The organism is Kribbella sandramycini (assembly GCF_013131805.1).
Classification (GTDB): domain Bacteria; phylum Actinomycetota; class Actinomycetes; order Propionibacteriales; family Kribbellaceae; genus Kribbella; species Kribbella sandramycini.
Genome location: NZ_JABJRC010000012.1, coordinates 57246 through 113328 on the forward strand (window position 1 = coordinate 57246; position 56083 = coordinate 113328).

General features: G+C 70.1%; 55 protein-coding genes (2 of these 55 only partly in view). 35 read left to right on the forward strand and 20 right to left on the reverse strand.

Annotated features, from left to right (window positions below):
• The 5 genes from carA to HPO96_RS34660 form a co-directional block, all read left to right on the forward strand.
• Positions 1-364, forward strand: partial view of a glutamine-hydrolyzing carbamoyl-phosphate synthase small subunit gene (gene carA / locus HPO96_RS34640; protein WP_171678700.1) — the 3' portion only. The gene continues 758 nt to the left of window position 1, outside the view; 364 of the gene's 1122 nt are visible here — the last part of the coding sequence; the start codon falls outside the window, past its left edge; the stop codon is at positions 362-364.
• Positions 364-3666 carry a carbamoyl-phosphate synthase large subunit gene (carB, locus tag HPO96_RS34645; RefSeq protein ID WP_171678701.1) on the forward strand — a complete coding sequence of 1101 codons (3303 nt, stop codon included), beginning with the start codon at positions 364-366 and terminating at the stop codon, positions 3664-3666. The genes carA and carB overlap by 1 nt, the downstream gene beginning before the upstream one ends.
• On the forward strand, positions 3659-4714 hold the full coding sequence (locus tag HPO96_RS34650) for a quinone-dependent dihydroorotate dehydrogenase (RefSeq protein ID WP_171678702.1): 1056 nt from the start codon (positions 3659-3661) through the stop codon (positions 4712-4714). The genes carB and HPO96_RS34650 overlap by 8 nt, the downstream gene beginning before the upstream one ends.
• Positions 4711-5547 (forward strand): orotidine-5'-phosphate decarboxylase, encoded by an 837-nt coding sequence (gene pyrF / locus HPO96_RS34655; RefSeq protein WP_171678703.1) that lies wholly within the window; start codon positions 4711-4713, stop codon positions 5545-5547. The genes HPO96_RS34650 and pyrF overlap by 4 nt, the downstream gene beginning before the upstream one ends.
• Before the next feature lie 113 nt (positions 5548-5660).
• Positions 5661-6641, forward strand: a complete 981-nt coding sequence (locus tag HPO96_RS34660; RefSeq protein ID WP_171678704.1) for a DUF4037 domain-containing protein — start codon at positions 5661-5663, stop codon at positions 6639-6641.
• Here HPO96_RS34660 and HPO96_RS34665 read toward each other — a convergent pair.
• Positions 6622-7470: a LysR family transcriptional regulator gene (locus HPO96_RS34665; protein WP_171678705.1), complete on the reverse strand. Its 849-nt coding sequence runs from the start codon at positions 7468-7470 to the stop codon at positions 6622-6624. The genes HPO96_RS34660 and HPO96_RS34665 overlap by 20 nt on opposite strands.
• 226 nt (positions 7471-7696) lie before the next feature.
• Here HPO96_RS34665 and HPO96_RS39355 point away from each other — a divergent pair, with 226 nt between their 5' ends.
• From HPO96_RS39355 to HPO96_RS34735, 14 genes are all read left to right on the forward strand, one after another.
• Complete coding sequence (locus HPO96_RS39355) at positions 7697-8449, forward strand: EamA family transporter (RefSeq protein ID WP_475422018.1); 753 nt, start codon at positions 7697-7699, stop codon at positions 8447-8449.
• Positions 8450-8456: 7 nt separating this feature from the next.
• Positions 8457-8786, forward strand: coding sequence for a hypothetical protein (locus HPO96_RS34675; protein WP_171678707.1), 330 nt, complete (start codon positions 8457-8459; stop codon positions 8784-8786).
• Positions 8787-8794: 8 nt separating this feature from the next.
• On the forward strand, positions 8795-9166 hold the full coding sequence (locus HPO96_RS34680; RefSeq protein ID WP_171678708.1) for a hypothetical protein: 372 nt from the start codon (positions 8795-8797) through the stop codon (positions 9164-9166).
• A gap of 72 nt (positions 9167-9238) precedes the next feature.
• Positions 9239-9613 carry a hypothetical protein gene (locus HPO96_RS34685; protein WP_171678709.1) on the forward strand — a complete coding sequence of 125 codons (375 nt, stop codon included), beginning with the start codon at positions 9239-9241 and terminating at the stop codon, positions 9611-9613.
• A gap of 82 nt (positions 9614-9695) precedes the next feature.
• Complete coding sequence (gene mihF / locus HPO96_RS34690) at positions 9696-10010, forward strand: integration host factor, actinobacterial type (protein WP_171678710.1); 315 nt, start codon at positions 9696-9698, stop codon at positions 10008-10010.
• 77 nt (positions 10011-10087) lie between these two features.
• Positions 10088-10702, forward strand: a complete 615-nt coding sequence (gene gmk, locus HPO96_RS34695) for a guanylate kinase (protein WP_238355837.1) — start codon at positions 10088-10090, stop codon at positions 10700-10702.
• 2 nt (positions 10703-10704) lie between these two features.
• Positions 10705-11007 (forward strand): DNA-directed RNA polymerase subunit omega, encoded by a 303-nt coding sequence (gene rpoZ, locus HPO96_RS34700; RefSeq protein WP_132166639.1) that lies wholly within the window; start codon positions 10705-10707, stop codon positions 11005-11007.
• A gap of 182 nt (positions 11008-11189) precedes the next feature.
• The gene (gene coaBC, locus HPO96_RS34705; protein WP_337796926.1) at positions 11190-12428 is read left to right on the forward strand and encodes a bifunctional phosphopantothenoylcysteine decarboxylase/phosphopantothenate--cysteine ligase CoaBC; all 1239 of its coding nucleotides are present in this window, start codon (positions 11190-11192) and stop codon (positions 12426-12428) included.
• A gap of 707 nt (positions 12429-13135) precedes the next feature.
• On the forward strand, positions 13136-14257 hold the full coding sequence (locus tag HPO96_RS34710; protein ID WP_171678712.1) for an acyltransferase family protein: 1122 nt from the start codon (positions 13136-13138) through the stop codon (positions 14255-14257).
• On the forward strand, positions 14257-15288 hold the full coding sequence (locus HPO96_RS34715; protein WP_171678713.1) for a CapA family protein: 1032 nt from the start codon (positions 14257-14259) through the stop codon (positions 15286-15288). The genes HPO96_RS34710 and HPO96_RS34715 overlap by 1 nt, the downstream gene beginning before the upstream one ends.
• Before the next feature lie 175 nt (positions 15289-15463).
• Positions 15464-16171, forward strand: coding sequence for a DUF1707 SHOCT-like domain-containing protein (locus HPO96_RS34720; protein WP_171678714.1), 708 nt, complete (start codon positions 15464-15466; stop codon positions 16169-16171).
• Positions 16172-16197: 26 nt separating this feature from the next.
• Positions 16198-17298, forward strand: a complete 1101-nt coding sequence (locus HPO96_RS34725) for a winged helix DNA-binding domain-containing protein (RefSeq protein ID WP_171678715.1) — start codon at positions 16198-16200, stop codon at positions 17296-17298.
• 185 nt (positions 17299-17483) lie between these two features.
• Positions 17484-18677 carry a methionine adenosyltransferase gene (gene metK, locus HPO96_RS34730; RefSeq protein WP_171678716.1) on the forward strand — a complete coding sequence of 398 codons (1194 nt, stop codon included), beginning with the start codon at positions 17484-17486 and terminating at the stop codon, positions 18675-18677.
• 62 nt (positions 18678-18739) lie between these two features.
• Positions 18740-20767 (forward strand): primosomal protein N', encoded by a 2028-nt coding sequence (locus HPO96_RS34735; protein ID WP_337796927.1) that lies wholly within the window; start codon positions 18740-18742, stop codon positions 20765-20767.
• A gap of 1 nt (position 20768) precedes the next feature.
• On the opposite strand, the gene HPO96_RS39790 is transcribed toward HPO96_RS34735, so the two are convergent.
• Positions 20769-21758 (reverse strand): helix-turn-helix domain-containing protein, encoded by a 990-nt coding sequence (locus tag HPO96_RS39790; RefSeq protein ID WP_171678717.1) that lies wholly within the window; start codon positions 21756-21758, stop codon positions 20769-20771.
• Between the two features lie 92 nt (positions 21759-21850).
• Between HPO96_RS39790 and HPO96_RS34745 the strand changes: the two genes are divergently transcribed.
• Complete coding sequence (locus HPO96_RS34745; RefSeq protein ID WP_171678718.1) at positions 21851-23065, forward strand: MDR family MFS transporter; 1215 nt, start codon at positions 21851-21853, stop codon at positions 23063-23065.
• Here the strand turns inward: HPO96_RS34745 and HPO96_RS34750 are convergent.
• Positions 22998-24320, reverse strand: coding sequence for an MFS transporter (locus tag HPO96_RS34750; protein ID WP_238355838.1), 1323 nt, complete (start codon positions 24318-24320; stop codon positions 22998-23000). The genes HPO96_RS34745 and HPO96_RS34750 overlap by 68 nt on opposite strands.
• Positions 24321-24440: 120 nt before the next feature.
• On the opposite strand from HPO96_RS34750, the gene HPO96_RS39365 reads away from it, so the two are divergent.
• Complete coding sequence (locus HPO96_RS39365) at positions 24441-25415, forward strand: Lrp/AsnC family transcriptional regulator (protein ID WP_171678720.1); 975 nt, start codon at positions 24441-24443, stop codon at positions 25413-25415.
• A complete protein-coding gene (locus HPO96_RS34760; RefSeq protein WP_171678721.1) occupies positions 25412-26023 on the forward strand; it encodes an HAD family hydrolase in 612 nt (203 codons plus the stop codon). Before HPO96_RS39365 ends, HPO96_RS34760 begins: the two co-directional genes overlap by 4 nt.
• Here the strand turns inward: HPO96_RS34760 and HPO96_RS34765 are convergent.
• Both HPO96_RS34765 and HPO96_RS34770 read right to left on the reverse strand, forming a co-directional pair.
• Positions 26016-27158, reverse strand: a complete 1143-nt coding sequence (locus tag HPO96_RS34765; protein ID WP_238355839.1) for a hypothetical protein — start codon at positions 27156-27158, stop codon at positions 26016-26018. The two genes, HPO96_RS34760 and HPO96_RS34765, sit on opposite strands and share 8 nt — an antisense overlap.
• 5 nt (positions 27159-27163) lie before the next feature.
• The gene (locus HPO96_RS34770) at positions 27164-28474 is read right to left on the reverse strand and encodes a C39 family peptidase (protein WP_171678722.1); all 1311 of its coding nucleotides are present in this window, start codon (positions 28472-28474) and stop codon (positions 27164-27166) included.
• A 159-nt stretch (positions 28475-28633) separates the two neighbouring features.
• Between HPO96_RS34770 and def the strand changes: the two genes are divergently transcribed.
• Genes def through HPO96_RS34790 form a run of 4 tightly spaced genes read left to right on the forward strand, consistent with a single transcriptional unit; the run spans position 28634 to position 32521 of the window.
• Positions 28634-29182, forward strand: a complete 549-nt coding sequence (gene def / locus HPO96_RS34775) for a peptide deformylase (RefSeq protein ID WP_171678723.1) — start codon at positions 28634-28636, stop codon at positions 29180-29182.
• Positions 29179-30105 carry a methionyl-tRNA formyltransferase gene (gene fmt / locus HPO96_RS34780; RefSeq protein WP_171678724.1) on the forward strand — a complete coding sequence of 309 codons (927 nt, stop codon included), beginning with the start codon at positions 29179-29181 and terminating at the stop codon, positions 30103-30105. Before def ends, fmt begins: the two co-directional genes overlap by 4 nt.
• Positions 30098-31477: an RsmB/NOP family class I SAM-dependent RNA methyltransferase gene (locus HPO96_RS34785; protein WP_337796928.1), complete on the forward strand. Its 1380-nt coding sequence runs from the start codon at positions 30098-30100 to the stop codon at positions 31475-31477. Before fmt ends, HPO96_RS34785 begins: the two co-directional genes overlap by 8 nt.
• Positions 31478-31531: 54 nt before the next feature.
• A complete protein-coding gene (locus HPO96_RS34790) occupies positions 31532-32521 on the forward strand; it encodes a DMT family transporter (protein ID WP_337796929.1) in 990 nt (329 codons plus the stop codon).
• On the opposite strand, the gene HPO96_RS34795 is transcribed toward HPO96_RS34790, so the two are convergent.
• Positions 32518-33474 carry a DMT family transporter gene (locus HPO96_RS34795; protein ID WP_337796930.1) on the reverse strand — a complete coding sequence of 319 codons (957 nt, stop codon included), beginning with the start codon at positions 33472-33474 and terminating at the stop codon, positions 32518-32520. The genes HPO96_RS34790 and HPO96_RS34795 overlap by 4 nt on opposite strands.
• Positions 33475-33596: 122 nt before the next feature.
• Here HPO96_RS34795 and HPO96_RS34800 point away from each other — a divergent pair, with 122 nt between their 5' ends.
• Genes HPO96_RS34800 through HPO96_RS34815 form a run of 4 tightly spaced genes read left to right on the forward strand, consistent with a single transcriptional unit; the run spans position 33597 to position 38899 of the window.
• The gene (locus HPO96_RS34800; protein WP_171678728.1) at positions 33597-34790 is read left to right on the forward strand and encodes a cysteine desulfurase-like protein; all 1194 of its coding nucleotides are present in this window, start codon (positions 33597-33599) and stop codon (positions 34788-34790) included.
• A 34-nt stretch (positions 34791-34824) separates the two neighbouring features.
• On the forward strand, positions 34825-36387 hold the full coding sequence (locus HPO96_RS34805; protein ID WP_171678729.1) for an alpha-amylase family protein: 1563 nt from the start codon (positions 34825-34827) through the stop codon (positions 36385-36387).
• A 10-nt stretch (positions 36388-36397) separates the two neighbouring features.
• Entirely contained in the window at positions 36398-37621 is a 1224-nt protein-coding gene (locus HPO96_RS34810; RefSeq protein WP_337796931.1) for an ROK family transcriptional regulator, read from the forward strand.
• Positions 37622-37630: 9 nt separating this feature from the next.
• On the forward strand, positions 37631-38899 hold the full coding sequence (locus HPO96_RS34815; protein WP_202886781.1) for a glycoside hydrolase family 125 protein: 1269 nt from the start codon (positions 37631-37633) through the stop codon (positions 38897-38899).
• Here the strand turns inward: HPO96_RS34815 and HPO96_RS34820 are convergent.
• The 5 genes from HPO96_RS34820 to HPO96_RS34840 all read right to left on the reverse strand — a co-directional run bounded on the left by HPO96_RS34820 (position 38892) and on the right by HPO96_RS34840 (position 43354).
• Positions 38892-39731, reverse strand: coding sequence for an ABC transporter permease (locus tag HPO96_RS34820; RefSeq protein ID WP_171678731.1), 840 nt, complete (start codon positions 39729-39731; stop codon positions 38892-38894). The genes HPO96_RS34815 and HPO96_RS34820 overlap by 8 nt on opposite strands.
• Entirely contained in the window at positions 39721-40629 is a 909-nt protein-coding gene (locus HPO96_RS34825; RefSeq protein ID WP_171678732.1) for an ABC transporter ATP-binding protein, read from the reverse strand. Before HPO96_RS34825 ends, HPO96_RS34820 begins: the two co-directional genes overlap by 11 nt.
• A 76-nt stretch (positions 40630-40705) precedes the next feature.
• Positions 40706-41371, reverse strand: coding sequence for a response regulator (locus tag HPO96_RS34830; RefSeq protein WP_171678733.1), 666 nt, complete (start codon positions 41369-41371; stop codon positions 40706-40708).
• A 175-nt stretch (positions 41372-41546) separates the two neighbouring features.
• Positions 41547-42203 carry a response regulator gene (locus tag HPO96_RS34835; RefSeq protein WP_171678734.1) on the reverse strand — a complete coding sequence of 219 codons (657 nt, stop codon included), beginning with the start codon at positions 42201-42203 and terminating at the stop codon, positions 41547-41549.
• Positions 42200-43354, reverse strand: coding sequence for a sensor histidine kinase (locus HPO96_RS34840; protein ID WP_171678735.1), 1155 nt, complete (start codon positions 43352-43354; stop codon positions 42200-42202). The genes HPO96_RS34835 and HPO96_RS34840 overlap by 4 nt, the downstream gene beginning before the upstream one ends.
• 134 nt (positions 43355-43488) lie before the next feature.
• On the opposite strand from HPO96_RS34840, the gene HPO96_RS34845 reads away from it, so the two are divergent.
• Positions 43489-43953: a DUF6069 family protein gene (locus HPO96_RS34845; RefSeq protein WP_171678736.1), complete on the forward strand. Its 465-nt coding sequence runs from the start codon at positions 43489-43491 to the stop codon at positions 43951-43953.
• Here HPO96_RS34845 and HPO96_RS34850 read toward each other — a convergent pair.
• Positions 43929-44615 carry an FCD domain-containing protein gene (locus tag HPO96_RS34850; protein WP_171678737.1) on the reverse strand — a complete coding sequence of 229 codons (687 nt, stop codon included), beginning with the start codon at positions 44613-44615 and terminating at the stop codon, positions 43929-43931. The genes HPO96_RS34845 and HPO96_RS34850 overlap by 25 nt on opposite strands.
• Positions 44616-44697: 82 nt before the next feature.
• On the opposite strand from HPO96_RS34850, the gene HPO96_RS34855 reads away from it, so the two are divergent.
• Positions 44698-45912 carry an alpha-hydroxy acid oxidase gene (locus HPO96_RS34855; protein WP_171678738.1) on the forward strand — a complete coding sequence of 405 codons (1215 nt, stop codon included), beginning with the start codon at positions 44698-44700 and terminating at the stop codon, positions 45910-45912.
• On the opposite strand, the gene HPO96_RS34860 is transcribed toward HPO96_RS34855, so the two are convergent.
• The 3 genes from HPO96_RS34860 to HPO96_RS34870 form a co-directional block, all read right to left on the reverse strand.
• On the reverse strand, positions 45856-47028 hold the full coding sequence (locus HPO96_RS34860) for a sensor histidine kinase (RefSeq protein ID WP_337796932.1): 1173 nt from the start codon (positions 47026-47028) through the stop codon (positions 45856-45858). The two genes, HPO96_RS34855 and HPO96_RS34860, sit on opposite strands and share 57 nt — an antisense overlap.
• Positions 47029-47104: 76 nt before the next feature.
• The gene (locus tag HPO96_RS34865) at positions 47105-47743 is read right to left on the reverse strand and encodes a pyridoxamine 5'-phosphate oxidase family protein (protein ID WP_171678739.1); all 639 of its coding nucleotides are present in this window, start codon (positions 47741-47743) and stop codon (positions 47105-47107) included.
• 8 nt (positions 47744-47751) lie between these two features.
• Positions 47752-48984 carry an MFS transporter gene (locus HPO96_RS34870; protein ID WP_171678740.1) on the reverse strand — a complete coding sequence of 411 codons (1233 nt, stop codon included), beginning with the start codon at positions 48982-48984 and terminating at the stop codon, positions 47752-47754.
• Positions 48985-49580: 596 nt separating this feature from the next.
• On the opposite strand from HPO96_RS34870, the gene HPO96_RS34875 reads away from it, so the two are divergent.
• Positions 49581-50486: a phosphotransferase family protein gene (locus HPO96_RS34875; RefSeq protein WP_202886782.1), complete on the forward strand. Its 906-nt coding sequence runs from the start codon at positions 49581-49583 to the stop codon at positions 50484-50486.
• Between the two features lie 19 nt (positions 50487-50505).
• Here the strand turns inward: HPO96_RS34875 and HPO96_RS34880 are convergent, their stop codons facing one another.
• From HPO96_RS34880 to HPO96_RS34900, 5 genes are all read right to left on the reverse strand, one after another.
• Positions 50506-50982 carry a hypothetical protein gene (locus HPO96_RS34880; RefSeq protein WP_171678742.1) on the reverse strand — a complete coding sequence of 159 codons (477 nt, stop codon included), beginning with the start codon at positions 50980-50982 and terminating at the stop codon, positions 50506-50508.
• A gap of 84 nt (positions 50983-51066) precedes the next feature.
• Positions 51067-51996 (reverse strand): ankyrin repeat domain-containing protein, encoded by a 930-nt coding sequence (locus HPO96_RS34885; protein WP_171678743.1) that lies wholly within the window; start codon positions 51994-51996, stop codon positions 51067-51069.
• Positions 51997-52036: 40 nt separating this feature from the next.
• A complete protein-coding gene (locus tag HPO96_RS34890; RefSeq protein WP_238355840.1) occupies positions 52037-52648 on the reverse strand; it encodes an alpha-ketoglutarate-dependent dioxygenase AlkB in 612 nt (203 codons plus the stop codon).
• Positions 52649-52766: 118 nt separating this feature from the next.
• Positions 52767-53165, reverse strand: a complete 399-nt coding sequence (locus HPO96_RS34895) for a hypothetical protein (protein ID WP_171678744.1) — start codon at positions 53163-53165, stop codon at positions 52767-52769.
• Between the two features lie 31 nt (positions 53166-53196).
• Positions 53197-53973 (reverse strand): alpha/beta fold hydrolase, encoded by a 777-nt coding sequence (locus HPO96_RS34900; protein WP_171678745.1) that lies wholly within the window; start codon positions 53971-53973, stop codon positions 53197-53199.
• Positions 53974-54205: 232 nt separating this feature from the next.
• Here HPO96_RS34900 and HPO96_RS34905 point away from each other — a divergent pair, with 232 nt between their 5' ends.
• The gene (locus HPO96_RS34905) at positions 54206-54916 is read left to right on the forward strand and encodes a GbsR/MarR family transcriptional regulator (RefSeq protein ID WP_171678746.1); all 711 of its coding nucleotides are present in this window, start codon (positions 54206-54208) and stop codon (positions 54914-54916) included.
• Between the two features lie 3 nt (positions 54917-54919).
• A protein-coding gene (locus tag HPO96_RS34910; RefSeq protein WP_171678747.1) for an amidohydrolase crosses the window boundary here: on the forward strand, positions 54920-56083 show its 5' portion. Its footprint extends 159 nt past the window's final position; only the first 1164 of its 1323 coding nucleotides appear in the window; it begins with the start codon at positions 54920-54922; its stop codon lies beyond the right edge, outside the window.

The window sequence follows — 56083 nt, forward strand, 5'->3', positions numbered from 1 at the left end:
CTGCTTCGGCAACCAGGTCTTCGGCCGCGCACTCGGGCTGGGCACCTTCAAACTCAAGTACGGGCACCGCGGGATCAACCAGCCGGTGCTCGACCGGGCCACCGGCAAGGTCGAGATCACCGCGCAGAACCACGGCTTCGCGGTCGACGCCCCGCTCGACGCGGCGGTGGAGACGCCGTACGGAACGGCGGAGGTCTCGCACGTCTCGCTCAACGACAACGTCGTCGAGGGCCTGAAACTGACCGGCCGGGACGGCAAGCTGCTGGCCTTCTCGGTGCAGTACCACCCAGAAGCTGCCGCCGGTCCGCACGACTCGGCGTACTTGTTCGACCGGTTCGTCGAACTGATGGAAGGGCGGGCCTGATGCCACGTCGGACAGATATCGAATCGGTGCTCGTGATCGGCTCCGGCCCGATCGTGATCGGCCAGGCCTGTGAGTTCGACTACTCCGGCACCCAGGCCTGCCGGGTGCTGCGCGAGGAGGGTTTCCGGGTCGTCCTGGTGAACTCCAACCCGGCCACGATCATGACGGACCCGGAGTTCGCCGACGCCACCTACGTCGAGCCGATCACCCCGGAGTACGTCGAGAAGGTGATCGAGAAGGAGCGCCCGAACGCGCTGCTCGCGACGCTGGGCGGCCAGACCGCGCTGAACGCGGCGATCGCGCTGCACGACAACGGCGTTCTGGAGAAGTACGGCGTCGAGCTGATCGGCGCCTCGGTGGACGCGATCCAGCGCGGTGAGAACCGCGAGTCGTTCAAGCAGATCGTCGAGAAACTCGGCGCCGAGACCGCGCGCTCGCGGATCTGCCACACGATCGAGGACGTCCTCGGCGCGGCCGGCGAGCTCGGCTACCCGCTGGTGGTGCGGCCGTCGTTCACGATGGGCGGCGTCGGCTCCGGGATGGCCTACGACGAGGCCGACCTGACCCGGATCGCCGGGGCCGGTCTGCACGCCTCGCCGACCACCGAGGTGCTGATCGAGGAGTCGATCCTCGGCTGGAAGGAGTACGAGCTGGAGGTGATGCGCGACAAGGCCGACAACGTCGTGATCATCTGCTCGATCGAGAACGTCGACCCGATGGGCGTGCACACCGGCGACTCGATCACCGTCGCGCCGGCGATGACGCTGACCGACCGCGAGTACCAGATCATGCGGGACCTGGCGATCGGCATCATCCGCGAGGTCGGCGTCGACACCGGCGGCTGCAACATCCAGTTCGCGGTCAACCCGGCCGACGGCCGGCTGATCGTGATCGAGATGAACCCGCGGGTGTCGCGCTCGTCCGCGCTGGCCTCGAAGGCGACCGGCTTCCCGATCGCGAAGATCGCCGCCAAGGTCGCGATCGGCTACACCCTGGACGAGATCCCGAACGACATCACCCAGCAGACGCCGGCCAGTTTCGAGCCGACGCTGGACTACGTCGTCGTGAAGGTGCCGCGGTTCGCGTTCGAGAAGTTCCCGGCCGCGGACGCCACGCTGACCACGCACATGAAGAGCGTCGGCGAGGCGATGGCGATCGGCCGCAACTACACCGAGGCGCTGCAGAAGGCGCTGCGGTCGCTGGAGAAGCCGGAGGCCCGGTTCTCCTGGGCCGGTGAGCCGTCGACCGATCTGGAGTCGTTGCTGACGGCAATCAAGACGCCGCAGGACGGCCGGTTGCGGATCGTCATGGACGCGATCCGGGCCGGCGCGACACCGGAGCAGATCTTCGACGCGACCAAGATCGACCCCTGGTTCGTGGACCAGCTGTACCTGATCCACGAGACCGCGCTGCAGGTCGCGGCCGCGCCGCGGCTGACGCCCGAGGTGATCAAACTCGCCAAGCGGCACGGGTTCTCCGACCTGCAGCTGGCCGAGATCCGCGATCTGACCGAGGACGTCGTCCGCGGCGTCCGGCAGGCGCTCGGGATCCGGCCGGTTTACAAGACGGTCGACACCTGCGCGGCCGAGTTCGCCGCCTCGACGCCGTACCACTACTCGTCGTACGACGAGGAGAGCGAGGTCGCGCCGCGGACCGAGCCGGCCGTGCTGATCCTCGGCTCCGGGCCGAACCGGATCGGCCAGGGCATCGAGTTCGACTACTCGTGTGTGCACGCGTCGATGGCGCTGCGTGAGGCCGGCTACTGCACGATCATGGTCAACTGCAACCCGGAGACGGTCTCGACCGACTACGACACCTCCGACCGGCTCTACTTCGAGCCGCTCACCTGTGAGGACGTCCTCGAGATCGTGTACGCCGAGATGCAGGCCGGCCCGGTCGCCGGAGTCATCGTCCAGCTCGGCGGCCAGACGCCGCTGGGCCTGGCGCAGCGGCTCGCGGACGCCGGGGTGCCGATCGTCGGGACGTCGCCGGCCGCGATCGACCTGGCCGAGGAGCGCGGCGCCTTCGGCAAGGTCCTCAGCGACGCCGGGCTGCCGGCCCCGAAGCACGGGACGGCGCTGTCGGCCGAGGAGGCGCAGGAGGTGGCCGCCGAGATCGGGTTCCCGGTGCTGGTGCGGCCGTCGTACGTGCTCGGCGGGCGCGGGATGGAGATCGTCTACAGCTCCGACGAGCTGAGCGCGGCGCTGGAGCGGCTCGGCGGCGGGAACGCCTTCGAGCACCCGGTGCTGATCGACCGCTTCCTCGACGACGCGGTCGAGATCGACGTGGACGCACTCTATGACGGCACGGAGCTGTTCCTGGGCGGCGTGATGGAGCACATCGAGGAGGCCGGGGTGCACTCGGGCGACTCGTCCTGCGCGCTGCCGCCGATCACGCTGGGGAACGCGGATATCGAGAAGATCCGGCAGTCCACCGAGGCGATCGCGCGCGGCGTCGGCGTCCAGGGGCTGCTGAACGTGCAGTACGCGCTGGCCGGGGACGTGCTCTACGTCCTGGAGGCGAACCCGCGGGCCTCGCGCACCGTGCCGTTCGTCTCGAAGGCGACGGTCACGCCGCTGGCCAAGGCCGCGGCCCGGGTGATGCTCGGAGCAACGATCGCCGACCTGCGGGCCGAGGGGCTGCTGCCGGCGACCGGTGACGGTGGGACGCTGCCGCCGACGGCGCCGATCGCGGTGAAGGAGGCCGTGATGCCGTTCAACCGGTTCCGGACCGTCGACGGCAAGTCGGTCGACACCGTGCTCGGGCCGGAGATGCGCTCGACCGGTGAGGTGATGGGCTTCGACGACACCTTCGGGATCGCGTTCGCGAAGTCGCAGTCCGCGGCGTCGCAGCCGCTGCCGGGGGCGGGCAAGGTGTTCGTGTCGGTCGCCAACCGGGACAAGCGGCACATGATCTTCCCGGTGAAGCGGCTGGCCGATCTGGGCTTCCAGATCTACGCCACCGAGGGCACGGCCGATGTGCTGCGGCGCAACGGCGTCGAGGCGGTCACGGTTCGCAAGAGCAGCCAGGGCCCGGGGCCGAACGGCGAGCCGACCATCGTCCAGATGGTTCAGGACGGCGAGCTGAACCTGATCGTCAACACGCCGATCGGGATCACCCAGGGCGGATCGCCGCGGCTCGACGGGTACGAGATCCGGTCGGCGGCGGTGGCGCGGAACATCCCGTGCATCACCACGGTCCAGGGGCTGGCGGCCGCCGTCCAGGGCATCGAGGCGCAGCAGGGCGGCGGGATCGGCGTCCGCTCGCTGCAGGACTGGGTGCCGAGGATTCTCGGTGAGTAGTCGGACGGCGTACGAAACCTTGCTCCGGCCGGTCCTGTACCGGCTGGGCAAGGGGGACGCCGAGATCGCGCACGAGCAGACGCTGAACGGGTTGCGCCGGCTCGGGCGCGTTCCCGGCGCGGTGAGCGCTCTCTCGCGTTCTCTGGGCGCGATCCCGGCGGGCGCGGCGCGGACGGTCTTCGGGATCCGCTTCCCGGGGCCGGTCGGGCTGGCCGCCGGGATGGACAAGAACGGGATCGCCTTACCCGCTTGGCGGGCGCTTGGGTTCGGGTTCGTCGAGGTGGGCACGGTGACCGCGCTCCCGCAGCCGGGGAACGAGAAGCCGCGGCTGTTCCGGCTCGTCTCGGACGAGGCGGTGATCAACCGGATGGGGTTCAACAACCTCGGATCGGGGGCGCTGGCCGAGCGGCTGGCGGCGTACGGGCCGCTCGGGTACCCGCTCGGGATCTCGATCGGCAAGTCGAAGGTCACGCCGCTGGCGGACGCCGTCCAGGACTATGTGACGTCGTTGCAGCGGCTGTACCGGTACGGCGACTACTTCGCGGTCAACGTGTCGTCGCCGAACACGCCGGGATTGCGCTCTCTGCAGGACTCCGGGCAGTTGCGTGAGCTGCTGACCGCGCTCCATCACGAGGCGGTGTCGCTGAGCGCCGGTGGGCGCGGGGCGAAGCCGATCCTGGTCAAGATCGCGCCCGATCTGACGCCGTCCGCGATCGACGAGCTGCTGCAGGTCTGCACGGACGTCGGCGTCGCGGGGATCATCGCCACCAACACGACCATCGGGCGGGGCGGCGTCGAGTCGCATCCGCTGGCCGCCGAGGCCGGCGGGTTGTCCGGGCGGCCGTTGACCGAGATCGCGGCCAAGACGGTCGCGCACATTCAGGCGGAAACTCAGGGAGCGCTGCCCGTGATCGGAGTCGGCGGGATCCTGGAGCCGGCAGATGCCGCTCGGCTGCTGGACGCCGGGGCGAGTCTGGTCCAGGTGTACTCCGGTCTCATCTACCGCGGCCCGGGGCTGATCCGCCGGCTGAACAGGAGCTTGCTATGAGCAACGAAACCTTCGGCGCCCGGCTGCGCCGCGTCATGGACGAGCGCGGGCCGCTCTGCGTCGGCATCGACCCGCATCAGCACCTGCTCGACCAGTGGGGCCTGCCAGACACCGCGGACGGCCTCGCCTCCTTCACGTACGCCGTCGTCGACGCGCTGGCCGATCGGGTCGGCGTGTTCAAGCCGCAGTCGGCGTTCTTCGAACGGTTCGGCTCGGCGGGGATCGCCGTCCTGGAGCAGGCCACGCGCCGGCTGCGGGACGCCGGCGCGGTGGTGATCATGGACGCCAAGCGCGGCGATATCGGGACGACCATGGCGGGTTACGCGGCGGCGTACCTGGCCGAGAAGGGGCCGCTGGCCTCGGATGCGTTGACGGTCAGCCCGTACCTCGGGTTCGGCTCGCTGCAGCCGGCGATCGACGAGGCACGGGTCTCCGGCTCCGGGCTGTTCGTGCTGGCGCTGACGTCGAACCCGGAGGGTCCGCAGTTCCAGTCCGCGGTGACGGTGGCCGGCCCGACCGTGGCGGGCGCCGTCCTGGACGGGCTGCGGGAGTTGAACGCGGATGCCGAGGGGCTCGGCTCGTTCGGCGCGGTGGTCGGGGCGACGATCTCGTCGACGGATGAGGATCTCGACATCAATGGTCCGCTGCTGGCACCGGGGCTGGGGGCGCAGGGCGGGACGGCCGAGGGGCTGGAGGCGGTCTTCGGGGCGGCGGTGCGGAACGTCGTACCGTCGAGCTCGCGGGAGATCCTCGGAGCCGGGCCGGATGCGGCCGGGTTGCAGGCGGCGGCCGATCGGGCCAACGACGCGTACCGAACGGTCCTCGGCTACTGACAACCGGCGGTAATTCGCGATAGAATTGCCTTTGTGAGAAAGGCGCGATGAATTTCGCGCCTTTTTTGCAGTTGTCTTGAAATTGGTGGTGCGGGTCTGCGATCTTCGCTGGCATGGGAATTTCGGGGATCGAATTGTGCCGGCGTTTCTACACCGAGGTCGTTGGGCCGCAGTTGAGGGTTCCGCACAGCGCGGGGCTGCTCGGTCGCGGGTCCGAGGTGCTCGGGTTCGACGACGAGATGTCGACCGACCACAACTGCGAGGCGCGCGTCGTGCTGTTCGTCGCGGAGCCGGCGGCGGTCGGGCTGGAGGTGCCGGGGGAGTTCCTTGGCCGGCCGGCGTTGGTCGAGCCGTACACCCGCGAAGAGTTCTTCGTCGAGCAGTTGGGCTTCGATCCGGCGGCGGGGATGCGGGTCGAGGACTGGTTCACCGTGCCGGAGCAGCATCTGGGCATCCTGACCGCCGGCGCGATGTTTCATGACGAGCTCGGGGTGCAGGCGGTTCGCGATCGGCTCGCGTACTACCCCGACGATGTCTGGCGCTATCTGCTGATCAGCGCGTGGTGGCGGGTTCATCCGGAGCTGAATCATGTCGGCCGGACCGGATATGTCGGCGATGAGCTCGGCTCGGGGCTGGTCGCGGCCCGGCTGGTCGAGGGGCTGATGCGGGTTTGTTTTCTGATCGAACGCCAGTACGCGCCGTACGCGAAATGGTTCGGTACGGCGTTCGCGCGGCTTAGCTGTGGGCCGGCTTTGGCGCCGCTGTTGCAGGCTGTGTTGCGTACGGGCAATTGGCAGGATCGCGAGCAGGCGTTGCTGGTCGCGTATCGGGCGGTCGGTGAGTTGTTCAATCGGAGTGGGATCACTGCGCCGGTCGAGCTCGGGCTCGAGCGGATGTTCGGGCGGCCGTTCCCGACGGCGTGGGGAGATTTTCCGGGAGCGCTCTCTGGGACGATCTCGGATCCTGAGGTGCAGGCGATCCTTCGGCGCTGGCCGGTTGGTGGGGTGGATCGCATCCGCGATCAGCTGTGGAAGCCGGTCGATCGGCGTCGCGTCACGACTTACCTGGACGACGTCATCCGTACAGGCTCGTGAGGAGGGCGACCGCGGACTGCGTGGCGGGGTGCGGGTCCTGGCGGTGCCAGATCAGGTGGACGTCGACCGGGGGAGCGTCGCGAAGGCGGCGGTAGACGATGCCGTCGCGGCGGTACTGCGTGGTGGTCGCCTGGGCGGTGACGCCGACGCAGCGGCCGGATGCGATCGCGGTGAGCCAGTCGTCGACGTCTTGGTTGTACTCGACGCGCGGACGCAGTCCTTCGGGCCAGAGATCGAGCGTCGTACTGCCGGTGCGGCGGTCGATGCTGAGGACGCGGTCGCGGAGTTGGTCGAGGGTGACGGTCCGTTTGCCCGCCAGCGGGTCGTCTGCCGGGAGAGCGGCGTACCGGTCCTCTTGGGCGATGGTGATGTGTGCGAACCGGCGCAGGTCCAGGTGCGCGCGGACGACGGCGAGGTCGCACAGGCCTTCGGCCAGCCCGCCCGTCGCGGTGTTCGTCCGCACCAGTTGCAGCTCGACACCCGGGTGCTCAGCCGCCCACCTGCGCTGGAACTCCGCCGTATGCCGGCCCAGCGCCGACCACGCATGCCCGACCCGCAACCGCGTGTGCCCGCTCGTCGCCTCCCGTACCAACTCGTCCACCTCGGCCAGCACCTGCCGCGCCCGCGCCAACACCCGCACCCCCGCACTGGTAGGCGTCACCGACCGGCTGGTCCGATGCAACAACCGCACCCCCAGCCGCCCCTCCAGCCCCAACACGTTCCGCGACACCGCCGCCTGACTCACCCCCAACTCGATCCCCGCATCCGTGAACGTCCCCGTCTCCACCACAGCCACCAGGCACCGCAACTGCCGAACCTCCACATCCATACCCCCACCGTATAGATCCCCCACCACCGCATTTGCCCTTCCCACCCAACCAGCGCACCCTCACCCCATGACCACCCCGCCAGCTCCAGTTCTCCTTCCCGTGCCTGACGCCGCGCCTGCTGCCGCCTCCACTGACCGGCGGGCGCGGCTGGAAGGCGTGTTGTTGATGTTGGGGAGTGGGTTGTCGAGTCAGGTGGGGGCATCGGTGGCGGCTCAGGCTTTTCCGGTGATCGGGCCGGTGGGGGTGGTGGCGGTTCGGCAGTGGATGGCTGGGGTTGTGCTGGTGGCGGTGGGGCGGCCGCGGTTCCGGGAGTTCAGTGGGCGGCAGTGGCGGTTGGTGCTGGGGCTGGCGGCGGTGTTCGCGGTGATGAATGTGTCGCTGTACACAGCTATTGATCGGGTCGGGCTCGGGCTGGCGGTGACGCTGGAGTTTCTGGGGCCGTTGGCGGTGGCGTTGCTGGGGTCGCGGCGGGCTGTCGACCTGGTGTGTGCGCTGGTGGCGGCGCCTGCGGTGCTGGTGCTGACGCGGCCGCAGGCGACGACCGACTACCTCGGTGTGGCGTTCGGCGTACTCGCAGGTGTGTGCTGGGCCTGCTACATCCTGCTGAACCGCACAGTCGGCCGTGAGCTGCCCGGAGCGACCGGTTCGGGCGCCGCGGCCGCGGTCTCTGGGCTGGCGTACGTCCCGGTCGGCGCCTTCGTGCTCTACCAGCACCCGCCGACCGTCGCGGCCATCTGCTACGCCCTGGTCGCCGGCGTCCTGTCCTCAGCCGTCCCGTTCCTCGTCGACGTCCTCGCGCTCCGCCGAGTCCCCGCGCAGTTCTTCGGCGTGTTCATGAGCGTCAACCCCGTCCTCGCCGCCCTCGTCGGGTACGTCGTCCTCAACCAGCAACTCGCCGTCCCCGACTGGATCGCCATCGGCGTCATCGTCGCCGCGAACGCAGTCGCCGTCTCGACCACCCGCCGCCGTCCGCGATGACGCTGCGATGCGAACGGCAGCCGCCGCGACGACGGTCGCCGACGACTGGAAGGTCACGCTCGACTACACCCACGCGACCCGCGAGGCGACCGGCGACGAGACCGCGCTGCGCGCGCTGTTCGAGGAAGAACGCGACGGCCTCACGCGCGGTCGAGCAGCACGCCAAGGAGACCTGCGGGGTCGAGCTCCCCGGCGCGCGCTGACGCGGCAGATCACGGAGCGGTTCCAGTCGGCGGGTGCGACGTTGTTCACGGCGTGCCGTGCGGACGTGATGACCCGGTTGTTCGGGATGGTGTCGGGGACGGGAAGTGACGGAGCTTCCCGCGCCAGACAGTAAGGAATGCGATGCGGAAGCTGGGCGCCCTCGCGGCGGCGTTGACGATGGGTGCGGTCGCTCTGACGGCTTGTTCGGGCGGGGACTACTGCGCCGAGCTGACGTCGTACGCGAAGTCGGCGAAGAACCTGGACGCCAAGAACGCCGACCAGGTCGGCAAGGCGCTCAAGGAGGCCGAGAAGGTCTCCAAGTCGGCTCCGTCGGACCTCAAGGACGACTGGAAGACGCTGACGGCGTACGCCAAGAAGGCCCAGGACGCCAAGGGTGACACGGCCAAGCTGACCGAGCTCAGCAAGGCCGAGGGCCAGAAGATGGGCGAGGCCTCGGCGGCGATCGCCAAGCACGCCAAGGACACCTGCAAGATCGACCTGAACAACCCGTAAGCACAACAGCACGGGTGGTGTCGGAAAGTATCCGTTTCGGATCCTTTGGTCACGACCGGTAGCGTTCGCGGTATGCGGACCACCATCGCCACCGTCGTGACCCTGCTGGCCGGCACCACCCTGCTGACCGCCTGCACCGAAGAGCAGGCGTACTGCGTCGACCTGGCCGGCTACGCCGCCAGCGCGACCCAGGTCGACCCGACCAACGCGGCCGACTACGTGAAGATCCTCGACGACGCCAAGAAGCTGCGCGACAGCGCGCCGGCTGACGTCAAGGACGACTGGGGTGTCGTGGTGACGTTCGCCGAGAAGGCGCAGAAGGCCGGCTCGGACCGGGTGGAGCTGGCGCGGCTCAGCCAGCAGACCGGTCCGGTGATCACGGCGTACAAGGCGATCACCACGCACGCGAAGGACGCCTGCAAGGTCGACGTCCCGAAGCTGAACTGAGACTTGACCTGCTCGCGTTCAATGGCCGGCCGGAGCCGTGTTAGGTTCCCTTGCGAAGCCAGACAACGGGACAGGTGAAACGGTGCCACTTCCTTCTTTGACCCCGGAGCAGCGAGCGGCGGCTCTGGACAAGGCCGCGGCGGCGCGGCGTGAACGAGCCGAGATCAAGAACCGGATCCGGCACTCGGGAGCGTCTCCGACGGAGGTGCTGCACGAGGGGCAGACCAACGACGTGATCGGCAAGATGCGGGTCAGCGCGCTGCTGCAGTGCATCCCCGGCGTCGGCAAGGTGCGCGCGCAGCAGATCATGGAGCGCGCCGGCATCTCCGAGACCCGCCGCGTGCGCGGCCTCGGGTCGAACCAGATCGCCGCGCTGATGCGCGAATTCGCCGAGTGAGCCGGACCGAAATCCTCCCCGGCTCGTTGGACACTGGTGTGACCATGACTGTGGCTGGAGACAGGCTCCCGGAGAACATGACCAACGCACCGGCGGCAACGCCCGCCACCGACGGGCCGCAGCCGGCCCGGCTGACCGTGCTGGCCGGCCCGACCGCGGTCGGTAAGGGCACGGTCGCCGCGGATATCCGGGAGCGCTTCCCGGACATCTGGATCTCGGTCTCGGCGACGACCCGCAAACCCCGGCCGAACGAGGTGCACGGCGTCCACTACCTGTTCGTCTCCGACGACGAGTTCGACCGGATGATCGCGGCCGGCGAGCTGCTGGAGTGGGCCGTCGTCCACAAGGCCGCCCGCTACGGGACGCCGAAGCAGCCGGTGCTCGACAAGCTGGCCGAGGGCCGGCCCGCGCTGCTGGAGATCGACCTGCAGGGCGCCCGCCAGGTCCGCGAGACGATGCCGGAGGCGCATTTCGTCTTCCTGGCGCCCCCCTCGTGGGACGAGCTGGTCCGCCGGCTGGTCGGCCGCGGCACCGAGACGGCCGAGGAGCGGGAGCGCCGGCTGGAGACCGCGACGCTCGAGCTGGCCGCCGAGAAGGAGTTCGACGTGACGATCGTGAACGCCTCGGTTCGGGAGGCGGCCGATCACTTGGTAAAGTTGATTCGATCACCCCACATCTCTGGAAAGAGCTGAACTTGTCTGGCAACCAGCCCGTCGCCATCGGCATCACCTCCCCGCCGATCGACGACCTGCTCACCCACACCGACTCCAAGTACAAGCTCGTGCTGTACTCGGCCAAGCGTGCGCGGCAGATCAACGCCTACTACTCCCAGCTCGGCGAAGGCCTGCTGGAGTACGTCGGTCCGCTGGTCGAGACCCACGTCCAGGAGAAGCCGCTCTCGATCGCCATGCGCGAGATCAACGAGGGCGTCCTGACCTGCACCGATATCGACCCCGAGGCCGAGGCTGAAGCCGCCGCCGCGGAGAAGACCGCCTAACAACCCCTGATGACCCGAGCCGGCGCCGGACACCGCTGATGCCCGCACCCGGCTCGTCATTCCCCACCCCCGAGGCCATCGCGGCCCCGGGGGCTGAGGTATTTCCCGGCGGGAGTGTCGTCGTTCCCAGCTCTGGTGCGGGGGCTGGTGTGGCCTCCGTCTTCTCGACCTAGGAGTCGTCTGTGACCAAGGCCAAGCCGAATGTGGTGCTGGGTGTCGGTGGGGGCATCGCGGCGTACAAGGTTTGCGATCTGCTGCGGCGGCTGACGGAGTCCGGGCACAGTGTGCGGGTGGTGCCGACGGCGGCCGCGCTGGAGTTCGTCGGCGCGGCGACGTGGGCGGCGCTGTCGGGGCAGCCGGTGACGCCGGATCCGTTCGACGACGTCCAGGAAGTGCCGCATGTGCGGATCGGGAAGGCGGCCGAGCTGGTGGTCGTCGCGCCCGCCACGGCGAACCTGATCGCCAAAGCCGCGCACGGTCTGGCCGACGACCTCCTGACGAACACCCTGCTGACGGCGCGCTGCCCGATCCTGTTCGCGGCCGCGATGCACACCGAGATGTGGGAGCACCCGGCGACCCAGGCGAACGTCGCCACCCTGCGCTCCCGCGGGATCACCGTGCTCGAGCCCGCCGTCGGCCGCCTGACCGGCGCGGACACCGGCCGCGGCCGGCTGCCCGAGCCGTCCGAGATCTTCGCGATCAGCCAGCTGATGCTCGCCGACCAGGCCGCCCGCGCCGCGGGGCAAGCGGTCGCGGATCTGACCGGCAAACACGTCCTCATCTCCGCCGGCGGTACCCGTGAGCACCTCGACCCGGTCCGCTACCTCGGCAACTCGTCGTCGGGTAAGCAGGGCTACGCGCTGGCCCGGATCGCCGCCGCTCGCGGCGCCAAGGTGACGCTGGTCGCGGCGAACTCCGAGCTCCCCGACCCGGCCGGCGTCCAGGTCGTCCCCGTCACCAGCACCCGCGACCTGTACGACGAGATCACCGGCCGCGCCGCCGACGCCGACGCGATCGTGATGGCGGCCGCCCCCGCCGACTTCCGCCCGTCCGACGTCGCCGAGCACAAGATCAAGAAGACCGCGGACGGCGCCGTCCCCGCGGTCAACCTCGTGCAGAACCCCGACATCCTGCAGACCATTTCCCACGACCGCGCCCGCCCCGGCCAGATCATCGTCGGCTTCGCCGCCGAAACCGGCGACGCCGACCACTCCGTCCTCGACCTCGGCCGCGCCAAACTCGAACGCAAAGGCTGCGACCTCCTCGTCGTCAACGACGTCTCCGGCGGCAAAGTCTTCGGCAGCGACAACAACGAAGCCGTCATCCTCGACCGCGCCGGCACCGCCCTCCCCGTCCCCTCCGGCTCCAAAGACGCCCTAGCCGGCGTCATCTGGAACCTAGTAGCCACCTACTGGCCCTAACCCCAACCCCCGCCCACCACACCCCACCCACCGCCCTCCGCGCCTCCACGGCGTGCTGCGCTCCGCGTCACCACGGCGCGCTGCTCTCCGCCCACCCACCGAGCGCCGCCGTCCGCGTCACCACCGCGCGCTGCCTTTCGCTCTACCACCGCGCGCCGACCACGCCCCGCCCACCGCGCGCGGCCCTCTGCCGCCCCGCGCGCGGCCCTCCGCCGCCCACCGCGCGCTGCGCTCCGCGTCACCACGGCACGCTGCTCTCCGCCCACCCACCGCGCGTCGCCTTCCCGCGGCGTGCCGTTGCCTGCTCCGCGAGTAGGTGAGTGCGGCGGTCTGCCTGAGCTGGAGCTGACCGTCAGCGGCGGTCCCCCTGGAACTGGCGGCGGCGAAGCCGCCTGAGCTGGCGGCGGGCGTCTCCCCGCCCCTAGAACTGCCGAGGAGGTGCCACCTGGCGTTGTTCGCCGGATTGCCCCCACTCGCCAACTGCTCGACAACCCCGCGACACGCCGTGCTCGACGGCGTGTCGGCAGCCTTGGCGCGAGTAGCTGAGTGCTGGCGGTCCGCCTGGGCTGGCGGCGGGCGCGGCGTGGGTTGGTGGGGCGGCGGTGGAGCCTCGTGGGTTGGGGGTGGGTGGAGGCGGTTATAGTCAGGGTCCCGGCAGAAGTCTGTAAGCCCCTCAGTGACGGTTTTGTCGTCGGAGGGGCTTCTGCATGTCTGTGGTTGTGCGGTCGGTGGAGTCGCCGGTTGTTGGGTCGGGGGCTGTGCGTGCGCGGGTGCGTGCGCAGGGTGCTCGGCGGCGCCGGCCTGATGATCTGCCGGGTGGCCGGCGTGCGGCGGTTGATCTGCTGCGGGTGGGAGCCGCGGGTGCGGTGCTGCTGCATCACTACGTGTTCTCCGGGTACGCCGAGGTGCAGTCTCCGCTGGGGTTCGCGTTGCCGGCGGCAATCGCTCGGTACGGGTACCTCGGCGCTGACCTGTTCTTCCTGATCAGCGGCTTCGTCATCCTCCAGAGCGCCTGGAGCCAGACACCCGGGCATTTCCTCCGCTCCCGAGCCGTTCGCCTCTTCCCGGCGTACTGGGTCGCGTTGTCGCTGACCGCCGTGGTCTCGGTCCTCTTCGGCGCCGGCCGGTACCCGATCGGCGGCCTCCAGTACGCCGCCAACCTGACCATGCTCAACCCGCTGGCCAGACTCCCCGACGTCGACCCCGGCTACTGGACCCTCTGGGCCGAGATCCGGTTCTACCTGATCGTCGCCGTCCTGCTGTTCTTCGTCGCCACCCCGCGCCGGGTCGCGGTCATCGCCTGGGCTTGGCTCGGCCTGACCGCGGTCTTCGAGCTCGGCCTCCTCCCGATCCGCGCCGACCTTGTCCTCAACACGCAGTACGCGCACTACTTCATCGCCGGAATGGCCCTCGCGATGATCCACCGCTTCGGTCCGAGCCGCTCCTGGCTGGCGCTGCTCGGACTCTGCCAGCTCAACGCGATCTACCGCGGCGTCCAGTACGCCGAGCAACTCAGCGAGCGCTATCACGCCACGATCCACCCAGCCGTCGTCACGGGGCTGATCGTCGTGTTCTTCTGGGTCCTCCTCGCCTCGGCGCTGCATCTGACACCCGGTACGACGGGACGCCGCCTGGCCGCGCTCGCCGCGACGACATACCCACTCGCACTGATCCACGGGCAGATCGGCTTCATCGTCTTCCAGCGGCTCGGCGATCGAGGCAACAAGTACCTCCTGCTCGCCGGTACGACGGCCGCCGTACTGATCACGGCGTACGTCATCCACCTGCTCTTCGAGCGACCTTTTGTCCGCCAGGGAAGGCATCGCTGATGCGCCGCCTGCTCATCGTCCTGGTCCTGCTGGCGGCATCGGCCTGCACAGCCGGCGGCCTCCAACCCGACCCGCCCGTGGATGCCGAAGGCCCGGAGCTGACCATCGCCTTCGGCGGCGACGTCAACTTCCACAACCAGACCCAGCGCCTGCTCGACGACGACCCGGCCACGGCCTTCGGCGACGCCGCTCCCGAGCTGGCGAACGCCGACGTCGCGATCGTCAACCTGGAGACCGCGATCACCGGTCGAGGTACGGCAGCCCAGAAGCGCTTCCTGTTCCGCACCGACACTCGCGCGGTCGCCGCCGTCAAAGCCGCCGGGGTCGACGCTGTCAGCCTGGCCAACAACCACACCCTCGACTACGGCCAACGCGGTCTGACCGACACCCTCGCGATCACCAAACGCCTCGGCCTGCCGACCTTCGGCGCGGGCCTGAACAGCACCCAGGCCTTCGCACCCTGGCGGACGACGATCCGCGGCATCCGGATCGCGGTGATCGGCGTCAACCAGGTCGAGGAGCTCGCGACCGAATGGGCCGCCGGGCCCCGTCGTCCCGGGCTGGCGATCGCGATCGACCACCGCCAGGCCGTCGACGCCGTACGCCGGGCGCGGCGGACCAGCGACCTGGTGATCGTCGTTCCGCACTGGGGCTCCGAATTCGACCGCTGTCCGACGCCGCAGCAGAGAGCGCTCTCTGCCGATCTCTCTGCGGCCGGCGCCGACCTCATCCTCGGCGCCCACGCCCACGTCCTCCAGGGCATGGGCTACCTGGGCCGCACCTACGTCGCCTACAACCTCGGCAACCTTCTGTTCGGCGGCGAACTGCCGGTGCCCGAGACCTGGCGCGGCGGCGTCCTCCGCCTCACCCTGCGCGCCCGCACCGTCGTCAGCCGCACCTTCGTCCCCACCGAAATGGACGCCGAGACGCGCCGTCCGAGAGCGCTCTCCGCCCCAGAACGCGACCAGGAACGCGCCCGCCTCAACAACCTCCGCACCTGCGCCGCCCTCACCCCAACCCCCGCCGAGTAACCCGCCGACTGCCCACCTGCTCTTACCCCACCTCCGCCGAGTCACCTGCCGGCCGCTCTCGCCCCAACCTCCGCTGGACATCCCGCCGACTGCCCACCTGCTCTCACCCGACGTCCGCCGAGCGGGCTGGGTCGTGGGGTCTGACTGGGGTGCTGTTGGTGATTAGGCTTGGGGTATGTCTGCGCCACCTCCTGCCGAACCGCCTGCGGTGCCTGCTCGTTCCGGGTTGCGTGCGTCCGACGCCGATCGGGAGCGGGTTGCGGAGATCCTGCGGGAGGCGCTGGTGGAGGGCCGGCTGCGGCTGAGTGAGTTCGAGTCCCGGCTCGAGGAGGCGCAGGCGGCGCGGACGTACGGCGAACTCGAGCACCTCGTGCACGACCTCCCGGTCGGAGTCGAGCAGACCGCGACGTACCAGGAGCTCGTCCCGCAGGCGCCGGCCGCGGTGAGCCCGCGGATCGGCGGCCGCCCGACCTCCGGCACCGGGATCGCGATCCTCGGCGGCTTCGAACGCAAAGGCGTTTGGACGATCGCCCAGCGGTTCACCAGTTTCGCCCTCCTGGGCGGCGGGACGATCGACCTGCGGGAGGCGAACTTCGAAGCGCCGGAGACCGTCATCCGCTGTGTGGCGCTGCTCGGCGGGATCACCGTGATCGTCTCGCCGGAGGTCGACCTGGAGGTCCGCGGGATCGGCGTCATGGGCGGGTTCGAACAAGGCGCGTCCGGGATCGGCGAAGCGGGTGCTCCGCGGGTCGTCGTGACCGGCTTCTCGTTCTGGGGCGGCGTCGGCGTCCAGCGGAAGGTGACGAAGGCCGAGCGCCGCCGGCTGAAGGCCGAGCGCAAGGAACGTCGTCAGCTGGAGAAACAGCGTGAGGACAATTCCTGACCGCTACTCGCCCTAAGGTCGCGGGTATGGAGATCACCTGGCCGGCCGTGGTCGCGCGGCGGATGCGCCGCCATCATCTGACCCACCTCGCGACGAACCCGGTCGACGCCGTCCGGGCGATGTGCGGGGCGCACGCGCAGATCCTCTCCGCTGGCGAGACCTCGGTCGCGCTGCGAGTCCAGGATGCGACCCGCGAGACCGTGCAGGACGACGCCGGTCTGGTCAAGACCTTCGGCCCGCGTGGCACCGTGCACCTGCTGCCCTTCGACGACCTCCCGATCTGGACGGGAGCGCTCTCCGCGCTCCCGTCCGGCCCCCAGGCGCCGGAGAACATGCGGATGACGGCCGCCCAGCGCCAAGAGGTGGTCGAGGCCATCGGGGGAGCGCTCTCCGAGGCCGATCTCAGCATCGACGAGCTGTCCGTCGAGGTCGTCCGCAGGACCGGCTCCTGGGCGGGCGATCTGGTCATGCCCGCGTTCCAGACGTACTGGCCGCGCTGGCGGCAGATGATCCCGGCTGCCGCCAACGCCGGCGTGCTCTGTTACGGCAAGAACCGCGGCCGGACGACGACGTACGCGAACCCGCATCGCCGGGCGCCGTTCGTCCCGCTGGACGGCGAGAGAGCGCTCCCCGAGTTGCTCAGGCGGTACCTGCTCGCCTACGGCCCGGCCACCCCGCAGCACTTCGCGCGCTGGCTGAGCACGACGCCGACCTTCGTCAAGCCGTACTTCGAAGGCCTCCCGGAGACCGAGTTCGGCTACCTGGCCCCCGGGGACGACGACTTCCCCGACGAGCCGGTCGAGGGCGTCCACCTGCTCCCGTACTTCGACGCGTACGGCGTCGGCTGCTTCCCCCGGGAGCTCGTCTTCCCCGGCAAGGTCTTCGAGCGGGCGACCAACCGCGGCCAGGCGGGCAACTACCCGCTGCTGCTGGTTGACGGCTCGGTCGCGGGCGTCTGGCACCAGAAGAAGAGCGGCCGCAACCTGCGGGTGACCGTCGAGCCGCTGGTCCGGATGACGCGCCGCCGGCTCGCCCTGCTGGAGTCCGAGGTGGACCGGGTGTCGACGATCCTCGGCGGTAAGGGTACCCTAACCGTCGGCGAGATCACGGTCGGCCCACACGCCTGAAATCTCCGGATTGTCCAGAATGCGGTCACGGTTCTCGAATCGTGGTCGGATTCGGAGCGTTCCCGGGACTCCGGCGGCAACTGCTGGCATACTCGCCGAAGATGCATCGCCATCCGCCGGTGCATGGGGGGATCGTGCGGTCGCGACGCCGGCTGCGCGGCACAAGAGGAATCCGAGGGAGAATTGTGGGCAGGCGCCTTTTCACGTCCGAGTCCGTGACCGAGGGTCACCCGGACAAGATCGCTGACCAGATCAGCGACTCCATTCTCGATGCGCTGCTGACGGCCGACCCGAAGAGCCGCGTGGCGGTCGAGACGCTCGTCACGACCGGCCTGGTCGTGGTGGCCGGCGAGGTCACCACGTCGGGATACGTCGACATTCCCGGGATCGTGCGCAAGCGCATCCTGGAGATCGGCTACGACTCGTCGCTGAAGGGGTTCGACGGCGCGTCGTGCGGTGTGTCGGTGGCGATCGGCAGCCAGTCGCCGGATATCGCTCAGGGGGTCGACACGGCGTACGAGACGCGTTCGGACGCCTCGAAGGACGAGCTGGACCTGCAGGGGGCGGGTGACCAGGGGCTGATGTTCGGCTACGCGTCGAACGAGACGCCGGAGCTGATGCCGCTGCCGATCACGATCGCGCACCGGCTGTCCGCGCGGCTGACCGAGGTCCGCAAGGACGGCACGCTGGCCTACCTGCGCCCCGACGGCAAGACCCAGGTCACCGTCGAGTACGACGGCGACAAGGCGGTCCGGGTGGACACCGTGGTGGTCTCCAGCCAGCACGCGGCCGACATCAACCTGGAGTCGATGCTGTCGCCCGACATCAAGAAGCACGTCGTCGACCCGGTGCTCGAGCAGTTCGACATCGACTCGACCGACTACAAGCTGCTGGTGAACCCGACCGGCCGCTTCGAGGTCGGCGGCCCGATGGGCGACGCCGGTCTGACCGGCCGCAAGATCATCATCGACACCTACGGCGGCATGGCCCGGCACGGTGGCGGCGCGTTCTCCGGCAAGGACCCGTCGAAGGTCGACCGGTCCGCGGCGTACGCGATGCGCTGGGTGGCGAAGAACATCGTCGCGGCCGGCCTGGCCGACCGCGTCGAGTGCCAGGTCGCGTACGCGATCGGCAAGGCCGCGCCGGTCGGCTTCTACGTCGACACGTTCGGCACCGAGAAGGTCCCGGTGGCCACCATCGCCGACGCCGTCGCCGAGGTCTTCGACCTGCGCCCGGCCGCGATCATCCGCGACCTGGAGCTGCTCCGCCCGATCTACACCCAGACCGCCGCGAACGGCCACTTCGGCCGCACCGGCGAGGACTTCACCTGGGAGCGCACCGACCGCGTCGAGGCCCTCAAGGCCGCGGTCAACAAGTAGTTGTCCACAGGGGGACGGCAGTGCGGACACCGGCTGTCGTCCCCGCGGACTAGCATCTGCGGGTGACATCGGATTCGCCGGAGCAGCTGACGCTACTGCGCGACACCGTGCGCAAATCGCGGACGAAGGCGCCCGCCGAGATCACCGAGACGTTGCCGGTGGCCCGGATCGCGGTCGATGTCTCGCTCCCGCATCTGGACCGGCCGTTCGACTATCTCGTCCCCGACGACCTGGCCGCCGCCGCGCAGCCCGGCGCGCGGGTCAAGGTCCGCTTTGCCGGCAAGGATCTGGACGGCTTCGTCCTGGAGCGGCTCGCCGAGTCCGACCACGACGGCAAACTGGTCCGGATCCGCAAGGTCGTCTCGGCCGAGCAGGTGCTCCGGCCCGAGGTCGCCGAGCTCTGCCGCGCCGTCGCCGATCGGTACGCCGGCGTCCTCGCCGATGTGACCCGCTTGGCCGTCCCGCCGCGGCATGCGAAGGTCGAGGCCGAGCCGCTGCGTTACGACCAGCCCGCGCCGCCGCCGCTGTCCACCTCGCGCTCGGAGTGGGCGCCGTACCCGCCGGGCTTCCTCGACGCGCTCGCCCGCTCGGAGTCGCCGCGCGCGATCTGGACGGCGGTCCCCGGGGCCGACTGGGCGCTCGCGTTCGCGCAGGCCGCGGCGGTGTGTTCGGCCGCCGGGCGCGGCGCGCTGCTGCTCGCGGCCGACGCGCGCGACCTGGAGCGGCTCGCGACGGCCTGTACGACGGTGCTCGGCGAGTCCGGCTTCGTCGTCCTGTCCGCCGACCTCGGCCCGACCGCGCGCTACCGCGCCTTCCTGGCCGCCCTCCGCGGCACTGCGCGGGTCGTGATCGGGACACGCGCCGCGGCCTTCGCGCCGGTCACCGAGCTCGGCCTGGTCGCGCTGTGGGACGACGGCGACGAGTCGTACGCCGAGCCGCGGGCGCCGTACCCGAATGCGCGGGAGGTCCTGCTGCTGCGCGCCTTCAAGCAGAACTGCGCCGCGCTGCTCGGCGGCTTCGCGCGGTCGGCCGAGGCGGCCGCGGTGATCGACTCCGGGTTCGCGGGGGAGCTGATCGCGGCCCGGCCGGCGATCCGCGCGGCCGCGCCGTCCGTGCACATCACCGGTGAGTCCGACACCGACCTCGCGCGGGACCGGATGGCCCGCGCCGCCCGGCTGCCGCACCGGGCGTTCGAGATCGCCCGCGAGGGGCTGAAGACCGGGCCGGTGCTCGTCCAGGTTCCGCGCGCGGGGTATCTGCCGAGTCTGGTGTGCCAAACCTGCCGAGCGCCGTCACGATGTTCGGCCTGTGGTGGCACGCTTCGGCGTACCGGCGGGGCGGGCCCGGCGAGCTGCTCGATCTGCGGCCGGCCGGCGGCCGATCACCGCTGCCCCGAGTGCGGCGACACCCGGATGCGGGCAGCCGTCGTCGGTGCGCGACGGACGGCGGAGGAGCTGGGCCGCGCGTTCCCCGGCGTCCTGGTCCGGACGTCGGGCGGTGACAACATGCTCGACCACGTGCCGGATCAACCAGCCCTGATCGTCAGTACGCCGGGCGCCGAGCCCGTCGCCGCCGCCGGATACAGCGCGGCGCTCCTGCTCGACACCTGGCTCATGCTCACGCGGCCCGACCTGCGCGCGCCGGAGGAGGCGGTCCGCCGCTGGCTGAACGCGGCTGCCCTCGTCCGCCCCGCGAGTGCCGGCGGCACCGTTATCCTGGTCGGCGATCCGTCCGCGCTGCCGCTGCAGGTCGTCGTCCGCTGGAGCCCCGAAGGTTTCGCTGCCCGCGAGGTCGAAGAGCGCCGCGCGGCCCACCTCGCCCCCGCCGCGAAACTCGCCGAGCTCACCGGCCCCGCCGAGTCGGTCGCCGACCTCGTCGAGCGCCTCCGCGCCCTGCTCCCGGCGTCCGCGGGCCTCGAAGTCCTCGGCCCGGTCGACGTCGACGACGAAACCGTCCGCGCCGTCGTCCGCACCCCCCGCGCCGCCGGAACCCAGCTGGCCCGCGCCCTGAAAGACGCCCAATCCGCCCGCGCCACCAAGAAAAACCCAGGCTCCGTCCGCGTCCAGGTAGACCCGCCAAGCTTCGGCTGAGTCAGGCGGTGGAGGCTAGGCCGGTGGAGGCGGCGAGGAGTTGGGAGCCGAGGCGGGTGCGGTAGTAGAGGACGGCGCGGCCGTCGCGGCGGGAGTCGACGAGGCCGGCGTTGCGCAGGATGCTGAGGTGCACGCTGAGGGTGGGGGCGGTGACGCCGAGTTGGTGGGCCAGGTGTGTGGTGGACATCGGGAGGTCGAGGTGGCCCACGATGGCGGCGCGGGTGCGGCCGACGAGATCCGCTAATGGGGACTCCGTCGTGTCTTGGCGGTCCTCCCAGAGGCGGCCGAGGCCGCGTGGGGGATAGGTGATGGTCGGGAGATGTGGCGCGCCGGTGACCGGGAGGGCCGCGGGCCAGGTGAAGACGCAGGGGACGAGCAGGACGCCCTGACCGGCCATCGGCACGCCGTGGCAGCAGTACGGCCGGTCGATCTCGATGGCGTCGCCGCGGAAGCGCACCGACGGGTGCAGGTTGCGGAACAACCGCTCGATCCCGCCGCTGGCCAGCTCGTCGAGCCGGAACGCGAGATCCTCCTGGAGCAGCGCCCGCATGCGCCGCCAGTCCGGCTCGATGGTGCGGCGGAAGTACGTTTCGAGCGCCGTGGTGATCTGCTGGAGCGCCTTGGCCGGACGGGCGATCATGCCGGGCAGCACCGGGTTCGGCGTCTCGTCGTGCAGTTTGCCGAGCTCGGCCGCGACGAGGGCGTGCGGGGTGGCGGCGATCGCGGCCAGGCCGGACTCCAGGCCGGTGGTCCGCCGCGGCGGCGCGGGGGTGATGAAGTCCGGGATGTAGCCGACCGGCGGGATCAATGCCTTGAGCAACGTCAGGTCCGGGCCGTCGATGATCGGGCGGACCTTCTGCAGCCACGGGCCGTGCACGCTGCGGACGGTGCTGGTGCTCAGCGCGCGGACGCTCGTCACCGCCTCCCAGATCGGGGAGAGCGCGAACCGGATCCGGCCGATGGCATCCGGGGTGAGGCCGATCGTGATCACCGCCCCATCGTAGGCACGGATCGGGTCCTCGCCATTGATTAGTCCTGGACCTAATCGTCGACAACTCTGCGCCCGGCCCGGATGGTTGTCCCATGACTGCCGCTGTCCCGATTGTGCCCACCGTTTCCCGCCCGTTGCCGCGCGCGTTCTGGGCGCTGGTGGTCTGCCAGCTGGTGAACCGGCTCGGCAGCTTCGTCCAGCCGTTCCTCGTGCTGTACCTGACCCAGGACCGGCACCTTTCCGCCGGTACGGCGGGCGCCGTCGCGGCCGCGGTCGGTGCGGGCAGCGTGGTCTCGCAGCTCGTCGGCGGCTGGTTGGCCGACCGGGTCGGCCGGCGCGCGACGATGCTGGTCTGCTTCTTCGGGACGGCGGCCGCGCTGATCCTGCTCGGCTCGGCCCGGTCGATGCCGATGATCTGGGCGGCGGCGTTCGCGGTCGGATTGCTCGGTGACCTGTTCCGGCCCGCCGTCCAGGCGGCGGTCGCCGACCTGCTGCAACCGGGAGAGCGCGTTCGCGCATACGGCCTGCTGTTCTGGGCGATCAACCTCGGGTTCTCGGTGTCGACGGTGTCGGCCGGAGTGCTTGCTTCGCTTGGCTTCGGGCTGCTGTTCTGGCTGAACGCGGCCACCTCGGTGATCGCGGGGGTGGTGATCTGGACGATGGTCCCGGAGAGCCGGCCGGTGCTCGACGAGGGCGCGGATCGGCGTCCGCTGCTCCCGGTGGTACTGCGCGACCGGGTGTTCCTCGCGGTCGTGCTGCTCCAGATCGGGTACGCGACGATCTACTTCCAGGGCTACTCGACGCTGCCGCTGGCGATGGCCCGCGACGGGCTGCCGTCGTCGCTGTACGGAACGGTGATCGGTCTGAACGGCGTCGTGATCGTACTGCTCCAGCCGTTCCTGGTGAAGCGCCTCGCGAGCTACGACCGGCCGAAACTGGTCGCGATCTCGATGCTGGTGGTCGGACTCGGGTTCGGGCTCGGCGCGGTCGTCGACACCTTCTGGGGGTACGCGCTGACGGTCGTGGTCTGGTCGATCGGCGAGATCGGGTTCGCCGCGGTGATCGGGGCGGTGTTCGCGGATATCGCGCCGCTGGACCTGCGCGGCGGCTACATGGGCGTCACCGGGATGGCCTTCGGCGTCGGCACGGTGATCGGCCCGCTGGCCGGCCCGAACTCCCTGCAGCACTTCGGCGCGACGACGACCTGGATCGGGGTCGCGCTGCTCGGCGTGGTCATCTTCATCGGCCAGTGGCTGCTGGTCCCGGCGCTGCATGCACGCGCCGCCGCGAACGCGGCGACCGCATGAGGTGAGCGCTCCCGAGCGTTCCGAGGACGGCGGCGGTCGCGATCAGCAACGCCGGATGGAGGGTGGTCGGGTGCGAGAGGAAGACGGAGCCGAGGCCGGCGACTCCGAGGGTTCCGCCGAACTGCTGGACGGCGTTGAGCAGACCGGCCGCTGATCCGGTCTCGTGTGGTTCGACGCGGCTCAGGGCTTCGGTGAAGAACGCAGTGGTGAAGAGTCCGACGCCCGCACCGGCGACGCCGAGCGCAGGGATCAGCCACCAGTGGGCCGCGCCGAGCCCGATGAGTAGGACGCCGAGCCCGGCGTACATGAGACGGGAGTCGACGCGTTGGACGAGCCACTGGCCGGCACACCACGAGCTGACGCCGGACGCCGCGGACCAGGGGAGCAGCGCGAGACTTGCGCGGAGTACGCCGTGCTGGAGCGTCAACTGTTGATGCAGGACGACGACCAGCGTCAGACCGCTCAGCACCGCGAAGAACAGCGTCGACGTGACCAGGGCTGCGCCGAAGCCGGGACGGGCGAACAGGCTCAGCTCGAGCAGCCGGGCGCCGGTGGCGCGTTGCTGGAGCACGCAGGCAGCCAGGACCGCCAAGCCGATCGGGGCGAGGAACCAGTGTTGCGATTGCAGGATCGGGAACACCAAGAGAGCGCTCCCTGCGATCAGCAGTCCCGTTCCCGGCAGGTCCAGGCCGCGGCGCAGTGGTGAGCGCGACTCGGGGACCAACCGGGCCAGGCCGAGCACGGCCAACCCGAGTGGGACATTGACCAGGAACACCACCCGCCATGACGTCACTTCGGTGATCACCCCGCCGAGCACCGGGCCGGAGATCCCGGCCAGGCCCATCACCGGGCCGATCGAGCCGAGCGCCTTCGGCAGGTCGGGCCCACTGAACGCGGAGCGAATCAAGCCGATCGTCTGCGGGATGATCGCCGCCGCGGTCGCGCCCTGGATCGCCCGAGCGCCGATCAGTACGCCGGACTGCGTTGCCAGCGCGCACCCGATCGACGCCAGGACGAACCCGGTGACCCCGATCCGGAACACCCGCCGCCGGCCGGCGAGATCACCGAGCCGGCCGCCGGTGATCAGCAGCGCCGCGAACGGCAGCGTGTACGCCGCCCCGAACCACTGGATATCGGACGTCGCTCCGCCGAGCTCGCCATGGATCACCGGCGCCGCGACCTGCACGATCGTCGCGTCCAGCAGGTTCATCGCCTCGGCCACCAGCAGCGCGACCAGTCCCACCCATTTCCGCATCTCCGCCTCCGTTCGCATCCGGTGGCAGTACGGTCCGTCGCGGCGGTTCTTGTTCTCCATTCAGGACCCAGAGATCGCGAAGATCTTCCATCAGAGAGCGCTCCAGGCAATGATCTTTCCATGGTGGACGATCTCGACCGGGCCCTGATCCACGCGCTTCAGCTCGCGGGCCGAGCGCCGTACAGCCGGATCGCCGACGTTCTCGGTGTCTCCACCCAAACCGTCGCCCGCCGCTACCAGCGCCTGCGCGCCGAAGCCGGCCTGCGCGTCGTCGGCCTCCCCGACCCGCACCGGACCGGTCGCTCCCAGTGGCTCGTCCGCCTCACCACCACCCCCAGGGCAACGCAGTCCCTGGCCGCCACCCTCGCCCGCCGCCCCGACACCACCTGGATCAAACTCGCCTCCGGTGGCACCGAACTGGTCGCCATCCTCCAAACCACCCCCACCACCGCCAACCCCCTCCTCCTCCACGACCTCCCCGCCACCCCCACCCTCACCTCCCTCACCACCCACCACCTCCTCCACCTCTACCGAGGCGGCCCCACCCCCTGGCCGGCCCGAGCCCAAGCCCTCACACCACCCCAATCCCAAGCCTTCACCCCTGTTTTCGGTGGCGATGGGTCGCGAGGTGGTCCGGGCGCGGACATACGGGAGGGGGATGGGGAGTTGTTGGCGGGGTTGGGGGAGGACGGGCGGGTGCCGGTGGGGGAGTTGGCGAGGCGGACGGGGTGGGCGGTGGGGACGGTGGCGCGCCGGCTGGGGGAGTTGGAGGCGAGTGGGGCGATCTACTACGACGTGGACGTGGATCCGACGGCGCTCGGGATCACGACGAGTGCGATGTTGTGGTTCTCGGTGCCGCCGGCGGCCGCCGATCGGGTGGGCCGGGCGCTGGCCGAGCACGACGAGCTGGCGTTCGTGGCAGCGACGACCGGGCGGACGAACCTGGTGGCGCACGCGTTGTGCGCGAGTCCGGCCGCGCTGCACACCTATCTGACCGAGCGCGTCGGCGCGATCGAGCAGATCACCGCGCTCGAAACCGTCCCGATCCTGCGCACGGTGAAGTCCGCCGCGCCCAACGTAGGGTTGCGGGTATGACGATCGACGCGGTGGTGTTCGACATCGGCGGCGTACTGCTGGACTGGAGTCCGGACTATCTGTACGCCGGCCTGATCCCCGACGAGCAGCAGCGGACGCGCTTCCTCACCGAGGTCGCGACCCCCGCCTGGAACCAGGAGCAGGACGCCGGCCGCAGCTGGGCCGAGGCGGTCGCGGAGCTGTCCGGCCGGTTCCCCGAGCATGCCGAGTGGATCGCGGCGTACGACACCGGCTGGCTGACGATGGTCAAGGGCGTCTTCACCGACACGGCCGAGCTGCTCGGCGACATCCAGGCGCTCGGGCTCCCGACGTACGCGCTGACGAACTTCTCCGCCGAGAAATGGGAGGTCGCGAAGGAGGCGTTCCCGATCCTGAGCAGCTTCGACGGCGAGGTCGTCTCGGGCACCGAGCAGACCATCAAACCGGACGAGAAGATCTACCGCATCCTGCTGGAGCGTTACGCCCTCGACCCGGCCCGCACGTTCTACACCGACGACATGCAGTACAACGTCGACGGCGCCCGCGCGGTCGGCATCGACGCCGAGCAGTTCACCGGCGCCGCCGATCTCCGCGCTCAGCTCAAGCAGCGCGGCCTGCAGCTCAGCTGAGCGCCGCGGCGAGGGCTTCGGTGTACGTCGGGCTGGCGGACAGATCGGCCGCTTCGACGTACACCGTGTTGTCCTGACACGTCATCGGCGTCAGCGCGACCCCCGGCTTCCCGGTGTAGATGCGCTGCGGTTTCGGCAGCCCCGACCGCCACCGGGTGATCTGGAACGACTCCGTCCCATCGGCGTCAACGGTCCGCGTCTCCCAGAGAATCCAGTTGCCGCAGGCAAGGATCGTGTCGGTCGCGATCTCGCCGACCGGGCGGCTCGGCGAGTCCGCCGACTCCCGCAGGTACGCCTTGCTCCGGTACTGATCCGGATCGGAGGCCGCCACCTCGGACCAGACCGTTGCCCCGCCCACCGAAGCGCCGCTCCACTGGATGCACTTGGTTGCCGCCGGCACCGGCCGCGCCGGCCCGCCGGACAGCGCGGCCGTCAGCACCCGCTTGCACCGCCGTGGCGTCTCCGGCGCGCTGATCTCGCTGAACGTCACCGAGTCCTTCGACACGACCGGATCGGCCAGGTACCCCGGCGCGGCGACGCAACCGACCGTCCGCGCCGACAGCGCCGCGAGCTCGGCGACGATCAGGCAGGACCGGTTCCGCCCGTCCGTCGAGGTGTAGGCGAACGTCCCGTCGTACGCGCCGATCTCCGGCTCCGACACCTTCGGCAACTTCCCGAGCCCGGATTTCGCGCCGGTCGTCAGGTCGTACCGAACCACCATGATCTCCGGATTCGGCCCCTCGGACCGGATGTCCTGCACCAGCGCCCACCGATCGTCGATCACCACCGGCGACTGCGCCACGAACCCCTTCGCCGGCACATGCCGGACGACAGCCTTCTTACTGCCCTTGACCGCGATCGTGGTGATCCCGGCCTCGTCGCTGCCGCGCGTCACGACGTACTTGCGCTGCTGGGTGACCAGATGCTGCCCGTCCACCGGCTGCCGCATCACCTTCGACCAGACCGGTACGGCGGTGTTCGTCTCGACCGGCGGCGTCGACGGGGTGGCAGGTGTCGACGGAGTTGGCTGCGGAGTCGGCGGCGTACTGACCGGGCCGGAGGAATCCGGCTCCGACGAGCACGCCGCCAGACCGAGGAGGAGCACGATGCCGACGGCAACGGTGGTACGGCGCATACAGGTCACAGTCCGATGTTCTGGAAGGGGTTCGCCAGGGTCGCGTTGAACAGCGCGGACGCCGGGATGTTCTTCGGCCCGTCGGTGACGTTGCCCCGGCTGTTGAACCGGCGCTCGTTGAACACCTCGAAGATCGCGATCGTGCCCTTGGCGCGGTCATATCCGCGGCCGACCTGGTAGTGGCCGCTGTGATTGAACGCGAGGTACGGGAAGTACCGCTTGAGCAGCTGGGTGTGCTCGATGATCGGCGCCGGCTGCCCGTCACCCAGGTGGTTCTGGTGCACGGTGAAGAACTTCTGCGCGTTCCAGTTCTTCACGCTCTGGACGATGTACGTCCCGGCGGCCTGGTCCCAGTTGGTCTTCAGGTTGGTCTGCTTGACCATCGCGTAGATCCCGGTGCCGGAGCTGGTCGTGCCGAGGTCCTTGCCCCAGGACGCCTGCGTGTCCTTCTGCTTGTCGTCGGCCCAGTCGATCGACTGGAACGTCGCCGGGCCGCACCAGTACCCCTTCTCCTGCGAGGTCTGGAAACCCTTCATGATGTACGACGACTTCGGCGGCTTCACCACCCGCACCGGCGGGGGCTTCGGCGCGGTCGTCGGCGGCTGCGCGGTCGGAGGAGTCCGGGGCGGCTGCACGGTCGGGGTGGGCGTCGGCGTCCCGGCTGCCGCGCCGCTCTCCGGATCGGCGTCGGCGGCTGCGTCGCCCTCCGCCGGGACCTCCAGCAGGCGCAGCGCGCGCGCCTTCTCACGGCCCGCCCAGGCGGCCTCCATCTCGCTCAGCTCGACGTCGACCCGCTGGCTCCTCGGCAGCCCGGCCCGCTCGGCGACGAACGACTGCGGGGTCAGGTCGCCGGTGGCGATATCCTGCTCGACGCCGGACTCGTCGTCCGCCTCGACGTCCGGCTCGCTCATCGTTTCCTGGAGCTGCGCGCCGGTCGGGATCTGGTCGACGAAGCCGAGCCCGAGGCAGTAATTCTCGGTCTCGAGCTTGAAGCAGCGCAGCATCGCCGCGGCCTGCGTCGCGGTGTCGGCCGCCTGCAGGTCGTCGGGTGACGTGTCCTGCACCTGCCGGCTGAGCTCCTCCCACGACCACGCCGTCCCCGGCTCACCGCTCGGCGGTGACGACGGCGACGGCACGATGCTCGGCAGCTTCGACGGCGTCGCGGTCGGAGCTGTGGACGGCGCCGCGGACGGGGCGATCGACGGCGTGTGGTGCCGGTCGGGCTCGCGAGGCTCGTAGGCGAAGGCGGTGAGGGGCGCCGGGGCGACGAGCGCGCCCAGGACGATCAGAGTGGCCCCCCGTGCTGCTGTGCGCATTGGGTCTCCCGTTAGGCGTGGGACGACAGTGACTGTAGGTACGCCTGGGACCACAGTACGTGTTTGTGGCGTTCTGCGGCAGCCCCCTCCCTGGCTCGGGCCGCTGCGCACGGCAACTAGACTTGGCAGGTCCGGTCCGCGAAATGTTGTGGAGAGCCTGTGTCGGTGCAACCCATCCGCCTGTTCGGCGACCCCGTGCTGACCAGCAAGGCCGTCCCTGTCGTCGACTTCGACGCCGAGCTGCGCCGCCTGGTCGCCGACCTGACCGACACCATGCGCGACGCCCCGGGGTCCGGCCTCGCCGCGCCGCAGATCGGCGTCGGCCTGCGGGTTTTCACCTACCACGTGGACGGCGAGCTGGGGCACCTGGTGAACCCCGAGCTGACACTGTCGGCCGACGACCAGTTCGGCCCCGAGGGCTGCCTGTCCATCCCCGGTCTGACCTTCGACTGCCGCCGCGCGCAGTCCGTGATCGCGCACGGCTTCAACATGTGGGGCGACCCGGTCGTCATCGAGGGCTCCGACTACCTGGCCCGCGCGATCCAGCACGAAACCGATCACCTGGACGGCGTCCTGTTCATCGATCGCCTCGACACTCAGACCCGCAAACTGGCCATGAAGGCGATCCGCGAAGCCGAGTGGTCGGGCCTGTCCGGCCCGCCGCAGATCAAGCTCTCGCCCCACCCCACGAACGGATTCGGTCTGTGAGAGTCGTTTTCGCCGGTACGCCGGAGCCCGCGGTCACCGCGCTGCGCGCGATCGTTGCCAGCCGCCACGAATTGGTTGCCGTCGTCACCCGGCCGGACGCCCCGGCCGGTCGCGGCCGGAAGCTGGTGGCCTCGCCGGTGGCGCAGTACGCCGAGGAGCTGGGCGGCATCGAGATCCTGAAGCCGGTCAAGCCGAGCGACCCGGAATTCCTGGCTCGGTTGACCGAGATCGCGCCGGATTGTTGCCCCGTCGTCGCGTACGGCGGATTGTTGCCGCAGGCAGCGTTGGACATTCCGCAGCACGGCTGGGTAAATCTGCACTTCTCGGTGCTGCCCGCCTGGCGCGGCGCCGCCCCGGTGCAGCACTCGATCATCGCCGGGGACGACGTCGCCGGCGCGAGCACGTTCCGGATCGTCAAGGCGCTGGACGCCGGCCCGGTGTTCGGCGTCCTGACCGAGCCGATCGGCGCGACCGACACCTCGGGTGACCTGCTCGGCCGGCTGGCCGAATCGGGTTCGAAGCTGCTCGTCGACACTCTCGACGGGATCGAAGCCGGGGTTCTGGAGGCGCGCGAGCAGCCGGCCGAGGGCGTCTCGCTCGCGCCCAAGCTGACCGTCGAGGACGCCGAGCTCGATCTGACCGCTCCCGCGCAGCGCGTCGACCGGCTGGTCCGCGGCTGCAACCCGGCGCCGGGCGCGTGGACGACGTTCCGCGGGGAGCGGCTGAAGGTGCTCGCCGTCCGGCTGACCGAGGACGAGCTGAAACCCGGTGAGCTGCAGGCGACCAAGTCGAGCGTCCGGCTCGGCACGGGCAGCAAGGCGATCGAGCTGCTGACCGTGCAGCCGCAGGGCAAGAAGCCGATGGCCGCCGCCGACTGGGCGCGCGGCGTCCGGCTGACCGATGCGGACCGACTCGGTGAGTGATCGTTCGCCCCGCAATCGCGAGCCCCAGAAGCGGCCGGATCGGGTTCGGCAGGTCGCGTATCGGGTGATCCGGCAGGTTACGTCGGAGAGCGGTTACGCCAACCTCGTGCTGAACAAGGCGTTGCGCGAGGCCAAGCTGGCCGGGCGCGACGCGGCATTCTGCACCGAGCTCGTGCACGGCACGCTGCGCTGGCAAGGCACGTACGACGCCTTCCTGGCCCGCTGCGTCGACCGTCCGCTCAACGAGCTCGACCCGGAGCTCCTCGACATCCTCTGCCTCGGCACCCACCAGCTGCTCCGGATGCGCGTCGACTCGTACGCCGCGGTCAACGAGATGGTCACGCTGACCCGGGCCGAGATCGGCCACAAGCGCAGCGGCCTGGTGAACGCCGTCCTGCGCAAGATCAGCCAGCGCGCGTTCGACCAGTGGATCGACTCCGTCGCCCCGCCGTACGACGAGGATCCGCTGCTGCACCTGGCGATCTCCAAGGCGCATCCGACCTGGGAGGTCGAGGCTTTCGCCCGGCTCCTGGACGACGACGAGGTCGCCGAGCTGCTCGATGCCGACAACGAGGCCCCGCGGGTCACGCTGATCGCGCGCCCGGGGCTCAGCACGGTCGACGAGTTGGTCGAGGCCGGGGCGAGCCGGGCGAAGTGGTCGCCGTACGCGGCGGTTCTGCAAGGTGGTGGCGATCCGGGGCGGATCGCCGCGGTCGCGACTGGTCGGGCCGGTGTTCAGGACGAAGGTTCCCAGCTGGTCGCGCTTGCGCTGGCGAACGCGCCGCTGACTGGTTCTGATGCTCAGTGGCTTGATTTGTGCGCGGGGCCGGGTGGGAAGTCGGCTTTGCTCGCGTCGCTCGTCGAGCAGCGTGCGGGCCGGCTGACCGCGGTTGAGCCGTTGGAGCACCGGGCCGAGCTGGTCCGGGCCAATCTGCGGGCGATCCCGGGCGATCATGAGGTGCTCGTCGGCGACGGGACGAAGCCGACGTGGGCCGAGGGGTCGTTCGATCGGGTGCTTGCCGACGTCCCGTGCAGCGGGCTCGGCGCTCTGCGTCGGCGGCCGGAGGCGCGCTGGCGGCGGACGCCGGCCGACGTCGCCGAGCTGCGGCCGCTGCAGGAGGAGCTGCTCGAGTCGGCGATCAACTCGGTGCGCGCCGGGGGAGTCGTCGCGTATGTGACCTGCTCACCGCATCCTGACGAGACTCGGGCGGTCGTGGACGCCGTCCTCGGCAAGCGTGCCGACGCCGTCCTGGAGGACGCTCGTGCGCTGTTCCCCGACGTGCCGGAGCTCGGCGACGGGCCCGACGTCCAGCTCTGGCCGCACCGGCAGGGGACGGACGCGATGTATCTGGCGCTGATTCGCCGGAGCTGACCGTCACCTGGACCTGCTGTCAGGTGCAAGTAGTTGAACGGTCATGATGGTGAGGTGACCACGACCGCCGCGCAGTCCGAGACCTCGACCCGTCGCCAGCAGATCATCGGGCTGAGTGCCGCGTTCGGGATCGGCATGCTGGTCGCGGTGCAGTCGCGGCTGAACGGCGGTCTCGGCGAGCTCCTCGGCGATGGGATCCCGGCCGCGCTGATCTCGTTCGGCAGCGGCTTCCTGATCCTGCTGGTCGCGACCGCGCTCGTCCCGCCGATCCGGCGTTCGCTCGGCAACGTCTGGGCCGCGATCCGCGACCCGCAGAACCGCAGCAACCTGCGCTGGTGGCAGTGCATCGGCGGCCTGTGCGGCGCCTGGCTGGTCGCCACCCAGGCGATCACCGTGCACGTCATCGGCGTCGCCGTCTTCACCGTCGCCGTCGTCGCCGGCCAGGCGGTCAGTAGCCTGGTCGTCGACCGCCTCGGCTTCGGCCCCGCCGGCCGCCAGGAGTTCACCACCCTGCGCATCGTCGGCGCCGCCGTCGCCCTGATCGCCGTAGTCCTGGCCGTCTCCGACCAGCTCTCGCACCCGAACGGCCTCCTCCTCGCCATCCTCCCCGCCCTCGGCGGCCTGGCCACCGCCGTCCAGCAAGCCATCAACGGCCGCGTCGCCCGCACCGCCGCCGGCAACGCCTACGGCGCTGTCGCCGCCGGCGTCATCAACTTCTTCGTCGGCGTCACCGCCCTCCTGGTCGTCTTCCTCATCGACCTGATCCTCCGCGGCGCCCCCAACCCGCTCCCCACCAACCCCTGGCTCTACCTCGGCGGCGCCTGCGGCGTCATCTTCATCAGCGCCGCAGCCGCCGTCGTCCGCGTAGTAGGCGTCTTCGTCCTCGGCCTCGGCACCATCGCCGGCCAACTCATCGCCAGCCTCCTCGTCGACCTCTTCGCCCCCGCCGCCGACAAACCCATCACCCTCCCCGTCCTGGCCGGCACCACCCTCGCCCTGATCGCCGTCGTAGTAGCCGCCATCCCCAACCTCCGCCGCGGCTAGAGCCCGGCGGCCGGCTCCGCGACGACCCGCTTCACGCGGAACCGGAAGACGCCTTGGGAGATGGCGACGCCGAGGAGGACTACGAGGCCGCCTACGGGTTGGTACCAGGTGATGTGTTCGCGGAGGACCAGGACGCCGACGAGGATGGAGAAGATGGGCATCAGGTAGGTGACCATCGAGGCGCGGCTGGCGCCGATGAGGCGGATGTTGCGCATGCTGAGGACGAAGGCGATGCCGCTGCCGAGGGCGCCGAGGGCGAGGACGCTGGCGACGGTCTCGATCGAGAGGGTCCAGGGCATGGGCGGCGACTGGCGGGTGATGAGCGGCGCGACGATCGCTAGTTGGAGGGTTGCGCAGAGTAGGAGGGTGGCCGAGAGGGCTGTGCCGGAGAGGGTGGTGCCGGCCAGGAAGCGCTTCTGGTAGGGGACGGCGATGCCGTAGCAGACGGCGGCGAGCATGCAGAGCAGCTGGCCGACGAGGTCGGCGCCGCCGCTGACGTTCCAGGCGCCGAGGACGACGAGCATGCCGCCGAAGCCGACCACCAGGCCGAGGCCGCGCTGGATCGAGAAGGTCTCGGTGCGGAAGATCAGGACGGCGATCGGCAGCACGACGAGCGGGGTGATGCCGTTCCAGATGCCGGCCAGCAGCGACGGGATGCGCTCCTCGCCGTAGCCGAACAGCGTCCACGGGATGGCCGAGCCGACCGCGCCGACGACGAACGAGTGCAGCCAGAGCTTGGGGTCGCGGGGGAGCGACTCGCGTTTGATCGCGAGGAACGCCAGCAGTACGACGGCCCCGGCCAGCACCCGCCCGAGGGCCAGGTAGAGCGGCGGCAGCTCGCGGACGCCGACCGAGATGAACAGGAAGCTGCAACCCCAGATGGCGGCCAGGGTCAGCATGGTCGGGAGCCAGGCCCGGACCGGGACAGTGTCAGTAGTCGTAGTGGCGCTCACTCCTGACATCCTGCACCACGCCGCCGACAATTCGTACTGCGATTTCCGGAACCGGGCAGCGGTTTGTCCGGCCGCGGGCAAACCCTGGCCGCGAACCGGTTCGGCGGGAGAGGATGACGGCTATGAGTGCCTTCGATGTCATTGCTGTCCGCAAGCAATTCCCCGCACTCGGTGAAGGCGCGGCGCACTTCGACGGCCCCGGCGGCTCGCAGACCCCGCAGCCGGTCGCGGACGCCGTCGCTGCCACGCTGGTCGCCGGCCTCGCGAACCGCGGCAGCCTGACCGCGGCCGAGCGTCGGGCCGACGGGATCGTCCGCGCCGCCCGGCAGGCGATGGCCGACCTGCTCGGGACGACGCCGGCCGGCATCGTCTTCGGCCGCAGCATGACCCAGCTGACCTACGACTTCGCCCGCACCCTCGCCAAGAGCTGGAGTCCCGGCGATGAGATCGTTGTCACCCGCCTCGACCACGATGCGAACGTCCGCCCGTGGGTCCAGGCCGCCGAGGCCGCCGGCGTGACCGTCCGCTGGCTCGGCTTCGATCGCGACACCTCCGAGCTGGACGACGTCGCCCCGCTGCTCAACGACCGCACGAAGCTGGTCGCCGTCACCGCCGCCTCCAACCTGCTCGGCACCCGCCCCGACACCCAGCGGATCGCCGACCTCGTCCACCAAGCCGGCGCGCTCCTGTACGTCGACGGCGTACACCTCACCGCCCACGCGCCGATCGACGCGTCGTACGCCGATTTCTACGCCTGCTCGCCGTACAAGTTCTTCGGCCCGCATCTCGGCGTCCTCACCGCGCGGCCCGAGCTCCTCGAAACCCTGCACCCCGACAAACTGCTGCCGTCGACGAACGTCGTCCCCGAGCGGTTCGAGTTCGGCACCCTCCCGTACGAGCTGCTCGCCGGCACGACGGCCGCCGTCGACTTCATCGCCGGCCTGGGCGTCGGCGAGACCAGGCGCGCGCAGCTGAACAGTGCACTCACCCTGATCGAGCAGCACGAAGACAACCTCCGCGCCGACCTCGAGTCCCGCCTCCAGGCGATCCCCGAAGTCACGCTCTACGGCCACGCCGCCCACCGGACGCCGACGCTGCTGTTCACCGTCGCCGGTCATACCCCCGCCGCCGTCGCCGAGCACCTCGCCGCCGCCGGGGTGAACGCACCCGCCGGCACCTTCTACGCCTACGAGCCCGCGCAGCACCTCGGTCTGACCGACGGCGCCGTCCGCGCCGGGCTCGCGCCGTACACCGATCAGTCGGACGTCGATCGCCTGGTCGAGGGCGTCTTGACGCTCCTCCGGGCGAATAACTAAAGTCAATGGGGAAAGTCGCCCGCAGGGGGAGCCAGTGAGAGAACCGAGTGCGGTCTTCGTCCAGATCGGCACGGATCTGACCGCCGCGAGCCGCACCGGCGCGAGCTGGTCGGTCGCCGGCGCCGAGGTCATCTGGGCGGACGGCGCGGTCGAGGTCACCGCCGGCGAGATCAGCCGGGTCGCGCTGCGCTGGTCCGAGCCGCTGCCGCCCGGCGCGCTGATCCTCGGCGACGCCTGGGAGCGCTCGTACGGCGATCTCCAGTGGCGCCACCAGCAGCCCGAGCGGCTCCTGCCCTGGTACTTCCTCGTCCACGACCCGAGCACCGGCCGGACGACGGGCGCCGGCGTCGAAGTCCAGCCGAGCGCGTTCTGCGCCTGGACGGTCGACGCCGACGGCTACACGCTCTGGCTCGACCTGCGCAACGGCGGCGGACCCACCGAACTGAGCGGGCGGACCCTGACAGCAGCTACCGTAAAATTGTTCCACGACGCGGGTACTCCCTGGCAGACGCTGCACGCAGCGGTCGCCACCATGAGTTCCCGACTGCCGGCGCGACCTGAGCCCGCGCCGGTGGTCGGGGCCAACAACTGGTACTACGCCTACGGCGAGAACTTCGACGAGAAGGCCGTCCTGACCGACGCCGCCACTATCGTCGAGCTCGCCGACGGCCACCCGGTCAAACCGTTCAGCGTCGTCGACGACGGCTGGTACCCGGGCGGTATCGCGTCCGGCGGCCCGTGGGATCGCGGCACCCCGGGCGTCTTCGACGACCTCGCCGGGACGGCCGCGCAGATCAAGGCGATCGGCGCCCGCCCGGGCCTGTGGTTCCGCCCGCTGCTCGTCCGCGAGCCGAGCAGCCAGGCGCGTCCCGGGCCGCACGACAAGCCCGGCCGTGCGCTCGACCCGTCGTACCCGGAGGTTCTCGACCTCGTCCGCGCCGACCTGCAGCGCTTCCGGGCCTGGGGTTTCGAGCTCGTCAAACACGACTTCAGCACGTACGACGTGTTCGGCGCCTTCGGCCCCGCGATGGGCTCCCGGCTGACCGACAGCGGCTGGCAGTTGCACGACCCGAGCCGGACGACGGCCGAGATCGTCCTCGCCTTCTACCGCGAGATCCGGTCGGCCGCCGCGGACGTCGTCCTGATCGGCTGCAACACCGTCGGCCACCTCGCGGCCGGGCTGGTCGACGTCCAGCGCACCGGCGACGACACGTCCGGGCGGGACTGGGAGCGCACCCGCAAGATGGGCGTCAACACGCTCGCGTTCCGGCTCCCGCAGCACAACCGCTTTTTCACCGTCGATGCCGACTGCGTGCCCTGCACCCCGCAGACCCCCTGGGAGCTGAACGCCCGCTTCCTCGACCTGATCGCCCGCTCGGGGACGGCGCTCTTCCTGTCGATCGACCCGGCGGCCCGGACGAAACAGACCGACGTCGCGCTCCGTGACGGTATACATTTGGCGCTCAGTGGCGGCGGCGCGGGCGGGATCGAGCCGGTGGACTGGCTGACCAGCACCACGCCGACCGCCTGGCGGAGCGGGGGCAACCCCGTCCACTACGACTGGTCTCGGCCCTGGGGCGCCGACCCGGTCTCGTGAGGGGGAGCGAGTGAGCGTTCGCCGGGGCACGAATCTCGATCGCGTCGGCGGGTACAACGACGCCGTCGTGCTGGACGCGATCCGCCGGACCGAGCAGCTCAGCCGCGTCGAACTGGCTGCGGCCACCGGCCTGTCCGGGCAGGCCATCTCGAACATCATCCGCCGGCTCCTGGAGGCCGGTCTGGTCCGTGAAGCCGGTCGGCAGAAGACGACCGGCCTGGGCAAACCGCGGACGTTGCTGCGACTCGAGCCCACCGGCCAGTACGCCGTCGGCGTGCACCTCGACCCGGCCGTCGTCACCGTCGTCCTGCTCGACCTGACCGGCGAGGTCGTCGCCCGGCACCAGCTCGTTCCGCCCGAGGACGACGACCCGGATGTCCTGATCGACGCGATCGCGGCCACGGTCGAGGCGGTGATCGCCGAGGCGGCCGCGCCGCGCAGCCGGGTGATGGGCGTCGGGATCGCCGCCCCCGGCCCGATCGACGCCGAGCGCGGCGTCGTCGTCGACCCGCCGAACCTGTCCACCTGGCATCTCGTCCCGCTCCGCGACGAGCTGCGGGAGCGGACCGGCCTGCCCGTGCTGCTGGAGAAGGACGTCACTGCCGCCGCGGCCGCCGAGAAGTGGGTCGGCGCGCCGGGCAACTTCGTCTTCTTCTACCTCGGCACCGGCGTCGGCGCGGGGCTGGTGATCGGCGACGAGATCATCCGTGGGACGTCGAGCAACGCGGGCGAGATCGGTCACGTGATCGTCGATCCGGAGGGTCCGGTCTGCCATTGCGGACGCCGCGGCTGCGTCGGCGACACCAGCCGCCCGCGGTACCTGGTGCACCAGGCGGTCCACGCCGGAGTACTTGCCCAGAGCATCGATCTCGACGACCGCCAGGCCGTGGACGCCGCCTTCGGCCGGCTCTGTGCGCTGGCCGCCGAAGGGCCCGGCGTGGCCCGCGAGATCATCACCGCGCTGGCCGAGCGGATCGCCAAGGCCGTCGAGGACGTGGCGAACCTGCTGGACCTGGACCGGGTGGTCTTCGGCGGCCCGTACTGGGAGCCGCTCGGGCCGCTGTTCTGCGACCGCGTCCGGGCCGCGCTCGACGGCCGCTTCACGGTCCGCGCGATCCACCCCCTCGAAGTCACCGGTACGGCGCTCGGCGCGGACGCCGGTGCGATCGGCGCCGGCAGCCTGGTGCTGGACCACACGTTCTCGCCGGAACGTGAACTCGTTGCTGAAAGGTAGATGTCGAACATGATCGATCCCGATGTGCTGGCCCGCGCCACCGCGAAGGTCCGCGAGGCCAGTGGGGACGAGGTGATCGCGGAGATGTTCCGGCGGTCGATGGCCGAGAACCTCCCGGCGGTGGCCGAGCGGCTGCCGGACGGCACGACGTTCGTGCTGACCGGCGACATCCCGGCGATGTGGTTGCGCGACTCGGCCGCCCAGCTGCGGCCGTACACCCTGCTCTGCAAGGACGATCCCGCCCTGCAGGAGGTGCTGATCGGCGTCCTGCACCGGCAGCTGGAGTACGTCGTCCACGACCCGTACGCGAACGCCTTCAACCGGGAGGCGAACGGCGCCGGCCACACCAGCGACGAGACCGAGATGTCGCCGTGGGTCTGGGAGCGCAAGTACGAGATCGACTCGCTGTGCTTCCCGCTCGACCTGGCCTACAAGCTGTGGCGGGCGACCGGGCGCGACGACGTCATCGACGCGCGGTTCAAGCCCGCGGCCGAGGCGATCCTGGAGCTGTGGACCGTCGAGCAGGACCACGAGGGCCGCTCGCCGTACCGGTTCCAGCGGCACGACGACCGGCCGTCGGACACCCTCGTCCGCGAGGGGCGCGGCCGGGAGACGCGCCCGACCGGGATGTCGTGGAGCGCGTTCCGGCCCAGCGACGACGCGACCGACCTCGGTTTCAACGTGCCGGGCAACATGTTCGCGTCCGTCGTCCTCGGGTATCTGGAGGAGATCGCGACCGAGGTGCTCGGCGACGAGGCGCTGGCCGCGCGGGCCAAGGAGCTGAAGGCCGAGATCGACGAGGGCATTTCCCGGTTCGGCACCGTCGAGCACCCGACGTACGGGCGGGTCTACGCCTACGAGGTGGACGGCGCGGGCGCGGCCCTGCTGATGGACGACGCGAACATGCCGTCGCTGCTGAGCGCTCCGCTGTCGGGGTACGTCGCTGCCGACGACCCGACGTACCTCGCGACGCGCAAACTGCTGCTGAGCCCGGAGAACCCGTACTACTACAGCGGCACGGCGGCCTCCGGGATCGGCAGCCCGCATACGCCGCCGCGCTACATCTGGCACATTGCCCTTGCTGTACAGGGGATTTCGAGTACGTCGGCCGCGGAGCGGCAGCAGCTGCTCGAGCTGCTGCGCGACACCACCGGCGGGACGGGCCTGATGCACGAGGGCTTCGACGTCGACGACCCGACGCAGTTCACCCGGGAGTGGTTCTCCTGGGCGAACGCGATGTTCTGCGAGCTCGCCCTCGTGCACGCCGGGATCAAGTGACGTCCCGCCGCTTCGTCCTCCAGGCCGCGAGGACGCCGAAGAGCGCGCAGTAGGCCAGGATCGTCAGCAAGGATCGGCCGCCGCCGACCGCTTCCCGCACGCCGGGTGGCGCGTCGGCGGTGGCCATTCCGGTGACGGCGAAGACCAGTGAGCCGGCGTTGGCGCCGGGGAGCGCGTCGGAGATGAACTCCAGATCGGGCAGCAGGCTGTTCACCACTCCGGCGAAGAGGGCCTCGATGCCGAGGATCCAGACCACGCCGAGGCCGATCGGGAGCGCGACGTTGCGGAAGGCAACGGCCAGGACGGCGCCGGCCAGGGCCCACATCATCAGCACCAGCCAGCCGCCGGCCAGTCCTTTGGCGAGGTCGAGCAGGCTCGGCCAGGTCATCGCGCCGTTCTCGGCGGCGGCGATACCGATACTGCACAGGGCGCAGGCGGCGAACATGCCGAGCACCCAGACGGCGATCGTGGTCGCGATGCCGAGCAGGTGGGCCAGCAGGATCGCGCCGCGGCCGGGGCGCTGGGTGAAGATCGTCTTCAGCGTGCCCCAGGTGTACTCGCCGCCGAGCACGATCGCGCCGAGAACGAGGGAGAGCGCTCCCGCGAAGATCGGATAACCGCCGATCACGTTGTCGACGACCCGGGCCGGCAACATCCCGGCGAGGACCTGCGCCCGCGGTACGCCGTCCGTCTGCTCGTCGCCGGTCGCATAGCTCAGGTAGGGCAGGAGATAGCCGAAGATCAGGCTCAGCACCAGACCGGCGCCGAACAGCACCCAGACCGCGGATCGTTTGCGCAGCTTCAAGAGCTCGGCGCGGTAGCTACCCAACATCGGACTTCGCTCCCGTGGTCGTCAGCTGGAAGAAGACGTCTTCCAGCGCTCGTTCGCTGGTGTGCAGTTCGGAGACCGCGATCCCGGCCTCGACGAGGGCCCGGTTCAGGTCGGCCGCGCGGGCCGGGTCGACCTGGACCCGCAGCATGTCGTCGTACCGGTGGACGGCGTCCGCGCCGAGCAGCCCGGAGAGAACGGAGTGAGCGCTCTCTCGGGGCGCCGCCCGGATCAGCAGCTCCTGCTCGCCGCGCAGGTCCTCGACGTGGTGCTCGGCAACCATCCGGCCGGCGTCGATGATGCCGACCCGGTCGCAGATCTGCTGGACCTCGCCGAGCAGATGACTGGACAGCAGCACGGTCCGCCCGTCGGAGCCCAGCTCGCGGATCAACCGGCGCATGTCGCGCATCCCGGCCGGGTCGAGCCCGTTCGTCGGCTCGTCCAGGATCACCAGCTCCGGGTCCTTGAGCAGGGCGGCCGCGACGCCGAGGCGCTGCTTCATCCCCAGCGAGTACGCCGAGAAACGGTCCCGAGAGCGCTCTCTGAGATCTACCAGGTCCAGCACCTCGTCGACCCGATGGCGCGGGACCTCGGCGTACTCGGCGAGCAGCCGCAGGTTGTCCAGGCCGGACAGGTACGGGTAGAAGGCGGGCGACTCGATCATCGAGCCCGTCTTCCCCAGCACGTCCGGCCGCCCCGGCGTCCCGCCGAGCACCCGGACCCGGCCGCTCGTCGGCGCGATCAGCCCGGTGAGAATTCGCAGCGTCGTGGTCTTCCCCGCGCCGTTCGGCCCGAGGAACCCGTACACCTCACCCGGCAGCACCCTCAGATCGACACCATCGACCGCGAGGGTGTCGCCGTACCTCTTCGTCAGCCCGCTGACTTCAACTAGCGCATCCATACCGACGAGATTGCCGGTCGGAGCCCCCAGGGCGCGTCGCCCACCGGGCGGCACCGCGCCTACGTCGTACGGAGTACTACCCCAACCAGCCGGGGCGCACGAGACCCGTCTGGTAGGCAACCACGACCAGCTGGGCGCGGTCGCGGGCGCCGAGTTTGATCATCGCCCGGCTGACATGCGTCTTCGCTGTCGCCGGGCTCACGACCAGCCGCTCGGCGATCTCGTCGTTCGACAACCCCTCGCCGACCAGCGCGACGATCTCCTTCTCGCGCTCGGTCAGGACGTCGAGCTCCTTACTGGCATGGGGTTGCCGGCTCCGCGTCGCGAACTCCTCGACCAGCCGGCGGGTGACGCCGGGGGAGAGCAGCGCGTCCCCGCGCGCCACGACGCGGACCGCCTGCAACAGCTCGACCGGCTCGGTGTCCTTCACCAGGAACCCGCTCGCGCCGACCCGCAACGCCTCGAACACGTACTCGTCCAGGTCGAACGTCGTCAGGATCACCACATGCACGCCGGCCAACTCGGCGTCCGCACCGAGCTGCCGCGTCGCCTCCAGCCCGTCCACACCGGGCATCCGGATATCCATCAGCACCACATCGGGCTTCTCCGCCCGCGCGACCTCGACCGCCGCCGCGCCGTCCGACACCTCGCCGATCACGGTGATGTCGTCCTCGGCGTTCAGCAACGCCCGGAACCCGGCCCGCACCAACGCCTGATCGTCCGCCAGCAGCACCCTGATCATGCCGGGTACTTTAGAGGGTGTCTGCGGACTCCGCGCCTACTGCGGGGCACTCGGCACAGCATCTCGCCGCACGGGTGCAAAGGTGACGATGCTCCGCATCGACCCCTCCGCCCCCGCACACCGAGCTACCGCACCGAGCACCTCCTCGCTACGGCGCGGAGCCCACAGACACCCTCTAGGCCAGCCCCGCGTCATGAGCGAGTAGTGCGATCTGCGTCCGGTTGCCCAGCTCGAGCTTGGTCAGGATGTGCGAGATATGCGCTTTCACGGTCGCGAGGCTCATGTACAGCTCGCGGCCGATCTCGGCGTTCGCCTTGCCTTGAGCCACGGCGAGCATGACGTCGTACTCGCGCGGTGACAGCTGGTCGAGTTTGGCCCGCGCGATCGTGTGCGCGTCGGCCTGGGTCGCGGCGCGGTCCATCAGCCGGCGGGTGATCGCGGGGGACAGGATCGGGTCGCCGGCCGCGACCCGGCGGACGGCCTCGACGATCTGCGCCGGGGGAGTGTCCTTCAGCAGGAAGCCGCTCGCCCCGGCGCGGAGTGCATGCAGGACGTTCTCGTCGGTGTCGAACGTGGTCAGGACGACGACCTCGGGCGGGTTCGGCCGGGCGCGGACCCGGCGGGTCGCGACGATCCCGTCGACGCGCGGCATCCGCAGATCCATCAGCACCAGGTCGGGGAAGTGCGCGTCGACGGCGGCCTGGACCTCGTCGCCGTCCGCGGCCTGGGCGACGACGGCGATCCCGTTGGCGCCGTCCAGCATCATCTCCAGACTCGCCCGGACCAGCGCGTCGTCGTCCACCACCAGCACGCGGATCGTCGGCTCACTCATGCCGGCCACGGTAGCGAGGCCTCCAGCCGGAAGCCGCCACCGGGTTCGCGCTCGTGGTCGAGCGTCCCGCCGGCCAGCTGGACGCGTTCGGTCAGCCCAACCAGGCCGGTCCCACTGCCAGGCGCGATCGGTACGCCGTTCGACGCCGGATTGGTGAGCCGAATCCGCAGCCCGGCCCCGGGCGCACCCGTCAGACTCACAGTCACCGGATGCCCGGCTGCGTGTTTGCGCGCGTTCGTCAGCCCCTCCTGGACGACCCGGTATGCCGTCCGCCCAGTGGCCGGTGGCAACGACGTCGGATCCACAACCTGGTCGTCGTACGCCACCGTCGTACCAGCCGCTCGGGACTCGGCCACCAGACTCTCCACATCCTGGTACGTCGGCTGCGGTCGCCCGCCCGGCCCCTCCGGCACCTCGTCGTCCCGCAGCACGCTGATCACCGCACGCAACTCGTCCAAGGCCTGATGCACCCCGACCCGGATGACACCCGCGGCCCGCGCCAGCTTCTCCGGCGACGAATCCGGCCGGTACTCCAGAGCCCCGGCGTACGTCGCCAGCAACGACAACCGATGCGCGAGGACGTCGTGCATCTCGCGAGCCATCTTCGTCCGCTCCAGCGTCCGCGCCTCGGCCACCCGGCGCCCCTGCTCAGCCTCGGCCCGCCGCGCCCGCTCCAGCAAGCTCTCCACCAACTGCCGCCGCGCCTGCGTCCACAACCCCCACCCCAGCATCGCCGCATGCACCGCCACCGCCAGCACCGCGAACCACAGGTACGGCAGATTCCCGATCGGCCGCCAAGCCCCCTGCGCCAGATGCGCCGCCACCTGCACAGCAGTAATCGCAATCGCCGTCCGCTGCGGCAACTGCAACGCGATCCCCATCGTCGTCGCCGTCGACGCAGGCGTAGCCGCCGGCGAAACCACCACCAACGCCGCCAGCCCCAACGCCCCCACCACCGGCCGCCGCCCCACCACAACCATCAACCCGGTGCTGATCACCCCCACACTCACATCCAGCAACACCCGCCGCGGCTGCCCGGCATCCGACAACCGCCCCACGATCGTCAGCCCCGTCAACACCCCCACCACCACAACAACCCCAACGTCCCAGACCCACCGCCGCCCCTCCGCCGGACAGCCCAAGTTCTCCATCCCCCGACCCTAAACACCCACCCCCCACCCCACCACCAACCAAAGTAGAACCCCCACCACCCCCCGACCGATGCCCAACCCCCCACCCCACCCCGAAGCTGTCCCCACCAACCAACCCACAAGGAGGCAGTCAGATGAAGACGCTCAGCTCGTCAGCTTCGGTCAGTCAGCGGGTTACTCGACGGAAGGATCGCAGCCGGTTGCTCGTGGTCGGTGCGACAACAATCGCCGCAGCGTCCTGGTGGGCTGTTCTGGTGCCCGTTGCTGGTTTGACTCTGGATGCGCGGCAGGGCGGCGTGCTGCAGCATGTGGGCGCCCCGGCGATCGTGGTGTCCGCGGCGGTGATGACGTTCGCCGGGTGGGCTTTGCTTGCGATCCTGGAGCGTCGTACGCCGGCTGCCCGCAAGGTGTGGACGACCGTGGCGATCGTCGCGTGTGTGCTTTCGCTCGGCAGCCCGCTGGTCGGCGGGATCGGCATCGGCGCCAAACTCGGTCTCGCGTCGTTCCACCTGCTCGTCGGCGCGGTCGTGATCGCCGGCCTCCGCCGCACTGCCCTCAGCACCGCCGAACGTTGCTACGAAGGCAACCGCGCCGCCTGATAGAACCCGTGGATATGCGCGGCCACCAACCCGGCCGCGCCTTCCCCGTCACCCGCCGCGAGCGCCGCGACGATCCCGCGGTGCTCCGCCCGCAACCCCACCGCCGTCGCCTCCCAGTCGGCCAGATTGGGCACCGCCGCCAGCACATACCCGTGAATTGCCGACCGCAACGACTCCATCACCGCCGCGATCAGCACGTTCCCCGCCAGCCCCGCCAGCGCCACATGAAACTCGGCATCGAGCAGGTGAAACTCCTCCGGCGACAACCCCGGCTCGTCCATCCGATCCAGTAACGCCGACACCGCACCGAGCTCCGGCGACCGGGATGCCGCCTCCCGCGCCGCCCACGACTCCAGCAGCACACGTGTCTGGACGACGTCCCCCATCGGCAAGTGGTTCGTTGCCAGATGCAACCGCAGGACGGCGGTCAGCGGCGACACCGGCTCGGCGACGATCACCGTCCCGGCGTCCGGCCCGGACCCGGTCGCCGTCCGGACGACGCCCATCGCCTCCAGCACCCGGACCGCCTCGCGCACCGACGGCCGGCTGATCCCGAGCTGCTCGGCGAGCGCCCGCTCCCCGGGCAGCCGGCCGCCGATCCGCAGCCGCCCGGCGGCCAGCTCGGCCTCGACCCGATGCAGCACCAGCTCGTAGTTCTTCACAACCCGACTCTACCCGTGTGGTCGGACCACAGGGTAGGCTGTGGTCCGACCACACGACGGACGCCTGCTCCCGGAGTACCCGATGACCGATCGACAGCTACCCAAATGGTCCGAGCTGAAGCCGCTGCTGCGCGCCAAGCCGATCACGGTGAACCCGACCGAGCGCCGGCTGGAGAAGGCGCTCACGATCGCCGACCTGCGCGCGATCGCCCGACGGCGGACGCCGCGCTCGGTCTTCGACTACACCGACGGCGCGGCCGAGGCGGAGATCAGCCTGCGCCGCGCCCGGCAGCTGTTCGCCGAGATGGAGCTGCAGCCGTCGATCCTGCGCGACGTCTCCGAGATCGATCTCGGAACGACGATCCTCGGCGCCCGCTCCGAGTTGCCGTTCGCGTTCGCGCCGACCGGCTTCACCCGGATGATGAACCATGAGGGCGAGAGCGCCGTCGTCAAGGTCGCCCGGCAGATCGGCATTCCGTACGCGTTGTCCACCATGGGCACCACCTCCATCGAGGACGTCGCCGCGGCCGCGCCGGATGCCCGCAAGTGGTTCCAGCTCTACGTCTGGAAGGACCGCGACTCCGGTGAGGATCTGGTCAAGCGGTCGGCCGCCGCCGGTTACGAGGCGCTGATGCTGACCGTCGACGTACCGGTCGCCGGTGCGCGGCTGCGCGACGTCCGCAACGGTTTCACCATCCCGCCGTCGCTCACCGCCAAGACCGTGCTCGACGCGTCGATGCACCCGGCCTGGTGGGCCAATCTGCTCACCACCCGGCCTCTGACGTTCGCCTCCCTGTCCAGCTGGGACGGGACGGTCGCCGAGCTGCTGGACAAGCTGTTCGACCCGACCATGACCATCGATGACCTGGCCTGGCTGCGCTCCATCTGGCACGGCCCGCTGATCGTGAAGGGCATCCAGACGGTTGACGACGCCCGCCGCGTGGTCGACGCCGGTGCGGACGCGATCGTCCTGTCCAACCACGGCGGTCGCCAGCTCGACCGAGCGCCAACACCGCTGCGCATTCTGCCCGACGTCCGCAAGGCGATCGGCAAGGATGCGGAGATCTATCTGGACACCGGCATCCTCTCCGGCGCCGACATCGTCGCTGCGATCGCGCTGGGCGCAGATGCCTGTCTGGTCGGCCGTGCGTACCTCTACGGCCTGATGGCCGGTGGTGAGCGCGGTGTGGCTCGGGCGGCTGAGATCCTCACCAAGGAGGTCCGTCGGACGATGGCGCTGCTAGGCGCGGCCAGCGTCGCTGATCTGAACCCTTCCCAGGTCCGCCTCCCCAGCTAGGGGGAGTACGGCGACCACCCGCAGCCCACCGTTGGGGGTGCGGGTTGCCGCGAGTGTGCCGCCCAGCGCGGTGGCACGCTCGCGCATCCCGACGATGCCGTTGCCCTCGACCGGGGGAGCGGTCAGCGACTGCCCGTTGTCATCGACCTGCAGAGTCAGCGTCTCAGTGCCGTACTGGATTCGGACCGTCGCCGTGGTCGCCTTCGCATGCCGTACGACGTTCGTCAGCGACTCCTGGATGATGCGGAACGCCGCACGGTCCAGCCCGGTCGGAAGCGGTTGTGGCACACCGTGGACGTCGGTGTGCACCTCCAGCCCGGCCATCGCGGTTCTGCTGACCAGATGCTCCAGCCGCTCCAGCCCGGCGACTGGTTGTCTTGGCGCGGACTCATCTGTCTGTCGGAGAATGCCGACAATTGAGCGCAACTCGACGAGTGCCTCCTTGCTGGCCTCCTTGATCGCGGCCAGCGCCGGTGCGGCCTGTTCGGGCTGTCGATCGGTCAGGTGCAGCGCTGTCGACGCCTGCACGTTGATCAGCGAGATGTGGTGGGCGACGACGTCGTGTAACTCCTGTGCGATCCGCAGTCGCTCCTCACTGGCCTGCCGCAGCTCGGCTTCGCGCCGGGTGCGTTCGGCGGCGTTCACGCGGTCGCGGTGGGCGCGGAACAGCTCCGCAGCGAAGCCGAGGACGACGAAGCAGGTGCCGACCAGGAGGATCTGATAGACGCCCTGCTCATTGATGCCGAGCACGATCCGCCCGCCGACGTGACCGACGTACAGCGCGCCCAGCGCCGACCAGCCCATCACCCGGTGGCCGAGCCTGATGGTGGTGAACACCGCGATCACGAACGCCAAGATGACCGGGCCGTACGGGTACTGCAGCAGCATGTAGACCAGCGTCGCGACGACCGTTGCCCACAGCACCGGGATCAGGTGGCTCCGGCGCCAGTACAGCGACACCGTGCCGATCAGGATCAGCACGACCATCAGCCAGTCCGGGTCACGCCGCGCGTACTCGTTGTTGTTCGCCGCGCCGAACGACCCGGCCACGCTGATCACGGACAACACGAACGGCAGCGCGATCCGCCGTACCTGCGCCCACACCGTGCTGCTCACACTACGGAACCGTACGGGCCGCGCCGCCGGCTGTCATCGTCGCCACGGAGTACGTCGTACTGCGCCCGGTGGCGTACTAGTACTTGACGTCGTAGATCTTGTCCTCGTACTCCTGGCCGTAGTACTTCTGCAGCTCCTCGAGCGTGGCGTCCTGCCGCTCGAGCGCCTGCGCGAGCTCGGCCCGGCTCGGGGCGGCGTCGACGTCCCAGCTGTCGGGCTTCCACAGCTTGGAGCGCAGGAACGCCTTCGAGCAGTGGTGGTAGATCTCCTCGATCTCGACCAGCAGCGCCAGCTGCGGGCGGTTCCCCTTGACGATCATCTGGTCGAAGAACGGCGCCTCCCGCACCAGACGGGCCCGCCCGTTGATCCGCAGTGTGTCCGTGCGGCCGGGGAGGAAGTAGATCAGGCCGACGTGCGGGTTGCTGATGATGTTGGTGAAGCTGTCGACCCGGCGGTTACCGGCCCGGTCCGGGATCGCGATCGTGGTGTCGTCGAGGACGAGCGTGAAGCCGGCCGGGTCGCCCTTCGGGGAGACGTCGCAGCTGCCGTCGGCCGCCGCGGTCGCCATCAGCACGAACGGCGAGGCGGCCAGCCACTTGCGGTCCAGCGGGTGCAGCTCCTTGCGCTCCTTGTCGACCGCCGCACCGAGCGGCGGCGGCACGATCTCGCGCAGTTCCTCGTACGACGTGACCTCGACCAGACCGGGGATGTCCATGCGGCTCCTCAGACGCTCGCGACCGAACCGTCCACGCTGACGGCTCGCGTCCGCGCGGCCCATTTTACGGCGGGACCAGTCAGCGCACTGGTCCCCAGGAACAGTGCACCCACAGCGATCCAGCCGATCGGGCCCCACCCGAGGACGACCGTGGTGAGCAGCGCCGGGCCGAGCATCCGGGCGATCGCCGGGCCGGTGCCGAAGAAGCCCTGGTACTGCCCTTGCTTGTCGGCCGGGGCCAGCCCGAAGCTGATCTCCCAGGCGCCGGAGGCGGCCTTCATCTCGCCCAGCGTCAGCAGCGCCGATGCGACGACCACGGTCGCTGCCGCCGCCCAGCTGTTCATGTCCAGCGCGGTGACGGCGAACACTGCGCAGGCGCCCAGCATCGCGACGCCGCCGTACCGGATCGCGCGGGTGGCGGTCCGCAGATCACGGACGCCGCGGGCCACGCGAACCTGGAAGAACGTGACGCCGAGCGTGTTCACGATCATCAGCGAGGCGACGGCCCAGCTCGGCGCATCCGTCCGGGTGACGATCCAGAGCGGGCCGATCAGGCTGAGCAGCGGCATGAAGAGCAACATGATCGAGTTGAGCAGCGCGAGGACGGCGTACGGCCGGTCCCGCAGGACGGCGAGCCGCGGCTCCCCGGCGACGCGAACGCTGACCGCGACCCGCGGGACGCGGTGCAACAACCAGGCGGCGAGCAGGAAGCTCACGCCATCCAGCGCGAACACCGTCAGGTACGCCGCCTCCGTGTCGAACTTGAGCGCAACCCCGCCGGCCAACGCGCCAACCGCCAGCCCGCCGTTCACCGTCGCTTGCAGGAACGCCCGGATCCGCGTCCGCTCGGCCGGCGCGATCAGCCCGGCCAGCAACGCCTGCCGCGCCGCCGTCAGCCCGGTCTGGCTGCACGCATAGGCGATCGCCGCGATGACGAACAGCGGGAAGCTCCGCACGAACAAGAACGCCGACACCGACACCGCCGTACTCACCGCCAGCAGCACAGCGACCCCACGGGCGCCCCGCCGATCCGCCAGGTTCCCCAGCGGAACCCCAGCTAGGAACCCGACCAGCCAAGCCACCGTCAGCCCCAGCCCGACCTCAGCCTCCGACAACCCCACCACCCGCGTGAAGAACAACGCCGACGTCACCACGAACGCCCCGTCACCCACCGCATTGGCCAGCTGCGCCAACGCCAACCCACGCCCCGCCCCAGCTGCCGGCAACCACTTGCTGCTCATAACACCCTCCCTCTCTCGGTACCCCGAGCCTATTAACCAAGCGGCCCAGCCAGCAGATCCACTTCAAGCAACATCACATGGGCCAATTGCCCTCCGAAGCACGACCCACCCGCCCCCGGGAGCGACAGCCGTCCGGAGCCGAGCTGAGAGCACCACGGCGTTGCAAAGCAGCTGGCGGCTGGCGGCTGGCGGGGGAGGCCGAGCTGGCCAGCCACAACTCCGTAGCCGAGACCGGAGCCGCCGCAGGATGGCGAAGCCGCATCGGCGAGAGCCCCGACAGCTAGCTCGGCCGGCAGCGCCGTCACCGGGCCGATGGCGATGACCTCGCGGTCAGGCGATGAAAATGGCGGGCTCTGGGCGGGGGAGGTGGGCGCCGGGCAGGGGGAGATGGTCGGGTCGGGCAGGGGAAGGGTGGGCTCTGGGTAGGGGAGGTGGGCTCCGGGTGGGGGAAGTGGTCGGCCCCCGGGTGGGGGAAATGGCGGGCTGGGGGTAGGGGGGAGGTGCCATGATGCTGGGATGGGCTTGCGTGCGTCGACAGGCGGTTGCTGGCGATCAGTTGGCCGAGTGGCGTTTGGTTCTAGCTGATGAAGCCGGGCATGCGTCCTGAAGCCGCGTTGGTTGACGTGCTGGACGACGTCGTTGGTGTGGTCGGAACCGAGGTGACGCTGGTCGGTCGCCTCCCTGGAGGCTTTGATGTCGGCGCTTTGCGCGTTCAGCTGGCCGGACAGGCGTCTGCGGTGCTGAAGGCCTGGCCTCGAGTGCGGGCCAACCAGTTGGACGAGGCGCTGCGGACCCAGCGGGTGGTCGAGCACATGCGTGGGCGCGGTTACCCGACCCCGGCTTGCCTGGGCGTAGGAGCCACCACCGCCCATGTCTGGCATCTGATGGACTTCGTCGACGCGACTCCGGCACCGGAGCTGACTCCTTCCCTTGTCGGACAACTGATCGAGATCACCGAACTTCAGGCGGGCCAAGCCACCGAGCCGTATGACCACTGGTCGTATGCCTGGCGGCTCGCCACCGGCAAGGAATCCGGTCAGGACTTGGCCCCCAACCTGTCGAGGGCCGTCGCCGAGCTCCCCAGGCAGTCCTCCGCGGTGTCGTCCTTGGTCGATCGCGTGCGGCACGTCTGCGCCGACGCCCCGCCGCCACCCGAAGCACCCGACATGGTCCACGCCGATTTCAAGCCCGACAACGTCCTGGTTCGCAACGGAAGGGTGGTCGCAGTCGTGGATATCGGCAACGCCGGCAGCGGCACGCGAGCAACCGATCTGACCACCCTCCAGTGGCACACCTTCCAGACTCCGCAACTGGACGGCGCCCGAACGCGCTTACGGACCCGAATCCTCGAGCTGGTCGGCTGGGAAGCCGCTGCGGTCCTCACCGCGACGCAGATCCTCGTCCAGCTCGAATGGCCCATCCGCCACGGGAATCACGACGTCGTTCCAGCTGTCGTCGAACGAGCCCACCGAGCTCTCGACGAACTGATCGCCCTTCGTTGACCGACATCGAGCCGATGGGTCAGGCTGCGACCGCGGAGGCTGGGGTGGGTTGGTAGATGTGGTTGGCGGTGGCTATGTAGAAGCCGAGCAAAGGAACATCGGCGGCCCGGCAGATGGCGTTGGCGGCGGTGGCCCAGTCGGTGTCGAGGTCGGGGCAGGTTCTGGGGCCGGGGCGGCCCAGGGCGAGCAGGAGGCGCGTGCCGGGGGCGGTTTGAACGGCAGGGATCACCGGATCCATGGCGGTGAAGCAGAGCTGTCTGGTGTTGGCATGACAGCCGGCCGGTGGATCGAGGTCTTCGGTCAGGTGGGTGAATTCGCCGGGGAGTTCGAGGGAGATGGATGCCCGGAAATGGGCGTCGGGATCGCAGAGGATGGCGACGAGCGTGCCGCGGTGGCGGTCGCCCTGGGAGACGAACAGGTCAACCACATCGGCGGCGTGGCTGGGATCGGTGAGCGGGCGGTCGGTCCAGGTCGGGGTGAGATCGAGGAAGGCCATACCTAGAAGATGCCGCGATCCGCACCCCGGATCCGGGTTGTCCACAGGCCAATTCACTCCCGTCTGCCACCGGCCTCACTGACATCAGCCGATGCGGATCCAGGCATCCGGCGGCCCGGCGAGGGAGCGGTCGTCCTGGGGGCGCAGGCCGGCCACGGCGTAGCAGTACGCCACGGCGTGATTCTCGTAGAGGTAGTCGAACAGGACGTCGGGTTCGTCCTCCTCGGGCCCGCCGCCGGGATGAAGGTCCCACTCGAGCAGCTCCCCATCACGCGCGACGCTGCCCTGGTTTCCGCTCTTCGGGTTCGCATACATCGCGTAGCAGATCGTTCCCGCCGACAGCGCTGTGATCACGCCGGCCGACTGCGCCTCGAACATCCACGGCTGTGCCACCACGACACCACCGGGGACGTCGGTCACCCACATCGTCCGCTGCGACTCGGGGCCGTCCGGATCCTCGTCGATAGATGCCTTCAGCTGCTCGGGATCGCCGGTCAGTACCTCTGCCTTCAGTCGGCGAATCGCCTCCCCGGCGTCGATCGCACCCACGCAGGCCAGACTGAATCCATCCAGATCCGGCGACTGCAGAACGCCGCGGAGGCGCCGGGCCTCGGCAACCGCTGCCGACTGGCTCGGCGACAGCGACCCGCCGGCGCCGAACAGCTCGGGCTCCGCGGTCGCCAGCGACAGCCGCGCCGGCGACCAACCGGACATCATCGGCAGCCACGGATCCGCGCCGGCGTCAACGAGCGCACGGGCCGCGTCGAAACGGCCGGCAGCGACGGCCGCCCAGAGCGCAGAACGCCCCTGCGTCAACGCGTCGACCTCAGCGACCCGCCCGGCCAGCTCCGCGACCACTTCCACCGAGCCACGCTGAGCCGCCATATACAGCGGCGGCTCCCACCAACCGGGACCGCCCTGCGGATCGGCGCCGGCGTCGAGCCGCGCCCTGATCTCAGCAAGATCTGGGAAGTCGTACCAGTCCACACCGGCCCAGCCGTCATGCGCATTCACCGCGGAATCATCGCAGCCGCAAAGGCCATCCAGCAGGTGATCAGCGGACGCCGCGGGGGCGGAACTGGATGCTGATGCGGGGCCCGATACGCCCGGTGGCTTTGGGGATGGCGTGCTCCCAGGTGCGTTGGCACGAGCCGCCCATGACGATCAGATCCCCATGGCCCAAGGGATAGCGCACTGTCGAGCCGACCGGGCCGCTCATACTGCCGGGCCGGGGGCGGAGGGCGAGGACGCGTGGTTCGCCGACGGAGAGGATGGCGACCATGGTGTCTTCGGTGTTGCCGCGGCCGATCCGGTCGCCGTGCCAGGCGACGCTGTCGCGGCCGTCGCGGTAGAAGCACAGACCGGCGGTGCGGAACGGCTCGCCGAGCTCAGCGGCGTAGTACGCGCTCAGGGCGTCGCGAGCCGCATCCAGAATCGGGAGCGGCAGATCCTGACTTTCCTCGTAGAAGCAGAGCAGTCGCGGGACGTCGACGACCCGGTCGTACATCTGCCGGCGCTCCGCATACCAGGGCACGTCGCGCGCGAGCCGCTCGTACACCTGATCGGCCCCGCTCAGCCAGCCCGGCAGCACGTCGACCCAGGCTCCACGCCCCAGCTCCGCCCGCGTGACCCCGTCGAGTGACCCGAGCTCCGGATCCTCGAACATGTCCAGCAACGAGCCCTGAAGATCAGCACCTATGAGGCCACCATACATGAGATTCGAACACTTGTTCCCATGGCTTGCCGACCGGCTCACGCCCGCGAGCGTGAGCCGGCTGCCGGGGTCATGCGGCGTTCAGCGCGGCGGTGATCTTCTGCTCCATGTCGGCGGTGACCGGGCTGGGGGCGCCGAGGTGGAGCTGGGCGGCCTGGAGGGCGAGCGTGACGGTGTTGCGGAAGTTCTCGGCCTCGGCGGGGGAGTGCTCGGTGAGCAGCGTGACCGCCGCGGTGAGGGCCGGGAGGACCTGGTCGGCGAGCTCGGCGGTGGTCTTGCCGGTCAGGTGGATGTCGCGCGACTTCGCGGTCAGGACGTGACCGACCAGCCCGGTCGCGGAGGTGAGCGCAATGGTTCCGTGGCTGGAGACCTTGTGCGGCTTCGGGCTGGCCGCGGCCAGCAGGGAGACGGCGCCGTACGCCGCGGTGCGCAGGGTCTGCTTGTCGTGGTCGGTGAGCGTGCTGGTCATGATGGTTTCTCCTTCGTGAGTGGTGGTGAGATCAGTGCTGGGCAGCGGTCAGCGCGGCCACTTCGCGAACGGCGGCGGCGATTGCCGCGAAGTCCTTGCGGAGGATCTTCGAGTGATTGCTCGGCACCTTCGCGCTGATCAGGATGTTCGGGTTCCGCGCGAGGACCGGCTCGAGTGAGGCGCGGGCGGCCTCCATCTCCTCGTCGCCGCCGCCGAGGTTGCCACCGGTGGCCAGGACGTACCGGACCGGGCAGGTGACCTGGTCGAGAACCGGTGCGATCGCGTCGACGATCGCGTTGATCTCGATGTTCACCTCGGCGTGCTCGGCCGCCGACATCCGGGCCGCCATCCCGAACGGCCGGACCAGCGGCAGCAGGAACCGCATCTTGTGGAAGAGCTGCCGGATCCGCTCCTCGCCCTCCGCGCCGGTCAGCCCGTACGGCATCGCGCCATCGACGCAGACGACGCCGCCGACCCGGTCGGCGTTCCGCGCCGCCCAGTGCGCCGCGGTGGTTGCGCCGTACGACCAGCCGACCAGGATCGGCCGCTCGGCGCCGGTTGCCGCCAGGACGGCATCGACATCGCGGAGGCAGGCCTCGAACGAGTAGTCGGCCGACTGCTTCGACTTGCCGCGGGCGCGCTCGTCGAACGTGATGTGCCGGAACCCGTCGCCGAGCTCGGTGACGACGCGCCGCCAGTGCGACTGGTCGGCGTATGCGCCGTTCAGGTAGACGACGGCCGGACCGCTGCCGCCGGTGTCGGCGGCCGCCAGTGCGGTGTCGTCGACGGGGATCGTCAGCTGCGCCATGGCAAGCTCCTCAAGTTTGTTTGCGAATCTCCGAACAACGAGAACAGTACGTTGCGTTTAGAGATCAGTCAACACATATGCGAAGGCAAAACCCTATGAGGCAAGCGTGAAACCAAGATGCATTGCAATGATCCTGAGAGTAAATGCAATGCTGACCGAGATCTTGCATTGCAATGAGCTGGGAGTGAATGCATACTGGGCCGGACGACCGACGACGAGGAGGCCGGCGCGGATGCCCGGAGGCAGACTCACCCAGGACGACCGGCGGCAGATCGCCGCGGGTCTGGCCGCGGGGCTCGGGTACGCCGAGCTCGGCCGCCGGCTCGACCGGCCGGCGTCGACGATCATGCGCGAGGTCACCCGCAACGGCGGTCCGGCCGGGTACGCCGCCGATCGCGCCGATGCCGACACCCGCGACCGGGCCCGACGGCAGAAGCAGGCGCCGGTCGTCGCCCCGCCGATCATGGCCGACGAGTACGGGCGCGACCCGGAGGCGGTCCGCGGTGTCGCGGAGTCCTTCACCGAGCTGCTGATCGCCCAGGGGCTGCCCAAGATGGAGGCGCGCGTCCTGACCTGCCTCTATCTCACCGACTCCGGCACGCTCACCGCCGGCGACCTCGTCCAGCGCCTCCGCGTCAGCCCCGCCTCGATCTCGCACGCGATCGCTTTCCTCGAGCAGCAAGGGATTCTGCGCCGCGAGCGCGACCCGGGCGAGCGCCGCGAGCGGTACGTCGTCGACGACGAGATCTGGCTGCGCAGCGTCCTCGCCTCCGTCCAGATGAACAACGCCCTGGCCGCCCAGTCCCGCCATGCCGCCGAAGTCCTCGGCCCGGACACCCCGGCCGGCGTGCGCTTCGGCGCCTCCGCCGAGCTCCTCGACCTGGTCAGCGAAGGACTGCAGCAAGCCATGGAGAAATGGCGCGAACGCCTCACCTACCGTTGACCCATGCTGATCCAGAACGTCGACGTCCTGGTCGTCCCCGAAGCAGGGGAGTGCACGGTCGAGACGGCCCAGGACATCCACCTGGATGACACCCGGATCACCGCGGTGGTCCCGACCGGGAACCGCCCAGGCGCAGGCGAGGTCATCGACGGGCGCGGGCTGCTGGCTGTTCCAGGCCTGATCAACTCGCACACGCACAGCCCGATGGTGCTGATGCGCGGCGCCGCCGAGGACCTCTCGATCGACGACTGGTTCAACCGGCGGATCTGGCCGATGGAGGTCAACCTGACGCCGGAGCGCGTCCGGGCCGGCGCCCGGCTGGCATGTGCCGAGATGCTCCTCGGCGGCGTGACGACGTTCGTCGACCACTACTTCCACGCCGACCAGATCGCCCAGGCCGCCATCGAGTCCGGTATCCGCGCCGACCTCGCCCCGACGTACTTCTCCTCACTGGGCGCCGAAGGTATCGACGCCGCCATCGCGACCACCCGCGAGCTCGCCACGCTGCATCCGCGGATCACAGCCGGCCTGGGCCCGCATGCGACCTACACAGTCTCGGACGACGACCTCCGCCGGACTGCGGACGTCGCCCGCGCGGACGGACTCCGAATCCACCTGCACGCGGCCGAATCCGACGACCAGACCCAGGCCTCGCTCGACAAACACCAGGCGACCCCGATCGAGATCCTCGACCGGACGGGCGTTCTGGACGCCGGAGCCCTGATCGCGCACGGCTGCGGTATCCGCGCCGCCGATCTGCCGATCCTCGAACGCCATGCCGGCCGGACGACGGTCGCCACCTGCCCGAAGGTCTACCTGAAGCTCGCGATGGGCGAGGTCACCCCGATCAAGCAACTCCAGGCCGCCAAGATCCGGGTCGGGATCGGGACCGACGGCGCCGCCGTGCACAACACACTCGACGTCTGGGAGGCGATCCGCCTGGTCGCCCTGACCCAGAAGCACCGCGAAGACGATGCCGAGTGGATGACCCTGTCCGACACCATCCGGCTGGCGACCCGCGGCAGTGCGGCCGCGGCCAACCAGCCCGACACGCTCGGCGCTCTGGAGCCGGGCCGGCAGGCCGACATCGCTCTCCTCGACCTCTCCGGGCCGCACAATCAGCCCCTGCACGACCCACGCGCAGCGCTCGTCTACTCGGTCCGCCCG

What these genes read in the sequence shown, in the direction of transcription:
- carB (WP_171678701.1), top strand. Translation starts at nt 364, where the DNA reads ATGCCACGTCGGACAGATATCGAATCGGTGCTCGTGATCGGCTCCGGC.
- pyrF (WP_171678703.1), top strand. Translation starts at nt 4,711, where the DNA reads ATGAGCAACGAAACCTTCGGCGCCCGGCTGCGCCGCGTCATGGACGAG.
- HPO96_RS34660 (WP_171678704.1), top strand. Translation starts at nt 5,661, where the DNA reads ATGGGAATTTCGGGGATCGAATTGTGCCGGCGTTTCTACACCGAGGTC.
- HPO96_RS34665 (WP_171678705.1), bottom strand. Translation starts at nt 7,470, where the DNA reads ATGGATGTGGAGGTTCGGCAGTTGCGGTGCCTGGTGGCTGTGGTGGAG.
- HPO96_RS34675 (WP_171678707.1), top strand. Translation starts at nt 8,457, where the DNA reads ATGCGAACGGCAGCCGCCGCGACGACGGTCGCCGACGACTGGAAGGTC.
- HPO96_RS34680 (WP_171678708.1), top strand. Translation starts at nt 8,795, where the DNA reads ATGCGGAAGCTGGGCGCCCTCGCGGCGGCGTTGACGATGGGTGCGGTC.
- HPO96_RS34685 (WP_171678709.1), top strand. Translation starts at nt 9,239, where the DNA reads ATGCGGACCACCATCGCCACCGTCGTGACCCTGCTGGCCGGCACCACC.
- gmk (WP_238355837.1), top strand. Translation starts at nt 10,088, where the DNA reads ATGACCAACGCACCGGCGGCAACGCCCGCCACCGACGGGCCGCAGCCG.
- HPO96_RS34710 (WP_171678712.1), top strand. Translation starts at nt 13,136, where the DNA reads ATGTCTGTGGTTGTGCGGTCGGTGGAGTCGCCGGTTGTTGGGTCGGGG.
- HPO96_RS34715 (WP_171678713.1), top strand. Translation starts at nt 14,257, where the DNA reads ATGCGCCGCCTGCTCATCGTCCTGGTCCTGCTGGCGGCATCGGCCTGC.
- HPO96_RS34720 (WP_171678714.1), top strand. Translation starts at nt 15,464, where the DNA reads ATGTCTGCGCCACCTCCTGCCGAACCGCCTGCGGTGCCTGCTCGTTCC.
- HPO96_RS34725 (WP_171678715.1), top strand. Translation starts at nt 16,198, where the DNA reads ATGGAGATCACCTGGCCGGCCGTGGTCGCGCGGCGGATGCGCCGCCAT.
- HPO96_RS34745 (WP_171678718.1), top strand. Translation starts at nt 21,851, where the DNA reads ATGACTGCCGCTGTCCCGATTGTGCCCACCGTTTCCCGCCCGTTGCCG.
- HPO96_RS34750 (WP_238355838.1), bottom strand. Translation starts at nt 24,320, where the DNA reads ATGCGGAAATGGGTGGGACTGGTCGCGCTGCTGGTGGCCGAGGCGATG.
- HPO96_RS39365 (WP_171678720.1), top strand. Translation starts at nt 24,441, where the DNA reads ATGGTGGACGATCTCGACCGGGCCCTGATCCACGCGCTTCAGCTCGCG.
- HPO96_RS34760 (WP_171678721.1), top strand. Translation starts at nt 25,412, where the DNA reads ATGACGATCGACGCGGTGGTGTTCGACATCGGCGGCGTACTGCTGGAC.
- HPO96_RS34765 (WP_238355839.1), bottom strand. Translation starts at nt 27,158, where the DNA reads ATGCGCCGTACCACCGTTGCCGTCGGCATCGTGCTCCTCCTCGGTCTG.
- HPO96_RS34770 (WP_171678722.1), bottom strand. Translation starts at nt 28,474, where the DNA reads ATGCGCACAGCAGCACGGGGGGCCACTCTGATCGTCCTGGGCGCGCTC.
- HPO96_RS34800 (WP_171678728.1), top strand. Translation starts at nt 33,597, where the DNA reads ATGAGTGCCTTCGATGTCATTGCTGTCCGCAAGCAATTCCCCGCACTC.
- HPO96_RS34815 (WP_202886781.1), top strand. Translation starts at nt 37,631, where the DNA reads ATGATCGATCCCGATGTGCTGGCCCGCGCCACCGCGAAGGTCCGCGAG.
- HPO96_RS34820 (WP_171678731.1), bottom strand. Translation starts at nt 39,731, where the DNA reads ATGTTGGGTAGCTACCGCGCCGAGCTCTTGAAGCTGCGCAAACGATCC.
- HPO96_RS34825 (WP_171678732.1), bottom strand. Translation starts at nt 40,629, where the DNA reads ATGGATGCGCTAGTTGAAGTCAGCGGGCTGACGAAGAGGTACGGCGAC.
- HPO96_RS34830 (WP_171678733.1), bottom strand. Translation starts at nt 41,371, where the DNA reads ATGATCAGGGTGCTGCTGGCGGACGATCAGGCGTTGGTGCGGGCCGGG.
- HPO96_RS34835 (WP_171678734.1), bottom strand. Translation starts at nt 42,203, where the DNA reads ATGAGTGAGCCGACGATCCGCGTGCTGGTGGTGGACGACGACGCGCTG.
- HPO96_RS34840 (WP_171678735.1), bottom strand. Translation starts at nt 43,354, where the DNA reads ATGGAGAACTTGGGCTGTCCGGCGGAGGGGCGGCGGTGGGTCTGGGAC.
- HPO96_RS34845 (WP_171678736.1), top strand. Translation starts at nt 43,489, where the DNA reads ATGAAGACGCTCAGCTCGTCAGCTTCGGTCAGTCAGCGGGTTACTCGA.
- HPO96_RS34855 (WP_171678738.1), top strand. Translation starts at nt 44,698, where the DNA reads ATGACCGATCGACAGCTACCCAAATGGTCCGAGCTGAAGCCGCTGCTG.
- HPO96_RS34865 (WP_171678739.1), bottom strand. Translation starts at nt 47,743, where the DNA reads ATGGACATCCCCGGTCTGGTCGAGGTCACGTCGTACGAGGAACTGCGC.
- HPO96_RS34870 (WP_171678740.1), bottom strand. Translation starts at nt 48,984, where the DNA reads ATGAGCAGCAAGTGGTTGCCGGCAGCTGGGGCGGGGCGTGGGTTGGCG.
- HPO96_RS34875 (WP_202886782.1), top strand. Translation starts at nt 49,581, where the DNA reads ATGCGTCCTGAAGCCGCGTTGGTTGACGTGCTGGACGACGTCGTTGGT.
- HPO96_RS34880 (WP_171678742.1), bottom strand. Translation starts at nt 50,982, where the DNA reads ATGGCCTTCCTCGATCTCACCCCGACCTGGACCGACCGCCCGCTCACC.
- HPO96_RS34890 (WP_238355840.1), bottom strand. Translation starts at nt 52,648, where the DNA reads ATGTTCGAGGATCCGGAGCTCGGGTCACTCGACGGGGTCACGCGGGCG.
- HPO96_RS34895 (WP_171678744.1), bottom strand. Translation starts at nt 53,165, where the DNA reads ATGACCAGCACGCTCACCGACCACGACAAGCAGACCCTGCGCACCGCG.
- HPO96_RS34900 (WP_171678745.1), bottom strand. Translation starts at nt 53,973, where the DNA reads ATGGCGCAGCTGACGATCCCCGTCGACGACACCGCACTGGCGGCCGCC.
- HPO96_RS34905 (WP_171678746.1), top strand. Translation starts at nt 54,206, where the DNA reads ATGCCCGGAGGCAGACTCACCCAGGACGACCGGCGGCAGATCGCCGCG.